Here is a 56,979-nt window from a genome sequence, read left to right on the forward strand (position 1 = left end):
AGTTGGATGTGACCCCCATGTGAACATAGAGTGAAAGAGAGAGGGAGTTTTAAATAAGAGGTAGAGTAAACAAAAAAATAAGACCATCGCAAATGATGGCCTAAGGAAGGGGACAATTTATGTCAATTTAATTAGGGATGGAAGTTGTTCAAGACACTGGGGAATGTCTTATAAATTAGGGAGGAACAACTTCGATACATATACTATAAAAGTTGGATGTGACCTTGATGTGAACATAGAGTGAAAGGTATGAGAATTTGAGAAATGATACATATAAAATGATTGTTGCGAGAGTTGTAGAGTACGAATAAATATAATAGAAAGTTTCTTGTCATAAAATGAAGTGGAGTTCGAGTATAAATAAAAGTTGAAATCTTTAAAAAAAAGGATTATGCTCAACTATATTATAAGAATATAAGGTTTATCCCGCTATGTAAGGTTTCTTATAAGCCTTTAGTTATGAGGGGAAAAGGGAGTTAGTGAACATGGAAGTAACAAAAAGACAAGGGCTGTATAATCGTTTTATACGATTAAATCCACCACAAATATTAGCACTAGGTTTTTTCTGCTTAATTGTGGTTGGCGGTTTGTTATTAAAGTTACCATTCGCAACGAAAGTACATATTAGTTGGGTAGATGCTTTCTTTACGGCAACGTCAGCAGCAACTGTAACCGGATTAGGAGTAGTAGATACTGCAAGTACGTTTACGATGTTTGGCGAGATTGTTATTATGTTTTTAATTCAAACAGGTGGTTTAGGTCTTATGACAATTGCCATTTTAATTGTTTGGGTATTAGGTAAAAAAATCGGGTTACGCCATCGATTATTAATCGGAGAGGCATTTAATCAAACAAATATAGGTGGTCTTGTAAAATTAGTAAAACGTGTCTTTATATTTTCAATTTGTATTGAGCTTATTGGAGTCATCTGTTTATCGTTTCGCTTTGTTCCAGAGTTTGGCTTTGGAAAAGGTGTATACTATAGTATTTTTCATGTTATTGCATCTTATAATAATGCTGGATTTGCTCTATGGCCGGATAATTTAACGAGGTATGTAGGAGATCCTATTGTTAATATAGGGATTTGCTCATTAATCGTAATTGGTGGTCTCGGTTTTACCGTATTAATTGATATATGGTATAGTCGTAGCTTTCGAAAATTATCGCTTCATTCTAAAATCATGATTGTTGGAACGGTAGCGTTAAATGTTATAGCAATGATTGTGATTTTTGTATTGGAATATAATAATGTGAAGACGTTGGGGAATTTACCTTTAAATGAAAAGTTATGGGCTTCTTTCTTCCAAGGTATTACTCCTCGTACTGCTGGATTTAATACAGTTGACTACGGGGGGATGGAAGAATCATCTATATTATTTACGATGGTTTTAATGTTTATTGGTGCAGGAAGTGTATCGACAGGTGGAGGGATTAAATTAACAACGTTTGTTATTTTAGTTACATCCGTCCTTTCTTTCTTTAGAAAAAAAGAGGAAATCGTTTTATTTCAGCGCACGATAAAAATGTCAACAGTAACGAGAGCGTTAGCCATTGCTGTTGCCAGTCAAATACTCATTTTTGCAGCAGTATTTGTATTAATGCTTACAGAAAACTTTAGTTTTATTCAGTTACTATTTGAAACAATTTCAGCGTTTGGAACAGTAGGGTTAACGATGGGGATTACTGCAAAGTTATCAGCGTTTGGAAAATGTATTATTATGTTTGTTATGTTTTGTGGATTAATTGGACCGTTAACACTTGTTTTTTCTTTAGCGCGACCAGCAAAACAAAAAATTAAATATCCATCGGAAGATGTATTTACAGGATAAGGTATCCCGCATAAGCGAGATACCTTTTTCTTTTTAAAAAAGGGAGAACAATAATCCGACAAGTGCTACTCGAAATAAAATTGCAATGAGTGCTGCAATTCCGCCGACAATCGCAGCGATACCACCAGTTACAGTAGCTCCGCGATTATAAGCGTAAATTCCTAGTAATACAGAAACAAGACCAAATAATGTTGGGAAGGTAAAGAGTGATAAGATAGATAAGGCAAGAGCGATAAAGCCAGCAGTTGATCCAGCGGCGGACGATCTTACATCATCTTTATTATCTTTCTCATCGTAATCATAATCAATGCGCTGTGGTGCAACCTCAGCTGCATATTCTTCTTTATAGTCACTATAATCACTATCTATTCTCTCTCTTTTTTTATACTCATCAAATTTCTCAGTCAAAGTCATGGCTCCTTTCATAACAAGGTTCAATAGTAGTATGCATCTCTTTTTCTTTTTTATCCCGCTATTGTAGCCCGTAAACATCTGATTGCTAATGGCTAATAATCAATGGGGGATGAACAAAGCCCTGCTGATTAAAGTTTCACTTTATCCGAACGAGTACAAGGCGTAATTCCACTTAGAAGAGTAAAATTGTTTTTTTGAAATAGGAAAAGTTAGTATGACTTCCTCTATTTTGGAAAGTATAAAAAAGAATAATGAGGAAAGGGTGCAATACATAATGGAACATCCAATTGAAGATTTAATGAAAACAGCAATGACAAATTTAAAAGAGATGGTAGATGTAAATACGATTGTCGGAAGTCCAGTTTCAACAGCTGATGGAAATGTAGTATTAACAGTATCTCAAGTGGCTTTTGGTTTTGGTGCCGGCGGAAGTGACTTTAAAGGTGATTTTATTTCCGAAAAGCATAATAACGGACAAGGGCAGCATAAAGAGAAGAAGCAAAGCCATCCATTTGGAGGCGGAAGCGGGGCTGGGGTTTCTATTAGCCCAGTTGCTTTTTTAGTAGTCGGTTCTAACGGTGTGCAAGTATTACACCTCAATAGTAGTACACATTTAATTGAAAAGGCTTTAAATACGGTACCAAGCACTGTAGATAAATTTGTAAATGGTCGCCAAAAGTGAACTTGCATTTTTTAGGAATTATGATATATTAGAAAAAGTGCGCTTTAAGATGATCGGAATAATTGAACTGTAAATATATATGATGTGTGGAATAAGGGAGAGGAATTTATGATTAATATCAAAAACTTAGTAGTTGGCTTATGTATGTTAGTAAGCGGTTTTGTTGTATATGTAATAAAAGAAAAAGCTCCATTCTAAAACAGACAAACCGTTACTGTCTGTTTTTAATTTACAAAAAATGTTGACAAGTTATTGTATTAGTGTTAAAATTTTAATTCGTGTCTCGGTTACAGCTAGTGTAAAGTAAATAAATCTTATAAATATAATACGAAAAGTTTGCGAAAGATCGGGTAGTCTTACCAACAACTTTTGTGAACAAACCCTATAAATTATTATTGTAGGCTTTATATGTATACTAGTGAATCAAGGAGCGGTCAGTGGAACCGTAATGATGAGAGAGAGGTAGGGCTTTCATCCAGTATATGTTACTTTCCCGTTAGGTGAATATAAAAAAGAGGACTCCTTTTCAAAAGGAGTCCTCTTTCTTTTTGTATAATACATTTAAGTGCGGCTCTCTACTTGCTGACAAATTTCATCTGTTGTTAAACCATGAGCTGCAATTACCGATCCCTTAATTGATGCATCTGCAATACCCATCATATTAGAATCTTGCCCAGTTACAACACAACAATCGCACCCTTGTGCATCCTGTTCGGAGCCCAGGGTAACAACTTCATGTCCCTGTTGCTGAAGAGCTTGTTGAACATCTGTTAATGAGTTTTCAACGCCAATTCTAGCCATAATTCTCACCTCCTACCATCTAGTTGCTAGTATGCTCAAGTCCACTGCATATATTTATGAAAAGACGGTAGGAAGTAAATCTTTGTTTAGTCGTTATATACACCAGTAAGCATTTGACTTACGAATTGATCGTTTAAAGTATCTTGGGCAGAAGAAGTATTTGAATGAATGTCAATTGAAGCAATAAAATTATTATGTTCTTTATTATTTGGTTCTACCTCTACATAATTATCGAATTTACAAAAACCTTTCGTATCCATTAGATCAAATAGTTGAAGCATTTCTACTACCTCTTGTCTCGTTCCTTTAATTTGTACACACGCCATATTGATTTCCTCCTTCATTTTGACAAATTGTTTTTTAAAAATAGGATTATGATTACGAAACGAAAAATATGAATGTTATTTTTAGACAGCGTTATTTTTATTATTTTCCCCCTTTTTCAGCAAAAGTCGTTATATATTCCCGAATTTATAAAAACGGACGTCCGTTTATTGAATACAATAGATTCGTATCAATTGATGAAAATCCTTCTTTTAAACAAATATTTTTTTTAGTGGAAATTGACGAAAAAAATTTTTTGACTTTTTGTAAACGTTAACAATGCTGTTAAATCAATATAATCAAAGATGTACGTACGATTAAAAATTATAAATTTTCTAAAAATTAACTTGATTTATTTAGAAAGGAGAGTAAACTAGGAAACAATAAAAAATTCATAGAACATAGGAGGCGCTTTCCAGTGAACGAGCAATGGATTTTCTTAAATGGAGAATTTGTTCCAAAAGACGAGGCAAAAGTTTCAGTATATGATCATGGTTATTTATATGGCGATGGAGTATTTGAAGGAATTAGAGTATATAGCGGTAATGTTTTCCGTTTGAGAGAGCATCTTGTCCGGTTATATGAATCAGCAAAATCCATCATGTTAGAAATTCCATATTCTTTAGATGAAGTAACGAATATTGTTGTTGAGACGATTCGACAAAATAAATTATCTAATGGATACATTCGCCTTGTTGTATCGAGAGGAGCAGGAAATCTTGGATTAGATCCTGATTCTTGTAAGAAACCGAATGTAGTAGTAATTGCAGAACAACTATCTTTATTCCCGCAAGAATATTATGAAAAGGGGATTCCAGTTGTAACAGTTGCAACGCGCCGAAACCGTCCAGATGTTTTGTCGCCTCAAGTAAAATCTTTAAATTACTTAAACAATATTTTAGTTCGTATTGAAGCGAAATTAGCTGGAGTACAAGAAGCACTTATGTTAAATGATCAAGGATACGTAGCTGAAGGCTCAGGAGATAACGTGTTTATTGTAAAAGGAAATAAATTAATTACACCACCAAGTTCTGCTGGAGCGTTAGAAGGCATTACACGAAACGCTATATTAGAAATCGGTGAAAAACTTGGATATGACGTTAGAGAAGAGTTATTTACAAGGCATGATGTATATGTAGCTGATGAAGTATTTTTAACAGGAACGGCTGCTGAAGTAATTGCTGTTACGACAGTAGATGGTAGAACGATTGGTTTAGGGCAAACAGGTCTACATACGAATCGTTTATTAGAAGAATTCCGAAAGTTAGTTGTAGAAGATGGAGAGAAGATTTACGAAGAAAATAAAGTTGGATAACAACTCTTTATAACAATAAGAAAGCGTTGAGAGGGAGGAGTAGTTGATTGTGAAGCCTCACAGAGAGTCGGTGGTTGCTGAAAACCGATGGTTCACGTCGACGAACATCGCCCTTGAGTGCTAAGCTGAAGCATTTGTCTAGGCTTAGACGGTAGCTCCGTTATTAGCTAGACTCATTTATGGGTCACTGAGGCAAGAGTATTCTTGCGAAGAAGGGTGGTACCGCGAAATCTTTCGTCCCTTCAGCACATAGCTGGAGTGTGGACGTAGGATTTTTTTTATTGATAAAAATTTTTAAAAAGGGGGCTTATAAGAACAATGTCTTCAAAAACGGAAGAGAAACTGGCAACTGGTGCACAGCTATTGTTAGAAGCGTTAGAAAAGGAAGGAGTAGAAGTGATTTTCGGTTATCCTGGTGGTGCTGTTTTACCTCTTTATGATGCACTCTATGACTGTGAAATTCCGCATATTTTAACAAGGCATGAGCAAGGAGCTATTCACGCCGCGGAAGGGTATGCCAGAATTACTGGCAATCCAGGGGTTGTCATTGCAACGAGTGGGCCAGGTGCTACAAATGTTATTACCGGTCTAGCAGATGCGATGATTGATTCATTACCACTTGTTGTATTTACAGGGCAAGTAGCAACGACGTTAATTGGAAGTGATGCTTTCCAAGAAGCGGATATTATGGGGCTTACGATGCCAGTGACAAAACATAACTATCAAGTGCGAAAGGCTTCAGATTTACCTCGAATTATTAAAGAAGCATTTCATATTGCTAGAACAGGAAGACCAGGCCCAGTCGTTATTGACCTTCCGAAAGATATGGTAGTAGAGCAAGGAGAACGATGTAATGACGTACAAATGGATTTACCAGGATACAACCCTAATTATGAACCGAATTTACTCCAAATAAACAAATTATTACAAGCAATTAGGGCTGCAAACAAGCCGTTAATTTTAGCTGGAGCAGGTGTATTGCATGCGAAGGCTTCGAAAGAGTTAACAAGTTTTGCTCGTAAATATGAAATTCCTGTTGTGCATACATTACTTGGTCTTGGTGGGTTTCCGCCAGATGATGAACTTTTTCTAGGGATGGGAGGAATGCACGGTTCTTACACAGCCAATATGGCGTTATATGAATGCGACTTACTTATTAATATAGGTGCAAGATTCGACGATCGTCTTACTGGGAATTTAGCTTATTTTGCTAAAAAGGCGACTGTTGCACATATCGATATTGATCCAGCCGAAATCGGAAAAAATGTGCCGACTGAAATTCCTATTGTTGCAAGTGCTAAGCGAGCTTTGGAAGTATTACTTCAACCAGAAGGAAAGAAAGAAAATCATCATGAATGGATCTCTTTACTAAAGAGTAGAAAAGAAAAGTATCCATTCTCTTATAAACGAAATTCGGAAAGTATTAAGCCTCAATACGCAATTGATATGTTATATGAAATTACGAAAGGAGAAGCGATTGTAACAACAGATGTTGGGCAACATCAAATGTGGGCGGCACAATATTATCCGCTCAAAAATCCAGATAAATGGGTAACTTCAGGAGGATTAGGAACGATGGGATTTGGGTTTCCAGCAGCAATTGGTGCGCAAATTGCAAAGCCTGAGGAACTAGTTATTGCAATTGTAGGTGACGCTGGATTTCAAATGACCTTGCAAGAATTAAGTGTGTTAAAAGAACACTCATTGCCTGTTAAAGTATTTATTTTAAATAATGAAGCTTTAGGAATGGTAAGACAATGGCAAGATGAATTTTATAATCAAAGATACTCGCACTCTTTATTGTCGTGTCAACCAGATTTCGTCGCTCTTGCGAATGCGTATGGCATAAAAGGTGTTCGTATAGATGATCCGCTTCTTGCAAAGAAGCAAATAAAGCAGGCGATTGAATTAAAAGAACCGGTCGTAATTGATTGCCGTGTACTTCAATCAGAAAAGGTAATGCCGATGGTTGCGCCAGGGAAAGGTGTTCACCAAATGGAGGGAGTGGAAAAAAGGTGAAGAGAATTGTTACAGCGACAGTTCGAAATCAAAGTGGTGTGTTAAACCGAATTACGGGTGTTATGACACGAAGACATTTTAATATTGAAAGTATTTCAGTAGGTCATACGGAATCATCGGACATATCGCGGATGACGATTGTTGTACACGTTGAAAATGAACAGCAAGTGGAGCAGTTAATTAAACAACTTCATAAGCAAATTGATGTTCTGAAAGTATCAGATATTACAGAAGAAGCGATGATCGCAAGAGAACTTGCACTTATTAAAGTAGCAACATCAGTAGCAAGAGCAGAATTATATAGTTTAATTGAACCGTTTCGAGCCGCTGTAATAGATGTTGGGAAGGATTCCATAGTTGTGCAAGTAACTGGTACGCAGGAGAAAGTAGAAGCATTAATTGAATTACTTCGTCCGTATGGTTTGAAAGAAATTGCTAGAACAGGTGTAACAGCATTTACGCGTAGTATGAAAAAACAAGATAAGCAAGTTATGTTAATTCAATAATCATTTAAATATAGGGGGAAATGAAAATGACAAAAGTTTATTATGAGAAAGATGTAACGGTAAATGTATTAAAAGAAAAGAAAGTAGCAATCATTGGATATGGTTCGCAAGGTCACGCGCATGCGCAAAACTTACGTGATAACGGATTTGATGTAGTAGTAGGTTTAAGAAAAGGGAAGTCTTGGGATAAAGCGAAAGAAGATGGGTTTTCTGTATATACAGTAGCAGAAGCAGCGGAAAAAGCTGATGTAGTAATGATTCTACTACCAGATGAACTCCAGCCAGAAGTATATGAAGCGGAAATTGCGCCAAATTTAAAGGCAGGAAATTCTCTCGTTTTTGCACACGGATTTAATGTTCACTTTGATCAAGTGAAACCACCAGCTAATGTAGATGTATTTCTAGTAGCGCCAAAAGGGCCAGGTCATCTTGTGCGCCGTACATTTGCTGAAGGCGGAGCTGTTCCTGCATTATTTGCAGTATACCAAGATGCAACAGGAGTTGCGACTGAAAAGGCACTTTCTTATGCTGATGGGATTGGAGCGACGAGAGCTGGTGTATTAGAAACGACATTTAAAGAAGAAACAGAAACAGATTTATTTGGAGAGCAAGCTGTGCTTTGCGGCGGAGTAACTGCGCTAGTAAAAGCTGGATTTGAAACGTTAGTTGATGCTGGTTATCAACCGGAACTTGCATATTTTGAATGTTTACATGAACTAAAACTAATCGTTGACCTTATGTATGAAGGCGGACTTGAAAATATGAGATATTCAGTTTCAGATACAGCGCAGTGGGGCGACTTCGTATCAGGACCACGCGTTGTAACGGAAGATACGAAGAAAGCGATGGGTGCAGTGCTAGCAGAAATTCAAGATGGTACATTTGCAAGAGGCTGGATTGCAGAGCATAAAGCAGGGAAACCAAATTTCCATGCGACAAATGAGAAAGAGAATGAACATGAAATTGAAGTAGTTGGACGTAAATTACGTGAAATGATGCCGTTTGTACAGCCGCGAGTAAAGGCAGGGGTCAAATAATATGAAGCAGATTTTGTTCATGGATACGACGCTACGTGATGGCGAACAATCACCAGGAGTAAATTTAAATGAACAAGAGAAATTGCAAATTGCAAGGCAATTAGAGAGACTAGGTATTAATGTCATGGAAGCTGGTTTTGCAGCAGCTTCCGAAGGGGATTTTCAATCGGTAAAACGCATCGCAAATACCATTCAAAATGCTACAGTTATGAGTTTAGCTAGAGCGAAAGAAAGTGATATTCGAAGAGCATATGAAGCGGTGAAAGGTGCTGTATCTCCTCGTTTACACGTATTTTTAGCTACAAGTGATATTCATATGAAATATAAACTTTGTATGTCAAAAGAAGATGTATTAGATAGTATTCACCGCTCGGTTACACTCGGGAAATCATTATTTCCGACAGTACAATTTTCTGCAGAAGATGCGACAAGAACAGCAAGAGATTTTTTAGCTGAAGCAGTTGAAGTTGCGATTCGTGCAGGAGCGAATGTAATTAATATTCCAGATACAGTTGGATATACGAATCCAGAAGAATATTATTCTCTTTTTAAATACTTACAAGAATCCGTTCCTTCATATGAAAAAGCAATTTTCTCTTGTCATTGTCATGATGATCTTGGGATGGCAGTAGCAAATTCATTAGCTGCGGTTGAAGGCGGAGCGTTGCAAGTAGAAGGAACAATTAATGGAATTGGAGAAAGAGCAGGTAATGCGGCGCTAGAAGAGGTCGCAGTTGCTCTTCATATTAGAAAAGATTTCTATAAGGCGGAGTCTTCTATGACGCTAAAAGAAATTAAAACGACGAGTACATTAGTAAGCAGATTAACAGGTATGGTTGTACCGAAAAATAAAGCGATTGTTGGAGCGAATGCTTTTGCTCATGAATCCGGAATTCATCAAGATGGTGTTTTAAAAGAAGTGACAACATATGAAATTATTGAACCAGCGCTAATAGGCGAATCTCAAAATCTATTCGTACTTGGAAAACATTCTGGACGTCACGCGTTTACAGAAAAAATGAAAGAGCTTGGCTATGAATTTACAAAGGAAGAACGAGATGCGGTGTTTGAAGCGTTCAAAAAATTAGCTGATCGTAAGAAGGAAATTACTGAGGAAGATTTACGTGCGCTTATGCTTGGTGAAGCAGCATTTGCAGCTCAGCAATATAACATTACGCAACTACAAGTTCATTTCGTATCAAATAGTACACAATGCGCGACAGTTGTACTAAAAGACGAAGAAGGAAATGCATACGAAGATGCAGCCACTGGTTCTGGTAGTATTGAGGCGATCTATAATGCAATCCAAAGAATTTTAGGATTAGAATGTGAATTGGTGGATTATCGCATACAATCTATTACACAAGGTCAAGACGCACTGGCTCATGTTCATGTTGAATTAAAAGAAGGAACGCATCAAGTATCAGGTTTTGGTGTTGCGCAAGATGTATTGGAAGCGTCGGCAAGAGCATATGTCCATGCAGCAGGGAAATTAAAATCTCTTATAGCGCTTGTGAAATAAGTGTTTGATGGGTGAGGGAGAAGTTTCCTTACCTATCAAATTAAAGTTCTGAAAATTCAGTTAAAAGGAGTGTTGAAATTGGAAAAACGTATCGTTTGTTTAGCTGGTGATGGTGTTGGCCCAGAAATTATGGAAAGTGCGAAAGAAGTATTGCATATGGTAGAAAGGTTATATGGACATCATTTTCACTTACAAGATGAGTACTTTGGCGGGAGTGCTATCGATTTAAATGGGCAACCATTACCACAACGAACGCTTGCCGCTTGTTTAGCAAGTGATGCGGTTTTACTTGGAGCGGTTGGTGGACCAAGGTGGGATAGCGCGAAAGAAAGACCGGAGAAAGGATTATTAGCTCTAAGAAAAGGACTTGGAGTATTTGCGAACGTTCGCCCTGTAACGGTAGAAAGCGCAACGGCACATTTATCGCCATTAAAAAACGCTGATGAAATTGATTTCGTTGTTGTTCGTGAATTAACAGGCGGAATTTATTTTTCTTATCCGAAAGAACGAACGGACGAAGTAGCAACAGATACACTTACGTATCATCGTCATGAAATTGAACGGATCGTTTCTTATGCCTTTCAATTAGCGAGTAAGCGGAAGAAAAAAGTAACATCTATTGATAAGGCGAATGTTTTAGAATCTAGTAAACTATGGAGAACTGTTACGGAAGAAGTAGCACTTCGTTATCCAGACGTTGAACTAGAACATATTTTAGTAGATGCAGCTGCGATGGAGTTAATTCGGAATCCAGGACGGTTTGATGTAATTGTAACGGAAAATTTATTTGGGGATATTTTGAGTGACGAGGCTTCAGTATTAGCGGGATCATTAGGAATGCTTCCATCAGCAAGTCACGCGGAAAAGGGGCCTTCATTATACGAGCCTATTCACGGATCAGCACCGGATATTGCCGGGAAAAATAAGGTGAATCCAATTGCAATGATGCGATCTGTTGCAATGATGCTTGGGCAATCATTTGAGTTAACGAGAGAAGGGAATGCAATTGAATCTGCGATATCTGCAGTTCTTAAATTAGGAAAATGTACAGCAGATATCGGAGGAGATGAGACGACAACTTCATTTACGAAGGCAGTTATACAAGAGATGGAAGAGCAAGCGTTAGTAGGGAGAGGGAGATAATGGGAAAAAGGCTGCTAGATAAACTTTGGGAAAGACACGTAGTTACGACAAACGAAAATGGATTAGATTTATTATATATCGATCTTCATCTTGTTCATGAAGTAACGTCACCGCAAGCCTTTGAAGGCTTGCGGCTTACAAATCGAACGGTTCGAAGATCGGATTTAACATTCGCAACGATGGATCATAATATTCCAACGAAAGATGTTTGGAATATTACCGATCGCATTGCGAAGCAGCAACTAGATACACTCCGGGAAAATTGTAAACAATTTCAGGTGCCGTTAGCGGATATCGGGGATGAAGAGCAAGGGATTGTTCATGTTATCGGACCAGAACTTGGACTTACACAACCAGGAAAAACAATTGTTTGTGGTGATAGTCATACAGCAACGCATGGTGCGTTTGGCGCACTAGCATTTGGCATTGGTACGAGTGAAGTGGAGCATGTATTGGCAACGCAAACGTTATGGCAACGAAAGCCGAAAGCGATGGGTATTGAGTTAAAAGGAAAATTACAGAAAGGTGTTTACGCAAAAGATATTATTTTGCATTTCCTTTCAAAGTACGGTGTAGCAGTTGGAACTGGATATGTAATGGAATTTTACGGAGATACGATTGAGGCTATGGAGATGGAAGAGAGAATGACGCTTTGTAATATGGCAATTGAGGGAGGAGCAAAGGCTGGTATTATAGCACCAGATGAAAAAACATTTGCTTATGTAAAAGGACGTAAATATGCACCGAAAGAATTTGAAACATTCGAGAAGAAATGGTCTGAACTTTATACAGATTCAGATGCAATTTATGATTTGCATATTTCGATAGATGTGACGGATTTAGCACCGTACGTTACATGGGGAACAAACCCGAGTATGGGTGTTCGTATTGATGAAAAATTGCCAGAAAAGCAGGATGCAAATGACGAAAGAGCATTTTCTTATATGGGATTAAGCCCTGGACAAAGCACGTATGACATTCCTGTTCAGCATGTTTTCATTGGATCTTGTACAAATTCCAGGCTTTCTGATTTAGAAATTGCTGCATCTGTTGTGAAAGGGAGAAAGGTAAAAGAAGGTGTGCGAGCGCTCGTTGTGCCTGGATCGAAAAGAGTAAGAGAAGCTGCGATGCAAAAAGGGCTACATCACATATTTGAAGAAGCTGGATTTGAATGGAGAGAACCTGGATGTTCAATGTGTCTTGGAATGAATCCAGATCAAGTACCTGAAGGAGAACATTGTGCTTCGACTTCAAATCGTAATTTTGAAGGAAGACAAGGAAAAGGGGCACGAACACATTTAGTTAGCCCAGCAATGGCGGCAGCAGCTGCGTTATACGGTCATTTTGTTGATACTAGAAAGGAGAGTTATGATGGAGCCATTTCGTATTCATAAAGGTACTGCTGCAGTACTGATGAATAATAACATTGATACAGATCAAATTATTCCGAAGCAATATTTAAAGAGAATTGAAAGGACGGGATTTGGAAAATATTTATTCGATGAATGGCGTTATGATAATAACCGCCATGAAAACCCTAATTTTCCGCTTAATGCACAAAATAGAAAAGGAGCAAGTATATTAATTACAGGTGATAATTTTGGTTGTGGTTCTTCAAGAGAACACGCTCCGTGGGCGCTTGCTGATTATGGTTTTCGCGTTATTATCGCCGGCGGGTTTGCAGATATTTTTTATATGAATTGTATGAAAAATGGTATGTTACCAATTGTAATGGATAAAGAAATGCGAGAACAACTTGCCAAAACGGATGCGAGAGAACAAATAGAAGTAGATTTAGAGAATGAGGTAATTACAACAAGTACGCACAGATTTTATTTTACAATCGAGAAAATGTGGAAAGAGAAATTATTAAATGGTCTAGACGAAATTAGTATTACGATGCAATATGAACAAGAAATTGTAGAGTATGAAAGGAAAGTAGCTTTATATTAAGAAAAAACGGAATGTTCAAAAAGTATTTACATTCAGAATTAAGTATTATATACTATGTAAAAATCAGAGGAGAAAGGGAGTAAGTATTATGAATATCATGCAATCTATTAAAATGCTTACACAACTACATCATCATACATAAAGCCCTTGAACCTAGCGTGAAAACGTGTAGGCACAAGGGTTATTCCCGTTGTACCTACACTCTACTAAAGAGCCTTGTAGGTATTTTGTCTACAAGGCTCTTTTTATTTTCGGTTTAGGTGAATGAAATGAGCATACATTAGAAAGTGAAAGGTGTGAGAATTTAGATGACAAAATGGAAACGGGCAAACCCAAATGGAACGAGAGACTATTTATTCGAAGAATGTACGTTAATTGAAGAAGTGGAGCAAAAATTAAGACGTACTTTTTTAGGGCGAGGTTATGAGGAAATAAGGACACCTACAATTGAATTTTATGATGTTTTTGCCTTTCAAAATAGACCGATAGATGAAGAAAAGATGTATAAATTTTTTGATGAAAAGGGACGGATTATCGTGTTACGTCCAGATATGACAATTCCTTTAGCGAGAGTGATGGGAACGCAGAGGTGGGATACGCCGCTTAAACTGACGTATGGCGGGAATGTATTTCGGGCGAATGAGTCCCTTGCTGGAAAATATAATGAAATTGTACAAAGTGGTATTGAAATTATAGGTATTGATAACGTAAGAGCTGAAATTGAATGCGTCATAAGCGTCATTCAATCACTTCAAAAGGTGAAGGTACAATCTTTTACAATAGAGATTGGGCAAGTGCAATTATATAAATGTATTGTAAAAAAACTCTCCATTCATGAGGAAGAAGAGAGAGTACTTAGGACATACATTGAAAGTAAAAATTATGCGGCTCTATCAAATTTTATTAGAGAAAAGAAATTAGATCGATGTGATGAAACAGTAAGATTACTTGAGAAGTTACCAAGGCTATTTGGAAACTTAGAAGTGATTGAGGAAGCAGAAAAACTCGCCTCAAGTAATGAAATGAAAATGGCGATTGCAAGAGTGAAAGAAATATATGAAGCAATTGAAAAATTAGGCTATGGATCTTACATATCAATTGATTTAGGTATGATCCAACATTTAGATTATTATACGGGAGTTATTTTCAAAGGGTATATATATGAAATAGGAGAAGAAATCGTTAGTGGCGGAAGATATGATGAGTTAATTGGAAATTTTGGAGAGATGCTGCCGGCTGTTGGACTCGCGGTGCAAGTCAATCAAATTGTGAAGGCGCTGCAAGAGCAACAAGAACCATATGAACGAAAGGGAATAGATATTATTATTCATTATGAGTTAAATAGATTAGCAGAAGCGGAAAGATTACGAAATTTACTTCAAAAGGACGGGAAAAAAGTAGAGCTATCCTTATACTCTAATGTAAACGACACCTTTCAATTTGCAAGAAAAAATCAAATAGTAACGGTCGTTGAGGCGAAGAACGAATCATTAGTGGAATATGTATGGAAAGAGAAATGGGTAGTCCAGAAAGAAGGAGAAACTTCATGCGTAACATTCAAATTGCGTTAACGAAGGGAAGATTAGAAAAACATGTGATTCCGCTCTTTGAGCAGATTGGAATTGATTGTTCGGAGCTCAAAAATAAAGGACGAAAGCTTGTCTTTCAAAGTAAAAATACAGATATCTCATTTATTTTAGTGAAAGCAGTAGATGTTGCCACTTATGTAGAACATGGAGTAGCTGATATTGGGGTCGTTGGAAAAGATATTTTAATGGAAAACGAGAAAGATATTTATGAAATGTTAGATTTAGGAGTGGGCGTGTGTAAGTTTTGTGTTGCTTCTATTCCTACGTATAATCCGAAGAGCTACCGAAAGAAACGCATTGCGACGAAATATCCACATATTACTTCTAACTATTTTCATGATAAAGGGGAGGATGTAGAGATTATTAAAATAGAAGGTTCTGTAGAAATCGCTCCTATTCTTGGATTGGCAGATGCAATTGTTGATATTGTGGAAACAGGAAAAACATTACAAGAAAATGGGCTCATTGTATTTGAGGAAATGTGTTCTATATCTGCTCGGATGATTGTAAATAAGGCTGCATTAAAAACTAAAAAAGACGAAATATTCAGTGTTGTAAATATGATGGAGCAAGAAATTTTGTCAGGAAAATAGGGGGACTTGTAATGGAGATAGTTTGTGAAGATTTTCAAAAGGCTTTATCGAAAATAAAATTGCTACGAGAAAACGCTAATATAATAGAAGAAACTGTTCAAAGAAGTGTAAGCGAAATCGTTCGAAAGGTAAGGAAGAGTACAGATGAGGCTCTATCTTTTTATACAAAAAAGTTTGATGGTGTGGAGATTAAAGAGTTTCGTGTAAGTGAGGAAGAAATAAAACGAGCGGGTATGTTTGTAGAGAATTCATTTTTAGAAGCGTTACAAGAGGCGAAGAAAAACATTATTTCTTATCACGAAAAGCAAAAAAGGCAATCCATGTTCGATTGCACGAGTGAAGGCATTATTAGAGGGCAAATCATTCGGCCGTTAGAAAATATAGGGGTATATGTGCCGGGCGGAACTGCTTCGTATCCTTCGTCAGTATTAATGAATGTATTGCCAGCAAAACTCGCTGGTGTGAAAAAGATTGTAATGGTAACACCACCAAGGCAAGGGGAGATTGATCCACATATTTTAGTTGCTGCAAGCCTTGCAGGAGTAGATGAAATTTATACGATAGGTGGTGCGCAAGCAATTGCTGCTTTAGCATATGGGACGGAATCGATTCCAAAAGTAGATAAAATAGTTGGACCAGGAAATTTGTACGTCGCTCTGGCGAAACGAGAAGTATACGGAATAGTAAATATCGATATGATTGCTGGACCGTCAGAAATTGTAGTTATTGCTGATGAAACCGGTAATGCAAAATATATCGCTGCTGATTTATTATCACAAGCAGAACATGACGAGAGAGCAACAGCAATTTGTATTACAACGAATATAGAGTTAGCAAAAGAAGTAGAAAGAGAGATAGAAAGACAGTTAGAAACATTACCAAGAAGCGAAATTGCACGTGAATCGATAAATAGAAATGGAGCTATCTTTATCGTTCCTTCTTTAGATGAGGCGCTACAATTATCGAATGAAATCGCTCCAGAACATTTAGAGTTACATATAAAAGAACCGATGAATGCTCTAGCTTATGTGAAACATGCAGGATCTATCTTTCTTGGTCCATATGCACCGGAACCGCTCGGTGATTATTTAGCAGGACCGAATCACGTGTTACCGACAAGTGGAACGGCAAGGTTTTTCTCACCGTTATCAGTCGATGATTTCGTGAAAAAATCAAGCTTTCTGTCTTATACGGAGGAAGCGTTAAGAGATGTACAACATCATATTGTAGAACTTGCCAATAAAGAAGGATTACATGCGCATGCGAGAGCAATTCAAATAAGATTTGAGGAGGAAGAATAATGCGTGAGTGCAGTCAAATACGTGAGACGACAGAAACAAAAATCAAATTAAGTTTGCAGCTTGATGAAGGCAAGAACGTTTCTGTACAAACGGGAGTTGGATTTTTTGATCATATGCTAACTTTATTTGCAAGGCATGGAAGATTCGGTTTACAAGTGGAGGCGGAAGGCGATGTATTCGTTGATGCGCATCATACAGTTGAAGATGTTGGAATTGTACTCGGAAATTGTTTGAAAGAAGCATTGCAAAATAAAGAGGGGATTAACCGTTATGGCTCCGCATATGTACCGATGGATGAATCTTTAGGTTTTGTCGCAATTGATATTAGCGGGCGCTCACATATTGTATTTCAAGGAGAATTAACGAATCCGAAGCTAGGGGATTTTGATACAGAACTAACAGAAGAATTTTTTAGAGCAGTTGCTCATGCTGCCAATATTACATTACACGCTCGCATTTTATACGGAAGCAATACACATCACAAAGTTGAAGCGTTATTTAAAGCGTTTGGTAGAGCGCTTAGAGAAGCAGTCGAAAGAAATGCCAGCATTACTGGTGTAAATTCCACGAAAGGGATGTTGTAATTGATTGCTATTATAGATTATGGAATGGGAAATATTCGCAGTGTGGAACAAGCATTACAATATATTGGAGCAGAGTACATCGTAACGGGTGATAAAGAAAAGATTTTTAGAAGTGATGGAGTGATTTTACCAGGAGTAGGTGCATTTCCGAAAGCGATGGATGTATTGGAAGAAAAAAATTTAGTGCGTGTGTTAAAAGAAGTCGGGCGTTCAGGAAAACCGCTTCTGGGCATTTGCCTAGGGATGCAGCTTTTATTTGAAAAAAGTGAGGAACTACAAGACTGTAACGGATTAAGTTTATTGCCAGGTGTTATTCGAAAGTTAAAGGTTCCTTATAAAATTCCACATATGGGATGGAATGAGTTAAAGAAAGAGGGAGAAATAGCACTTTGGAATGGAGTAGAGGACGGTTCTTTCGTATATTATGTTCACTCTTATTATGCAGATTGTCCAAATGAAATTGTGTATGGGATAAGTGAATATGGAGTGAAAGTACCTGGTTTTGTAGCAAAAGGAAATATATACGGCGCACAGTTTCATCCTGAAAAAAGCGGTGACATTGGAATGCAAATGTTGAAAAATTTCAAAGGGGTGGTAGAGGCATGGAAATCTTCCCAGCTATCGATTTAAAAGAGGGGCGATGCGTTAGGCTTTATCAAGGAGAGTTTAGTAAAGAAACCGTAATGAATGAAGATCCGGTTGCGCAAGCGATTATATTCGAAAAATTGGGAGCGAAAAAGTTGCACATTGTTGATTTAGATGGCGCAATTGCTGGCGAGTCAGTAAATTTGCTCGTTATTGAAAGAATATGCAAGGCAGTACGTATTCCTGTGCAAGTTGGAGGAGGAATTCGATCACTTGTAGCGGTAGAGAAGTTATTGTCAGTAGGTGTAGATAAAGTGATTTTAGGAACAGCTGCTCTTTATGATAAGGAATTTTTAGAAGAAGCAGTTCTTCTATATAAAGAGAAAATCATTGTTGGAATTGATGCGAAAAATGGTTTCGTAGCAACGAGAGGCTGGCTTGATGTGTCTGAAATTTCTTACATTGATTTAGCAAAGCAAATGGAGAATGTAGGTGTTCAAACGATTGTGTTTACAGACATTTCGAAAGACGGGACACTTGCAGGACCGAATTTAGAGCAATTGGAGTTACTACAAAAAAGCGTGAGCATTCGTCTTATTGCTTCTGGAGGAGTGGCATCTATTCAAGATGTGAAAAAATTAAATGATATGAATATATACGGCGTCATAATTGGTAAGGCTCTTTATGAGAAAACGATTGATTTAGAAGAAGTGTTAGAGGTAACAAAGTTATGTTAGCGAAACGCATTATTCCATGTCTAGATGTGAAAGAGGGCCGAGTCGTAAAGGGTGTAAATTTTATAGGGTTACAAGACGTCGGTGATCCTGTTGAAATAGCTGCTTTATATAATGAGGCGGGAGCAGATGAGATTGTATTTTTAGATATTACGGCAACGCATGAAGGACGAAAAACAATTATAGATGTTGTAGAAAAAACAGCTTCGAAAGTATTTATTCCTCTTACAGTTGGCGGGGGGATTTCAAGTGTTAAAGATATGTACAATTTACTAAGAGCTGGAGCGGATAAAGTTTCAATCAACTCAGCGGCAGTGCGAAATCCAAAGCTAATTGAAGAAGGGGCAGAACACTTTGGCTCACAATGTATTGTCGTAGCAATTGATGCTAGAAAAGTAGCAGAAGAAAAGTGGAATGTTTATGTGAACGGCGGAAGAGTTGATACGGGTATGGATGCAATCGGGTGGGCAAAACGCGTTGCCGAGCTAGGGGCAGGCGAAATTTTGTTAACGAGTATGGATGCAGATGGAACGAAAAACGGGTATGATCTTCGTTTAACAGAAGAAATTTCAAAAAGCGTTTCCGTACCAGTCATCGCGTCAGGCGGATGTGGTCACGTTGATCACATTATAGAAGTTTTTCAAAAGACAACAGTTGATGCAGCACTTGCGGCATCCATCTTTCATTATGGTGAGGCGACAGTGCAGGACGTAAAGAGAAAATTAAGAAATGCAAATGTTGAGGTGCGGTTATGAAACCTAACTTTTCAAAAGGATTATTACCAGCAGTTGTAATTGAAGAAGGGACAAAAGAAGTTTTAATGCTAGCTTATATGAATGAAGAAGCATATGAAAAAACGCTAGAAACGAAAAGAACATGTTTTTATTCTCGTTCAAGACAATCGTTATGGAATAAAGGAGAAACATCAGGAAATGTCCAATATGTGCAATCTCTTTATTTAGATTGTGATCAAGATTCAATTGTTGTTGTCGTAAAGCAAGTGGGACCTGCTTGTCATACAGGAGAGAAAACATGTTTTCACTACCAAATTATATAGGGGGATACATATGGAAAATGCCTTTAAATTACTATTTGAAACAATTGAAGAACGAAAGGGAAATCCACTTCCTGAATCGTATACAAATTATTTATTTTCAAAAGGCGAAGATAAAATTTTAAAGAAAATTGGTGAAGAATGCACGGAAGTAATTATCGCATCTAAAAATAATGACAAAGAAGAATTAGTGAAAGAAATGGTTGATGTATTGTATCACTGCTTTGTTTTATTAGCTGAAAAAAATATATCATTAGAAGATGTTATGGAGGAAGTGACAGAAAGAAATGGGAAGCTTTCGCGAGTAGGGGACAGAAGTGAAATAGATACATTATAAGGGGGAAATGTAGATGAAGGTGGATTATCACATTCATTTAGAAGAAGGGCCATATTCAATAGGATGGCTAGCTAAAATAAATGAAGTGTTACAACATTATGAACCACTTAAAGAAGAAAAACATTCTATGGAATGGCTTGTGAAAACACAAGAACGCCTGCAAAGACGTGTGAAAGAAGGGCCATTTACAACGAAATGGATTGATTTATATTTAGAAGAAGCTTTGCGAAAAGGTATAAAAGAAGTTGGTATTGTCGATCATTTGTACCGTTTTTATGAAGCGAAAGACTACTATGAAAGATATGTCGATATTAGTGATTCGAGGCTTGGTCGTTTACAGAAGGAATGGTTAGACCAAGTAAGGGTAACATCACTACATGATTTTACAAAGGCAATTGAAGAGGCGAAAGAACGGTGGAGTAAAAGAGGTGTTACGCTTAAACTTGGAATTGAAGCGGATTATTTTATTGATGGTGAACAAGAATTACAATCTTTACTCGCATTAGGAGATTTTGATTATGTAATTGGTTCTGTTCATTTTTTAAATGGCTGGGGATTTGATAATCCAGATACGAAAGAATATTTTAAGGAACATGACTTATATGTTTTATATGATACGTTTTTCAAAACGGTTGAGTGTGCAGTTCGCTCTAATTTATTTGATATTATAGCTCATCTTGATAACATAAAAGTATTTAATTATCGGTTAGATGAAAATGAACAACTTTCTTATTATAAGGAAATTGCGCGTGCGTTAGTAGAAACAAATACGGCAACGGAAATAAATGCAGGATTGTACTATCGCTATCCTGTACGCGAAATGTGTCCGAGTCCGCTATATTTACAAGTATTAGCTAAGCATGGCGTTCCGGTTACTCTTTCCTCAGACGCTCATTATCCGAGTGATTTAGGAAAATATGTGGCAGAGAATATAAAGACGTTACGTAATCATGATATTTCTCACATAGCTACATTTACGAAACGAGTAAGAACGATGAGATTACTGGAAGAAGAAGTAACAATTTCAAAATGATCACGATTTTTTGATGAAAACCACCCTTTTTGTTCAAAATAAGAAAGAATAAAAAGGAGGGTAAGAAATGGCGAAACAACAAAATAAACAAAATGTACAAGGTGCACAACAACAAGCTCAAACTTCTGAAACGAATGCTACATCTCAATCCGTTATTGAGGAACAAATTAGTGATACAGTTGCAGAGGGAACGATCGATGTGAAGCTTGGAAAACAATCGCAAGAAAAAGCATAAGAAGAGGGGGAGACTTGCATCTCCTCTTTTTTTGTGGAAAAGTGTCGATTTTCAAAACTATAATCAAATTCCTTGGTTTTTATATGTGGATTTCTTACAATAAAAGATAAGAGATATCTTATTTTCTATAGAAGAGGTGTTAGTAGTGGCAAAAATATTAGTAGCAGGGAAAATTCCAGCAATCGGATTAGAACTATTAAAGGATCATGATGTAGAAATGTACGATAAAGAGGCGTTAATTTCTTTAGATGAATTAACAGAGCGTGTAAAAGACAAAGATGCATTGTTAAGCCTACTTTCTACAAAGGTGACAAAAGAAGTGATTGATGCGGCACCTAATTTGAAGATTGTTGCAAACTACGGTGCTGGTTACGATAATATTGATTACTCGTATGCTGGAGAAAAAGGGATTGCGGTAACGAATACACCGAAAGTATCAACTGAAGCGACAGCAGAATTAACATTTGCACTTCTTTTAGCAGCTGCACGTAGAATTCCTGAAGGCGATACATTATGTCGTACAACTGGATTTAATGGATGGGCACCATTATTTTTCTTAGGCCGCGAAGTACACGGTAAAACAATTGGAATTATTGGCCTTGGAGAAATCGGAAAGGCAGTTGCAAAGCGTGCGAAAGCGTTTGGAATGAATGTTTTATATACAGGACCAAACCGAAAGCCTGAAGCTGAAAGTGAGCTGGAAGCAACATATGTAACATTAGAAGAATTATTACAAACAGCAGACTTTATTACAATTAACTGTGCGTATAATCCGAAATTGCACCATATGATTGATGAAGAACAGTTCAAAATGATGAAGAAAACAGCGTATATTATAAATGCTTCACGTGGACCAATCATGCATGAAGCAGCACTCGCTCATGCATTAAAAACGAATGAAATTGAAGGGGCGGCTCTTGATGTGTTTGAATTTGAACCGAAAATTACTGAAGAGCTAAAAGGGTTAAAGAATGTAGTACTTGCTCCTCACGTAGGAAATGCAACATTCGAAACGCGTGATGCGATGGCTGAAATGGCAGTAAGAAATATTTTAGCAGTATTAAACGGTGAAGAGCCTGTAACACCTGTAAATCAAAAAGTATTCGTTACAAAATAAAAAGAAACCTTCCGGTTCCGGAAGGTTTCTTATTTGTCTTTATTTGCTCTTTTAGATGGTATTTGTCTAAGAAATTGAGATAGCATATACAAAATGTATAGTGGAATAGCAATGAATAAGAAAACAGAAAAATTACCGAACCCTGTTTGGTACATTGTGATAATGATTCCAACTAAAAATAGTGTAATAATGATGCTATATCGTGGAATTGGTACATCTTTTAAACTTGGGATACGAATGCGGCTCACCATTAAAAATGCGAACGTTACAAATACTGTAATAAGAACGATTTTTGGAATGGTATGTGAAAATAATGTTAAGAAAGCAACAAGCCCTCCCGCTGCTGTAATCGGTACCCCAGTGAAATATTTCATTGAAGTAGAAGATGGTGTAACATTAAATCGAGCTAAACGATATGCTCCGAAAAGAGGGAATAGTCCCGCTATGTATAGTCCGATGATTCCATAATTGGAGAAAGATGTGTAATACATGAGAACAGCAGGTGCTGCACCAAATGTTACGACATCTGCAAGCGAGTCAAGCTCTTTTCCCATTTGTGAATCAACGCGTAATAATCGAGCAACACGCCCATCAAGACTATCTAACATCATCCCGATAAGTACTAAAATAGCAGCTGATTTATAATATCCTAAAGATGCATAGCCGATTGATAAGAATCCACTATATAAATTTCCGAGCGTAAATAAGTTTGGAATAGCTGCTCTATACAAAATCTGATCCCTTGCTTTCTGTAATAAATTCTTAATTAGTTTATGAAATTTTACTTATTTTATCATACCATAAATTTCTTCCTCATACGAAAAAAATTCCCAATTTGTGAAAGATTTCATAGCGGAATGATTTGAAAAATAAGTAAAAAAAGAAGCAACTTTTATAAAAGTTGCTTCTGGCGCTATTCAAATTTCGTTGTCATTGTTCCGGTTTTATAACGATTGTTAGGATCGAAACGTAATAAGTCTCCATAAATGAGTTTGTCGGAGAGTTTCAATTCAGTTTTTGCTTTTTCAATATTTGGTTGACATAATGAAATGTCCGCTTCTTCACCTGTATTTCGTTTATAGCACATGTTTTTTGTATAAACATAGTTTTCCGAAACGAAGCTACCATCACGCATTACCATAAGTGGATCTTCTTCTTTAATAAATAGGTCAGTTCCAAATTCAACTGATTGATTTGTTTTAATACCAAGTAAATGAAGTAGCGTTGGTTTAATATCAATTTGACCAGATACTTTAGAAATGACTTTTCCTTCTTGACCAGGTACATGAATAATGAGAGGGACGCGTTGTAATTGCATAGAATCAAACGGTGTAATAGCGTCTTTACCAAGGAACTGAGCCATAGCTGCATTATGGTTTTCAGAAATACCGTAATGATCTCCATAAATGACAATAACGGAATTATCATACAGTCCTTCCTCTTTTAATTGTTTAATAAATAGTTTAAGAGCTTCATCCGTGTAACGAACGGTTGGGAAGTAGCGGTTTACAACACCACTTTCCGAATTAAACTCATCAACATATTGATCTTCTGGATTTAGAAGAAATGGAAAATGATTTGTTAAAGTAATAAATTTTGTATAGAACGGTTGTGGCAAAGATTTTAGCTTTGGAATCGATTGTTCAAAGAACCCTTTATCTTTTAATCCCCAACCGACAGACATTTGTTCTGTGCCTACGTAATCATTTAAATTAAAGTAACGATCATATCCAAGTGCAGGATACATTACATCACGATTCCAAAACGTTTTATCGTTTGAATGGAAGACAGCAGAAGAATATCCGTATTTTTTTAATTGTTCTGGTGTAGCTGTATATTCATTTGTTGCGTGAGTAAAGAATACAGAACCGCGGTCTAACGGATAAAGTGAATTTTCAACGATAAATTCAGCATCAGAAGTTTTACCTTGTCCCGTTTGATGATAGAAGTTATCGAAATAAAAACTATCTTTAATAAATTCATTTAAAAATGGAGTGATTTCTTTTCCATTTATTTTTTTATTAATAACAAAACTTTGTGTAGATTCCATTGAAATCAAAATTACATTTTTACCTTTTGCAGCTCCAAATAAGTTTTTATCAACTTGCTTATCTTTTGAGTCTGTATAGTTTTTAATTTCAGAGAACCCGTCACCACTTGCAAATACACGTTCAGCCGAAGATTTAGATTGAAGTGTAATATCAAATAGATGATATGTGTATAAACCTAAATTTTTCACGACAGTTTGACGATCAAATGAGCGTGAGAACATTTGTGGCTTATAAATAACTGAAACGACAATTTGTAATGCTAATAGAGCTGTTACACCGCTAAAGAAAGTTCGCTTCTCAGAGCGAGAAAGTGGCGTCTTGTCGCAAAATGCTGGGAATTTACGTGAAAGAAACATTAAAATAATTGCATCTGCAAATAAAAGTAATGTTTTGTACGTAAAGAGTTCTTTTATACTTGTCCCTAAATCAGCCATATTATTTGTTTGAAATAAAACTGGGAACGTAACGAAATCGTTATAAAACCCATAAAACATTGCATTTCCAAATAAAATAAAGGACAGTATAAAACTGATTCCAACTATAATACGGTTTCGGTGTTTAGATGCAAGTAAAGCAAAACCGAAAAATAAAAGTAACGCAGCTAGTGGATTAATAAAAAGCATAAATTCTTCAAAGAAGTTATCAATTTTAATATCAAATGCTAGCTTGTACACAATATATGTTTTTATCCATAATAAAACGACTGCAACGAGTGCAAATCGCAGTTTTGGAAACAGACGTTGTAGCATAATATACTCCTCTCCTAAAAAGCATGACAGTTCTTGTGAGCCGGTTTGATTAGCGCCTCATTTTATATATACGAACAGTCCTTTGTTATTATGTTTATTATACTATGAGTATCATTATACGAAAATAAAAGAGAGTTGTGGACTTTTTTATAATAATTGAGTAGAAAAAGGGCAGTGGGAGACAATAAAACGGAGTTTCTATGTATGATAATTATCGTGCGCAGAAAGAATCGTGTAATAATACGGAGGTTATAATGCGAAAATTATTATATTTTATAGTATGCAGTAGTGTTATACTTTTTGCTTCACCGAGTGTGTCGGTAGCCCAATATGATGCACCTCTTATGGAAGATGCCCTTTATTCTGTTTTATTTCCGAAAATAAATAAAGCAATTGAAAAACAATATGGGAGCTTGAAGCCTTATCAATGTCCTAAAATTATTAGTTTAAAAAAAGTGTATAGCGGTACATATTTATTTCAAGCAAGTATTGAAGTAACGAAGTATGAACGAGTTGCTGGGAAAATTGCTCCACCATTTGAGAAGGTAACGATTACATTTAATAATGAAGAAGGCGAATGGGAAGTGTCAAAGATTTCAGTAAAGCGCTTACCAAATGATACGAAATTAAACTGTAAAAAAACAATATAAAAAATTGTTTGACAAATAAAATGGTCCTTTGGTATTGTTAATAGCAACAATTAGATGTTTGAAAATTAAATAGACTTACCTCATCTACTCTCAAAGGTAGAGGCCGCGATAGGAAAGAGTAAGCTATGGGAGATTTAATGGAATCTGTGATCATAGGTTGAAAGGGACTATTGCCGAAATATAAGAATAACCATCTTATTCATATATTGGGACTGCATTGAATAAATGTAGTACTGTCATAATATTTATTTTATGGAGAGCTATTTGGAGATGTTGATGCGGTTTCTTATTTTGAGGAGATAACAACTCGTTTATTTTTTCAATATATATTTTTCCTAATAAGAAACGCGTGTGAACATTGTTCCGCGCGTTTTTTGTCTATCTAAAAGCGTGCTGCAATGAATAGAAGATTGGGGTTATGAGTTTTAGAGGAAATAAGGGAGGAATTCAAATGTATTTACACGGCACGAGCCGAATCAATGGGCAAGGACACTTAGAAATTGGAGGATGCGATACGACGCAGCTAGCAAAACAATACGGAACACCACTTTATGTATACGATGAAGAGTCAATTCGAGGAAAGTGCCGCGCGTTTCATCGTGCGTTTAAAGAAAGTGGTTTCTCTTATCAAGTAGCATATGCAAGCAAGGCGTTCTTGTGCATGGAGATGTGCCGAGTGGCTCGTGAAGAGAATATGTCATTAGATGTTGTTTCTGGAGGAGAATTATATACTGCGCTGCAAGCAGGATTTCCGGCATCACGCATTCATTTTCACGGCAATAATAAAACAGAAGAAGAAATTGTGATGGCTCTTCAGGCGAATATTGGTTGTTTTGTCGTAGATAATTTCTTGGAATTAGAAATTTTGCATGATTTAGCAGTGCAACATGGGAAATTTGTGAACATATTAATTCGTGTAACGCCCGGAGTAGAGGCGCACACACATGAATATATTACAACAGGCCAAGATGATTCGAAATTTGGATTTGGCGTGTCAAATGGTCAAGCGATGCAAGTAATTGAGATTGCTTTACAAAAATCAAATTATAATGTGTTAGGAATTCATTCACATATCGGATCACAAATATTTGAAACGGCCGGCTTTGTGCGAGCGATTGAAGTTCTTCGTCAATTTTTAGAACAAGTGAGAGAGCGAACAAACTATGTAGTAAAAGTGCTAAATGTAGGCGGAGGATTCGGAATACGCTACACAGAGTCAGATACACCATTAACTCTTGAGACATATGTGCGAGCTGTAACAAGTGCTGTGAGGGAACAATTTACAGTATGTAATTATCCCCTGCCAGAAATATGGGTTGAACCAGGCCGTAGTATTGTAGGGGATGCTGGAACGACAATTTATACAGTCGGATCTGTGAAAGATATTCCTGGTATTCGGAAATATGTATCAGTGGATGGTGGGATGACTGATAATTTAAGACCTGCTTTATATAACGCTCGTTATGAAGCGATGTTAGCGAATCGAGGGAATGATGAGAATGAGGAACTTGTCTCGATTGCTGGGAAGTGCTGTGAGAGTGGAGATATGTTAATTTGGGATATCACTCTACCGAAAGTTGCTTCAGCCGATTTATTAGCAATTTCTTGTACAGGGGCATATGGATACTCGATGGCGAATAATTATAATCGGATTCGTAGACCAGCTGTCGTCTTCGCGAAAGGCGGCACATCACAAATTGTTGTAGAGCGTGAAACATATGAAAATATTATTGGGAACGATCGCATACGTATTAAAGAACTTGTGTGAATGGGAAAAAGGAGTTGTTCGGATGGGCAATTCCTTTTTTATAAAACAAAATAATTAAAATATATCGGAAAACTAGGATTGAAAAAAATCAGAATTGTGATAAAATACAAATACAAAGCTTATCAAGAGAAGCGGAGGGAACTGGCCCGAAGAAGCTCGGCAACCTGCTTATAGAAAGCAAGGTGCTAAATCCAGCAAAATGGAATCCATTTTGAAAGATAAGGTAAAATATATTACCGAACAGTCTTTTCGAAATGGGAAAGATTTTTTTTATGAATAAAAAGGGGGGCTGTTCGCGTGAGCGTACGGGAACATTTTGAGGAAGTATCTGAGAAAATTCAAGCGATGCTTGCTGATATGAAATATGGTTCAATTACAATTGTTGTGCAAGATGGGAAAGTCATTCAATTAGAGAAAAGTGAAAAGGTACGTTTAAAGTAAAAAGCGCTGACTAGAAAAACTAGAGGCGGTTTTAACCTATTATATTAGGTTAAAACCGTCTTTTTGCTTTTACAGGGGGAAAGAACATGTTGACGTATGAAACGTGGGAAGAAAATAATGTTTCATTTTCAGAAGAAGATGAAACGAAAGGCGCGCTATCTGTATTAAGTTGGGCTTATAAAGAATATAAAAGTGAAATTGTATACGCATGTAGCTTCGGAGTGGAAGGGATGGTATTGCTGCATCTTATAAACCAAGTAAATCCATCTGCTAAAGTTGTATTTTTAGATACGAATGTTCATTTTCAAGAAACGTATGAATTAATTCAAAAAGTGCGGAAACGATTTCCTTCATTAAATATTATAGAAAAACAGCCGGAACTTACGCTTGATGAACAAGCGAAGTTGCATGGTGAGAAATTATGGGAAAGTAATCCGAATCTTTGTTGTAAAATTAGAAAAATTTTACCGTTAGAAAAATCATTAGCAGCGGAAAAAGCTTGGATATCGGGCTTAAGGAGGGAACAATCAGAAACACGTAAGCATACAAAGTTTATAAATCAAGATCATCGCTTTCAATCTATTAAAGTTTGTCCACTCATTCATTGGACGTGGAAAGAAGTGTGGCGATATGTATACAAACATAGCTTACCGTATAACCCGCTGCATGATGTTGGATATCCAAGTATTGGGTGTGAGAAGTGTACGTTACCTGTAGGTGAGGGTGGCGATTCGAGAGATGGTAGGTGGTCTGGGAAAGTGAAAACAGAATGTGGTCTTCATTACCAATAAGATGAATTTGAAAATAAAGCTAAGAGAGGAAATAGAAAATGAGTACAAGAAACGAATTAATAAATCGTATAGACGAGACTTACGACGTATCACAAATCGAAAAAGAAATTGAACTAGACAACATTGCGTTAAGTGATTTAGAGCTATTAGCGACAGGGGGATATAGCCCACTTACTGGTTTTTTAGGAAAGAAAGATTATGATTCGGTCGTAGAAACGCTTCGCTTAGCAAACGGGAGCATATGGAGTATACCGATTACATTACCAGTAACAGAAGAAGTAGCAGAGAGTCTAAAAGCTGGAGAGGAAGTAAAACTTGTTAATGCTGAAAATGTATATGGTGTCATTCAAATAGAAGATATTTTTGTGCCTGACAAGGAAAAAGAAGCGTTACTTGTGTATAAAACGACGGATGAGGCTCATCCAGGAGTGAAAAAATTATATGAACGACCGAACGTTTATGTCGGGGGAGCTATTATTCTTACAAAACGCTTTGAAAATAATCCGTTTCCTTCTTATCATTTAGATCCAATTGAAACGAGAGAAGAATTTAAAAAACGTGGTTGGAAAACAGTGGTTGGATTTCAAACGAGAAATCCGGTACATCGTGCCCATGAATACATTCAAAAATCTGCCCTTGAAATTGTAGATGGTCTCTTTTTAAATCCACTCGTTGGGGAAACGAAATCGGACGATATTCCTGCTGATGTAAGGATGGAAAGCTATGAAGTATTACTTCAAAACTATTATCCGAAAGATCGTGTCTTTTTAGGTGTATTTCCTGCAGCAATGCGTTACGCAGGACCGAGGGAAGCGATATTCCATGCAATAGTCAGAAAGAATTTTGGATGCACCCACTTTATCGTAGGACGTGATCATGCAGGAGTAGGAGATTATTACGGGACTTATGAAGCACAAGAAATTTTCACAAACTTTACAGTGGAAGAGTTAGGGATTACACCATTATTTTTTGAACATAGTTTTTACTGCACGAAGTGTGAAGCGATGGCTTCGACGAAAACATGCCCACACGGAAAAGAGGATCATGTCATTTTATCAGGTACGAAAGTAAGAGAACTATTAAGAAACGGTGAGGTTCCGCCGAGTACATTTAGTCGTAAAGAAGTAGTGGAAGTGCTAATTAAAGGTTTGAAAAAAGAAGTAGTAACAGAATAGGGAGAGAATGACATGGATACGAATATTACTTGGCATACAGCATCTGTTTCAAAAGATGAGAGAAGAGTAAGAAATGGGCATCATAGTTTTGTAGTTTGGTTTACTGGTCTATCAGCTTCAGGTAAATCTACGGTGGCGAACGCGGTTGCTCGTAAACTATTTGAAAAGAATATTGGAAACTATGTACTAGATGGAGATAATGTACGCCACGGTTTAAATAAAGACTTAGGTTTTTCTGAAAGTGATCGTATGGAAAATATAAGACGGATTGGTGAAGTGGCGAAGCTATTTGTAGATCAAGGTACTGTTGTTCTTACAGCGTTTATTTCACCGTTTCGAGTAGACCGAAAACAAGTTAGAGATCTATTAGCAGCAGATGAGTTTATAGAAGTGTTTGTAAAATGTCCAATTGAAGAGTGTGAAAAACGTGATCCAAAAGGGTTATACAAAAAGGCAAGACAGGGTGATATTAAAGAGTTTACTGGTGTTGATTCACCGTATGAGGAGCCAGAGAAAGCAGAGTTAATTGTAGAAACGCACAAGTATTCTATTGAAGAATGTGCAGAACAAATCGTGAAGTACTTACAAGAGCGTAGTTTTATATAGGGGGATAAAAAATGAGTTATGAAAAAGTATGGGCTAACAATGAAAAATTAAATCAGACTGAGAAAAATAAATTGAAAAAAGATGGATTGGAAATCTTTAATGATATTCCTTACTATGCAGAAAATGGCTTCGAATCTATTCCGAAAGAAGAGTGGGACGCATTCAAATGGGCAGGGTTATATTTACAAAGACCGAAAGAAGCTGGATATTTTATGATGCGTGTAAATATTCCTTCAGGGATTATTACGAATGCACAGGCAGAAGTGCTTGCTTCTATCGCTGAGGATTATGGGCGTGACGTAATAGATATTACGACAAGACAGGCGATTCAGTTTCATTGGTTAGAAATTCATCAAATTCCAGATATTTTTAAAAGATTAGCAAGAGTTGGGTTATCTTCAGCGGGGGCGTGTGGTGATATAACGCGTAATATTACAGGGAATCCACTTGCTGGTATTGATGCAAATGAACTGTTTGATACAACGGGTATTGTGAAAGAGGTATATGATTATTTCCAACATAATGAAGAGTTTTCTAACTTACCGCGTAAATTTAAAATGTCTATTAGTTCTAACATTTATAATTCAGCAAACGCAGAGATTAACTGTGTTGCATTTACACCTGCAACGAAAGAGATAGATGGTGAGAAAAAAGTTGGTTTTCATATAAAAGTAGGCGGTGGATTATCAGCCCGTCCATATTTAGCTGATGAATTAGATGTATTCGTTTTACCAGAAGAAGTGAAGGCGGTAGCAATTGCGATTGCTACGATATTCCGTGATTTTGGATACCGTGAAAAACGTCATTTAGCTCGTTTGAAATTTCTAGTTGCAGACTGGGGAGCAGAGAAATTTAAAGAGAAACTAATAGAGTATATAGGACCATTGCAAAGTAAAGGAGAAAGTGCTCTCAAAGGATGGAATGCGGGATACTTTTATGGTGTTCAAGATCAAAAACAAGATGGACTAAAATATGTAGGTTTTAATGTGCCGGTAGGACGTCTACATGCAGAAGAAATGTTTGAGATTGCAAGAATTGCTAAGCAGTATGGAAATGGACAGATTCGTACATGTAATTCGCAAAACTTCATTATTCCGAATGTTCCGCCAAAAAATGTAACAGGTTTACTAAATGAGCCGTTGTTTAAAGCCATATCAGCAAGTCCTAAATCATTTATTGGTCATGCGGTTTCCTGTACCGGTATTGAGTATTGCAATCTTGCTTTAGTAGAAACGAAAGAAAGATTACGCAAAATCGCAGAGTACTTAGATACACAAATTGCACTCGATGTTCCAGTTCGTATTCATATGGTAGGATGCCCGAATTCATGTGGGCAACGTCAAATTGCTGACATTGGATTGCAAGGGGTGAAAATGAAAACGAAGGAAAAAGGAATTGTTGAAGCATTTGAAATATACGTAGGTGGAACGCTGTTAGATGGCGGTGCTTATAACCAAAAGTTAAAAGGGAAAATAGATGGCGAGGATCTACCTGATGTACTTGCATCATTTATAAGCTATTTCAAAGAGAATAAATTACCAGCTGAAACATTTTATGATTTTGTCAGCCGTGTTGGTATAGAGACATTACAAATAGCGTTAAATACTGTGTTAGAAGAAGTAATAGCGTCTTAGGAGGGACAATATGGATTTATATCGATTTGAAGCTGTGTTAGTAAATAGTATTGTTCCGATTGTTGTTGTTGCTCAAAGTGAAGAACAGGCATTTAAGCTCGCGGAGATAGAGCTTGAAAAGCATTTTTTACCGTTACCAGAAGTAAAGGAGATTTCTCTATTTGAAAAAAAGAAGATTCGAAAAGGTGCAGCATTTGTTATTCATGAGTAGGAAAAAGGTAATACGAAATAATGAAAACTTCCATTCGTATATAAGGATGGAAGTTTCACTTTAATAGTAGAAATGAGGAGAGATGATGGGGAAGGTTTATATCGTTGGTGCAGGTCCTGGTGATCCAGATTTAATTACTGTGAAAGGGTTGAAATGTATTAAGAAGGCAGATGTTATTTTATACGACCGTCTCGTGAATAAAGAGTTGCTTTCCCATGCAAAGCCTGAAGCGGATTTAATTTATTGCGGAAAACTACCAAATTATCACACGATGAAGCAAGAGACGATTAACACGTTTCTTATTAAATATGCGAAAAAGGGAAAAGTTGTAACGAGGCTAAAGGGCGGGGATCCATTTGTATTTGGTAGAGGAGGAGAAGAAGCTGAAGCGTTAGCAAAGCAAGGGGTACCATTTGAAATCGTTCCTGGTATTTCAGCTGGAATAGCTGCTCCTGCTTATGCTGGCATTCCAGTGACACATCGTGATGCAAGTGCAAGTTTTGCTATTGTGACAGGGCATAGGAAAGAAGGTGCTGAAGAAGAAGTGAAGTGGGAAAATTTAGCGAAAGGTGTAGAGACTTTAGCTGTATATATGGGGGTTAGCAATTTACCCTACATATGTGAACAACTGATGAAGCATGGAAAAGACAAAAGTACACCTGCTGCTATTATTGAACGGGGAACGACATCAATGCAGCGCACAGTTGTTGGGACGTTAGGAACAATTGTGGATGTTGCAAAAAAAGAACAAATTCAAAATCCGAGCATGATTGTAATTGGAGAAGTGGTCCGTTTTCGAGAAAAAATCCATTGGTTTGAGAAACAGACAGAAAGTACCTATCAAGTAAGTGGAGTGTTATAAAATGAAAGCCATCTTATATATATGCCATGGAAGTCGTTTGAAAGCAGCTAAAGAAGAAGCGGTTGCATTTATTACGTCATGCATGAACCGTGTAGAGGCAAGTATTCAAGAAGTTTGTTTTTTAGAGTTAGCGAGCCCAACGATTAAGGAAGGGTTCCGTACATGTGTGAAGCGTGGTGCTACAGAGATTATTGTTATTCCAGTTTTTTTATTAGCGGCAGGTCATGTGAAAAAAGATATACCGTTTGAATTGGAAAAGTTAAATAATCAATTTTCGAATGTTAAAGTGACCTACGGTAACCCGTTTGGTGTATCAGAAACACTTGTGAAATCGGTGTATAGTGGAAGTGGCATTGAACAGGAAGATAAGAATGAAGTGACGCTACTTCTCGTAGCAAGAGGGAGTAGTGATCCTGAAGTATTAAGAGATATAAACTGGATTGCTTCTTTATTTCAACATGAAGAGAAAATTAAAAAAGTAGAGGTTTGTTATTTAGCGGCTGCCGAGCCGAAATTTGAGGAGAAGTTAAAGGAAGTTGTTGAACGAAAAGAAAAGAATATCGTTGTACTGCCTTACTTATTATTTACAGGTTTACTTATGAAACATATTGAAAAAGAAGTGCGCCAATATGAGTTGGATGAGATAAAAATAAGTCCGTATTTAGGAAAGAATGAAGCATTTCAATATATGTTAATTCAGAAAACGAAGAAATTATTGAAGGGAGATCAATATGTATCCACTTACAGTGCGAGTTGAGAAGAAACGTATTGTTGTCATTGGTGGAGGAAAAGTCGCGGGATTCAAAATTATTCCTTTACTAAAACAAGGTGCGGATATAGTTGTGGTAAGTCCTGAATTGGATGCGAATTTAGTGAAACTTGTGGAAGAAAAGAAAATTCGTTGGTATCAAAGGGAGTATGAAAAAAGTGACATTAAAGGTGCTTTTTTAGTCGTTGCAGCGAGTAGTGATGCCGTATTAAATGAACAAGTTGCTGAAGATAGCGCAGAAAATCAGTTAGTAAATGTTATTACGAACCCGGAAAGTGGTAATGTTCATTTTCCAGCGGCAATTCATCGTGGATTATTGAATGTGGCTGTTTCTACCGGAGGAGCGAGTCCGAAACTTGCAAAAAAAATTCGTGATGATATTGCAAATAAATATGATGAGGCGTATGAATCGTATCTTGATTTTTTATCCGAAGTTAGAATAAAAGTGAAAGAACTACAAATAGAGAAAAGAGAGAGAAATATATTGTTGCAAGAAGTATTAAAGTCGGTATATGTTCAAAATGAACAAAAAAGAGAATTGTTTTTACAAGAATTAGAGAGAAGAGTTCATATAGGATAATGAATAAATTGTACTTTACAACTATAAAAATATAATTTATAATCACAAGTAACTTCAATAGATGAAATCGATGAGCAAGAAGAGTATGTATATTTGATACGTTCAGAGAGCTGGGGGAAGGTGTGAGCCCGGTACGATAAAATATACAGAATGGGCTTGCGAGAGGTATGTTGAACATTGTAGTAGGCAACCCGGGTTCCGCCGTTAAAAGGATAGAGTATCGGAATTTTCCTGTACTTGAACAAGTGGGATTTATCAATCCAATTGAGGTGGTACCACGGTATTTACATTACATATATCGTCCTCTACATGCATATTTGCGTGTAGGGGACTTTTTTATTTTCTAAAGGAGGTGTGCGAGTATGAAATGAAAGTGTATAATTAACAAAAGTTTAAATATTCAGAAAAGGAGAATTTATGATGAAAGAAACACAGCAATGGACGTCGAAAATAGGCTTTGTACTCGCAGCAGCCGGAGCCGCAGTAGGTCTTGGTGCCATATGGAAATTTCCATATGTTGCAGGTAATGGTGGGGGAGGCGCATTCTTCCTTGTATTTTTACTATTAACTTTATTTATAGGTATGCCTCTTCTAATAGCGGAATTTGTCATTGGACGTAGCACCCAAAAAGAGGCAGTTACAGCTTATAAAGTACTAGTACCAAATAGTAAATTATATCCTTGGATTGGTCGTATGGGAGTTGTAACTTGTTTTAGTGTACTCTCTTTCTATAGTGTCGTAGGTGGATGGATTTTACTGTACTTATACTATAGTGTTACAGGAAGCTTTTGGAATGGTGTTGTTGATTATGGAAAATTATTTGGTGAAACGATTTCAAATCCAGTAAGTGCGATTGGAGCGCAATTTATCTTTATGCTTTGTACTATTTTTGTAGTAAGTAAAGGTGTAGAGAAGGGAATAGAAAAGGCAAGTAAGTATATGATGCCACTATTATTTATTTTGTTTATTGCAATCATTATTCGTGCGTTAACACTCGATGGTGCTTTTGCTGGGGTAGAGTTCTTTTTGAAACCAGATTTTTCAAAGCTGACAGCAGATACGATTTTATACGCGATGGGACAATCGTTCTTCTCGCTAACAGTAGGTGCCTCAGTAATGGTCACGTATAGTTCGTACTTGAAGAAAGAAGAACATTTAGCTAAATCAGCAACGTCTATTGTAAGTTTAACTGTTTTTATTACAGTACTTGCAGGATTAGCAATTTTCCCGGCGATTTTCGCATTAGGCGTTAAGCCGACTGAAGGACCAGGACTACTGTTTATCGTCCTTCCAGCAGTATTTGCGAAAATACCATTTGGACAATTTTTCTTCATTATGTTTTTAGTTTTATTTTTCTTTGCAACTTTAACATCTGCGATTTCCATGCTTGAAATTGTAGTAGCATCTGTTGCGAAAGATAATGAGAAAAAGCGTCCGTCAGCATCATTATTAATTGGTATTCTTATTTTTGCAGTTGGAATCCCGTCAGCATTATCGTTTGGAATTATGAGTGATGTGAAAATATTTGGTAAGACATTCTTTGATTTCGTCGATTTTTCGGTAAGTAATGTATTACTGCCGCTCGGAGTACTAGCCATTTCGCTATTCGTACCAAATAAAATGAGTAAAGAAATGTTAATGAAAGAATTAGAAGTTACGGAAACGAAAGGGAAAACATTATTTAATATTTGGTTCTTCTTGCTTCGTTATGTTATTCCAGTAACGGTAATTATTGTATTTTTAAATGCGATAGGCGTATTTAAAATGTTTGCATAATAAAAAGACGGAGATTTCTCCGTCTTTTTATTATGTTGTAGGTGTATTCAATAAACGATTATACGCTTTATAGGCTGTGACGACTGCAATGAATGATCCGATTAAAAATAATGCTGAGCCGCCAAATGTAAATAACCGGCCAATGTAAGTTTCTCTAGCTTCTTCTATTTTCTGTTGTAATTGTGTATTCATATGATTCACCTCGTAAGATATGGGCATTTAGTTGTAGTCTATGTGGAATGCCTATAGTGTGTGAAGTGGAAATAAAAAAACTCGGTATGAACCGAGTTTTTTTTATAATCCGATATAAGGAGATGGATCCACTGCGTTTGTCTTACCGACATTCCATTCTCCAAGGTGAAGTTCGAAGTGTAAATGCTGCCCGTATGATTGGCCAGTATTTCCCATGAATCCAAGTTGAGTGCCTTGTTTTACAGTTTGTCCATTTGATACAGAACGGCTACTCATATGAGCATATACTGTCGTATATGTTTTTCCGTTTATACGGTGAGATAAGTACACAACGTTTCCGTAACTAGATGATAATTCTGAGCGAATAACAACACCATCAGCAGCGGCAATAATTGGAACGGTTCCTGAGGCTGCGATATCGATTCCTTTATGGTTATCTATAGAGCGCACGCCAAACCCAGAAGTTTTTGATCCAGCTGCTGGCTTAATAAACCCGCCAATATTTGTATCGTGTGGTGTTGGAGCTGCTTGAGCTGTTTGAGCAGATGTAGTGGCTTGTTTACGAGCTTCTTCTGCCTTGCGAGCTTCTTCAGCTTTACGAGCCTCTTCGGCACGTTTTTCTTCTTCAATTGCTTTTTGAACAGCTTGACGCTGATTTTCTAAAATGCCTTTAGATTCTTCTAATCCTTCAATCTCTGAATCTACTTTTGCTACTTTCGTATGTAGATCGCTAATAAAGGTTTGCTGCTGTTGTTGGTTATTTTGTAATTCTTGCTGTTTTTGTTCTAATTTTTGCTCGGATTCTTTCAGTTGTTGCTCTTTTTTCTCAACAGCCTCTTTTTCTTTCGTCACAGCATTTTGGTCAGTTGTTTGCTTTTTAACAATATCTGTATCATTGTTTAAAATTAAACTTACAGAGTACATATTATCAACAAGATCAGCAATGTTTGTAGAATTTGTTAATACCTCTGTGATGATGTTTGTACGAGGTTTTTCTTGCATAGATTGTAAACGTTGTTTAATAACTTCCTGACGCGTATCTATGTTTGTTTGTAATTGCTCTATATGTTTCTTTTTTTCAGTAATTATTTGTTGTGTTTTACTAATTTCTTTTTTTGTATCGTTTAATTCAGCTTCGTTTTTATTAATAGAAGTAGTTAAATCGTCGATTTTCTTTTGTAATTCTTGAATTTCTTTTTCTATTTGTTCTTTCTCAACTGATTTATTTTGTAAGTCATTTTGTTTTCCTTCTAATTCAGATTGAATATTAGATAATTTATCTTGATTCGTTTCAGCGTATACGGGTGAAAGTAACGGAGAAACAAAAAGTGTTCCTGCTGCTAAAACACTAAACGCTGCAAATTTCTTTTTCATGGTTGTCTGGCTCCTTTCCCTATGAATGTTATATATCATAAGAAGAAGAGTGTCTATCGTTGTAACCATAATGTAAAGAAAATTTTATAAAGTTGCTAAGTTTTGTCGGAATTTATCATTTTTCAACAGTATTTGTAATGGTGATTTTACTTTTTTAGTTTGTGCAACAAAGGTGTATTCTAGATTTTATCTGTAAAATAAAGGGAAAAAATCATGATTTTATATAGTGAAATTCAAGTTGAAAACCCACTAAAATACTAGTGAGGAATCGTTCTCATGTTAGGTTTTCTGACATGGGTTTTATTTTTGTCAAGAAAATTATTTGTGTTCAGGAAAAGTTATTTTGTTGTCAGATTTAATTTTTTGATTTATGATTTTTAACAGGGACAAAATGTAGTGAATTGTCGAATAATATGTAATACTCTTAATTTCAAGTTTTATAGATATAGAATGAGAGGTAGAGTGACACATCGAAGAGGGGGTTACAACAAATATGAAAAGAATAGGACTTGCATGGCAAATTTTAATTGGACTTGCCCTAGGTATCGCGGTGGGGGCAATTTTTTATGGCGATAGCACAGTTGTAGGGTACCTAAAACCAATTGGTGATATTTTTATCCGATTAATTAAAATGATCGTTGTGCCGATTGTTGTAGCAAGTATTGTTGTTGGAGTTGCTGGTGTTGGCGATGTTAAAAAACTAGGCCGATTAGGCGGGAAAACAATTCTTTATTTTGAAATTATTACAACAATTGCAATTGTTGTTGGTCTACTGGTAGCGAATATTTTCCAACCAGGAAAAGGCGTGAATATGGATCAATTAACAAAGACTGATATTTCTAAATATGCAGAAACAACAGCTCAAGTACAAAGTCATTCGTTTGCAGATACATTTGTGAATATCGTTCCAACGAATATTATGAAATCATTGGTTGAGGGCGATATGCTTGCGATTATCTTCTTCTCTGTACTATTTGGTTTAGGAGTTGCGGCGATTGGTGAAAGAGGAAGACCGGTTCTTCAATTTTTCCAAGGTGTAGCAGATGCGATGTTTTACGTGACTAACCAAGTTATGAAATTTGCACCGTTTGGTGTATTCGCATTAATTGGTGTAACAGTTTCGACGTTTGGTTTATCTTCATTAATTCCATTAGGGAAATTAGTCATAGTTGTATATGGTGCGATGATTTTCTTCGTTGTAGTCATACTAGGACTTACAGCGAAACTATTTGGAATTAACATTTTCCAATTCTTTAAGATTTTAAAAGACGAGCTGATCTTAGCATATTCTACAGCAAGTTCAGAAACAGTTTTACCAAAAATCATGGAGAAAATGGAGAAATTCGGTTGTCCGAAAGCAATTACATCTTTCGTTATTCCGACAGGTTATTCATTTAACTTAGATGGATCAACTTTATATCAAGCAATTGCAGCAATTTTCTTAGCGCAAATGTACGGTATTGAATTATCCATTACACAACAAATTACATTATTACTTGTATTAATGGTTACATCAAAAGGTATTGCGGGTGTACCGGGCGTATCATTCGTTGTATTATTAGCAACACTTGGTACAGTAGGTATTCCAGCTGAAGGTTTAGCCTTTATCGCTGGTATTGACCGTATTTTAGATATGGCTCGTACAGCAGTTAACGTTGTAGGAAACTCTTTAGCAGCTGTAGTTATGTCTAAGTGGGAAGGTCAATATGACGCTGAAAAAGGACAAGCTTATTTGAAAGAGATTTCTGAAAAAGGTCAAGCAGCTTAATTATAATTTGAACAAGCTCTCACATAATATGTGGGGGCTTTTCTATATAGAAGGGGAGCGGACGTAATGAAACGTAAATATGGTGACGGTTCTTCGTGGAAGCGACTAATAGAGAAGGATTATACGGTTAAGCAAGTGGAAGAAGGAATGCTAGGAATATTAGAAATAAAAAAGGTAAGAGAACCTAGTTGTAAAGAATATGATAGTAAAGAACTTTGTATCGCAGGGAATCAATATACGTGGATTCAATATTTCATAGACGGGAAAAACTTTGCGATTACAGCTATGTTAGATGATCAGAAAAAATTAGTGCAATATTATATCGATGTGGCGAAAGAATATAAAATTGACGACCGTGGTTTACCGTATTTTGATGATTTATATTTAGATGTAGTGTTATTACCGAACGGTAAAATGTATATATTGGATGAAGATGAGCTAGAGGATGCTTATAAAAGTGACGATGTTACAAAAGAAGAGTATGAGTTAGCTTGGTACACTACGAAATGGATAATAGATGCAATAAAAAATAGTGAATTTTATTGGATTTCAATATTGGAAGAAGAAATCAAAAAGTTAAAATGATTGTTGTATTCAAATTTTTGTATAATTACCAAAAAAATCTATACAAAAAATAATTGACTTTTGTTTTGTAAGCGAGTAAAGTTAGGGAAGAAATTATTATTAAAAAATAAATATGAAACCTTCTTATAAAGAGAGGCGGAGGGACTGGCCCTACGATGCCTCGGCAGCGGACTCGATTTCAGAGTGCTGTGCCAAATCCAGCAAGCATGTGCTTGAAAGATGAGAAGAGCGTTCCTTATAGATGTATAAGACCTCTTCTCATTGGAAGAGGTCTTTTGTTATTCATTAGAAAAAGGTTGAAACTAGGGAGAGATGGTACTTTGAAAGAAACGAGAGGAAATGGTTTGGCTTTATTACCACTTGGGATATTTTTGGCGCTATTTATTGGTTCTGGAATTATTACAGGTGATTTCTATAAATTGCCGATACTTGTAGCAATTTCAATTGCTGTAGGAGTCGCTTTAGCAATGAATCGTAAAGAAAGTTTTAATGTAAAAGTAGAACGATTTGCTAAAGGTGCAGGGAACCCGGATATTATGATTATGGTTCTGATTTTTGTACTTGCAGGAGCATTTTCTGAAACAGCAAAAGGGATGGGCGGCGTTGATTCTACAGTTAATTTAGCGTTATCCATTTTACCGCAAGGATTTATCGTAGCTGGAATTTTTGTTATAGGGGCATTTATTTCATTAGCGATGGGAACTTCAATGGGAACAATTGCTGCATTAGCACCAATTGCTGTAGGTATTAGTGGGCAAACTGATATCTCTATTGCACTTACGATAGCTACTGTTGTTGGTGGGGCGATGTTTGGGGATAATTTATCATTTATTTCAGATACAACAATCGCAGCTGTACGTTCACAAGGAACAGAAATGAAAGATAAGTTTAAAACGAACTTTTTAATTGTATTACCAGCAGCTATTATTACAGTTGTACTATTAGTAATCGTTACTTTAGGAAGTGACACGCAGATTAAAGCGCATAGCTTTGACTGGATAAAGATTTTACCGTATGCAGGAGTACTTATTACAGCATTGCTTGGTTGGAATGTACTTATTGTGTTAACTGGTGGAACTGTACTATCCGGCGTTATAGGTCTTTTAGATGGGAGTTACACGTTAGAGAGTTTCTTTAAAAGTGTAACGACTGGAATGGGCGGTATGATGGAGTTAGTATTACTTGCTATTTTAATTGGTGGTATGGTCGAACTGATTCAATATAATGGTGGTATTCAATATTTAATGAATATTTTAACTCGTAACATTCGTTCGAAAAAAGGAGCAGAGTTCGGTATCGCTGGCTTAGTGAGTATGACGAATATGTGTACAGCGAATAATACGATTTCTATTATTTTTACAGGTCCACTTGCGAAAAACATTGCAGATCAATATGAAATTGATCCTCGTAAATCAGCGAGTGTATTAGATCTTTTCTCATGTTGTGTGCAAGGGTTAATTCCGTATGGTGCGCAAATGTTAACGGCAGCAGGATTTGCGGCGTTATCTCCGATTGAATTGTTACCATATGCGTTTTATCCTATCTTAGTTGGAGTATGTGGAATTATTTCTATATTAATTGGTTTCCCGAGGTTTTCTAAAGTAGCGGGAAAGAAAGAGTATCACAAAACAGCATAATTTAAAATGAAGTTTATGAATAGTAATGAAAGCCGTACAGAGAATGTTCTCTGTACGGCTTTTTATGTGCGATAAAAGAGTGAATCATCCTATCCTACCGCATATTTTTACAAAAGGCTGAATGCAACTCAGTCTTAAGTCTGAGTCGAAAACGGTTCTTAAGCTCGTTATGGAAAAGTGAAAAAATAGTTAAGATAAGAGTATCAAATCGAAGGGAGGCAAGCACAAGATGAAACAATTTCTAGCGTTTATCGCGGCTGGTATTTTAGCTTTAATTGCTCTTGGCAGTCTTGCTGGTATTATAGGATTCGCAATTGGAGCAGGAGTTGTGTACTGGAGCTATAAATCATTTGTGCGAGCACAATCATTTTTTGGAAAGTTAGCTTGGGGTATTGTTGGTTTGATCGGCTTGTCCATCGCCCTTTCTCATTCCCCAGCATTAATCGGTATCGCAGCATTAGTAGTTTTATACTACGGATACCGTGAGTGGAAAAAAGAAAAAAATGTAGTTGTTGATTCTGCACCAGAAAGTTCTAAACCATATAGCAACTTTGAAGATGAGTGGAACAAGTTAATGAAAAACTAATAAAAAATTAATAAAAACCAAATCAAATTGATAAAGTAGAAGAGAGGAAGATTATAATGAAACAATCTTTATTCGGACGTGTACGCGATGCAATTTTAGCAGATTTTCATAATGTGTTAGATGAGAAAGAAAGAAAAAATCCAATCGCGATGTTAAACCAATATTTACGCGATAGTGAGCGTGAAATAACAAAAATTGAGAAGTTAATTGAGCGCCACAAAACATTAAAATCTAATTTCGCTCGTGAGCTTGAGCAAGCACGTTATTTCGTTAATAAAAGATCAAAGCAAGCGATCGTCGCTCAAGAAGCAGGCGAATTACAGCTACATGAGCGTGCGCTAGAAGAAGTAGCGTATTATGAAGGGCAAGTAACTCGATTAGAAGAAATGTATGCAGGTGTTGTAGATCAAATTGATGAGTTAGAGCGTCGTCTTGCTGAGATGAAAAATAAATTAAAAGAAATGCACGCAAAACGTATGGAATTAATGGCACGTGAAAATATGGCACATGCAAATCGTCGTATGAATACAGCGATGCATAAAATGGATGAAAATAATCCGTTCTTACGCTTTGAGGAAATTGAAGATCATATTCGCGACTTAGAATCTCGTATAAATGAGGAGCATGAACGTGACACATTTGATATGAAGATTGCAAAGCTTGAGCGTGAAATGAAAGAGAAGAATGATGTATCGTTAACGAAAGAGTTAACAAAATAATAGTAGTATATTATAAAACAGGCTTATGATATAGTGATAGGAGAAAAGGTGTTGGAAAGCAATGCCTTTTCTTCTATGTATATGTAACAAGAAGGGGGGAGCTGAAATGAAGAAACAATTTTCAAAAACACAATTAATGGGGATGCTCCTCATCATATTTGGATTCGGTCTTTTTCTTGATATGATACTTGGACATTTTGAACCAGGTGGTCTCATTTTTGCATTTATTATGCTTATGTTTGGAAGGCATTATCGTAAGAAGAATCGTTATGTAAGGGGAAATGTCTTTTTATTTGTTGGTGGTATCGTATTTTTATTCTTCTTATTTTCATCAGCAGCATTTGTTCTTGTCGTATTTGCTTGTTTAGCTTTAATTGGTTATCAACTGATTCAACAAGGACATCAGCAAAAAGCAATGAAGGTTGAAATTAAAGAAAAAGGGATTATAGACGAAGAGAAGCAAATATATCGTACAGAACCTTATTTAAAAAATATGTTTGTAGGGAATATACGAATGATGGATCATATTTATGAACTTGAGGATATTAATGTTCAATATGGTGCTTGTGATGTGGAAATAGATTTAACAACTGCTATGATTCCAGAAGGAGAAACGGTAATTGTTATCCGAGGTGTCGTTGGTAATATTCGTTTATATGTGCCATATGATATTGAATTGTCTTTAAATCATTCTGTTATTGTCGGACGTGTACTCCTGCCAGGACATGAAGAGACAGGATTTAATCGCAATGTTACATTTAGAACAGAGCAGTATAAAGAAGCGCCTCGTCGTATTAAAATTATTTCTTCGCTTGTCGTAGGCGATACGGAAGTGAGGAAAGTATAATGAAGAAACAAAAAAATATTTCGTGGATGTATATTCGTTATTCTATGTTGTCTTCTGTTAGTATTGCACTCATTTGTACAATTGTATATGTATGGAAAAGCGAGCAACAAGTGTATGATTTATTATGGAAGGAATCCATCGCTTCTGTTCCAATTGGCTTGTTTATTATGACTACAAGTTTACTTATCGGGGGAATTGTAGGATATGCAATCGGTTACTATATAGAGCAGCGTATACAAGGATTAAATACTTTTCTATTTGAAGTGGAGCGAGGGAATTTTCCGAGTGATGTTTCGTTTACTGCAGATGATGAATTTCATGAAGTAGAACGAAAAGTAATCGGTCTTGCTCGTCGATTAGAGGAGCAAGCTGGACTCTTTCAAAAAGTAACGAATGAACGAGCTCATTGGAATGAAGAGATGAGACAAGAAGCGATATCTCAAGAAAGGCATCGATTGGCGAGGGAGCTGCATGATTCTGTAAGTCAGCAGCTTTTTGCAATGTCGATGATGATGTCGGCTATTAATGAACAAGTAGCTGAAATTCCAGAAACGACAAAAAAGCAGTTGCAGCTCGTTGAAAATATGGTTGTAAATGCACAATCAGAAATGAGAGCGTTGCTTCTTCATTTACGGCCTGTACAATTAGAAGGTAAGAAACTGACACAAGGTATAGAGGAATTATTGACGGAATTATCGCGAAAGCAACATATGAAAATTGAATGGCTAATCGAGCCAATAGAATTGAAAAAAGGTGTAGAAGATCATTTATTTCGTATTGTGCAAGAAGCTTTATCCAATACTTTACGACATGCGAAAGCGAAGAAAACGGAAGTACGTCTTCGGAAAATTGATCAATATGCAATTCTAAAAATTATTGATGATGGCGTTGGATTTGAAGTCGGAGTGAATAAGGCTGGTTCATATGGTTTAAGATCAATGCAAGAGCGTGTTCATGAAATTGGTGGGACATTAAAAGTACTTAGTTTCCCCGCTAAAGGGACACAAATAGAAGTAAAAGTACCGATTATGATTGAGAGAGGGGGAGAATCATGATAAAAGTGTTACTTGTCGATGATCATGAAATGGTTCGAATGGGTGTATCAGCATATTTATCAACGCAGCCAGATATCGAAGTAGTTGGAGAAGCTGAAAATGGAAGAAAAGGTTCAGAGTTAGCACTGCAATTAAGACCAGATATTATTTTGATGGACCTTGTCATGGACGAGATGGATGGGGTTGAAGCAACACGTGCTATTATTCAGGAATGGCCAGAAGCGAAAATTGTAGTTGTAACGAGCTTTTTAGATGATGAGAAATTGTACCCTGTTATTGAGGCGGGAGCGACAAGTTATTTATTAAAAACATCAAGAGCAAGTGATATAGCAGACGCTGTACGAGCTACTTATGATGGAGAAACTGTATTAGAGCCAAAAGTTACTGGTAAAATGATGTCTCGTATGCGTCAGAAGAAAGAACAACCTTTGCATGAGGAGTTAACAGAAAGAGAGTCTGAAATTTTGTTATTAATTGCAGAGGGGAAAAGTAATCAAGAGATTGCAGATGAATTGTTTATTGCTCTTAAAACAGTAAAGACACATGTGAGTAATATTTTAAATAAGCTAAATGTAAGTGACCGGACACAGGCAGTTATTTATGCGTTTAGACATCAATTGACGAAATGATAAAGTGAAACTTTAATCAGTGGGGGGTATCTCCGCTGATTATTAGTTTACGCCAAATCTTTTTATTGACGTTAACAAATGTAAGCGTTATCATTAAGTTGTTAACAGTACATACAAAGGGGAGAGAGTGTATGTTAGTTCAAACGATATTTGGCATGGATAAGTCTAAAAAATTAGGGGATTATGTGAACGCATTACAAGCGCTTTGTGAACAATATAATGTTGAAACAGATAAAATTGCAATTGTTGAGGCGACAGAAGAGTACTATTTATTTTTAGTAAAGCAAGAAGATTGCTACGATGTTATCAAAGTAGAAACAGTGGATACAAATATCGAATATTATACGAAAGCGTATAAAATAAGCAGTTTTAATCATACTGCTTATCAAAAGTAAAAAAACTCCCTTTCGGGAGTTTTTTAGGATGCTTTTACTTCGCGGGAATCGGTTATTAAGGGAACTTTTTTCGCACCGCTTAACTTAGCGATTGTAAGGCCGATAATAGCCCCGGCTAATGCTGGTATTAGCCAGCCAATTCCTTCATTATATAAAGGGATAAATTCAAAATATGGTGTGATAAATGAAACTGAAATGCCACCTTGTTTTAATCCGTCAAATACGCTTACGATTGCTGCTCCAATTAAAGCACCTACATAAACAGAGCGATATCCACCGAAATATTTATGAAGTAACGATAGTAGAACGAGTACAATTGCAACTGGATATACAACAAGTAGAATTGGAACAGAGATGGCAATAATTTTCGTTAAACCTAAGTTGGCAACTAATAATCCTAATGCACAAATGATACTCGCGAACATTTTGTATGAAAATTTAGTCAATAATGTTGAGAAATATTGACTACACGCAGATACAAGTCCAACACAAGTTGTTAGACAAGCGAGTGTAACGATTAGAGATAATAGAAGTAAACCGTATGGACCGAATAATTGCTGTACGATAACAGTAAGTAATTTTCCGCCATTTTGTGCATATCCGAGCGAGACGCTAGTTGCACCGAGCCAGCCAAGTGCACCATATACAAGTACGAGACCAGTAGCGGCAATAAGTCCTGCTTTCGCTGTTGCGATGGCAATGGATTTACGATCCTTCACACCTTTAGAGCGAATGGCATTTACAACGATAATTCCAAATGCAAGCGCAGAAATGGTATCCATCGTTAAGTATCCTTCCATAAAACCTTTGAAGATTGGAGAAGTTTGATACTCTTGCATTGCTGGTCCTGATTGCCCGAGTGGTGTAAATACACTTTTAACAAATAGTAAGAAAATAGAGAGTAATAAAATAGGTGTTAAAATATTTCCGATGCGATCGACAAGTTTAGATGGATTTAAACTAAGCCAAAATACGATAGCGAAGAAGACGACTGTGTATAAAAATAGTGCTAGGTTACTAGAACGAATTGTTTCTGGTAAGAAAGAACTAACACCCATTTCATAAGCGACATTTGCAACGCGTGGAATTCCCATAGAAGGACCGATTGCGATATATACAACTACAGTAAAGAAAATTCCGAATAATGGGTGAACATGACTTGCGAGTTGTTGCATGCCGTTTCCTGATAAAGAAATTGCAATAACAGTTAATAATGGTAAACCGACTCCTGTTAGTAAAAATCCAATCATTGCCGGCCAAAAGTTTTCACCTGCATTTTGTCCAAGCATGGGAGGGAAAATTAAATTACCTGCCCCAAAAAATAAAGAAAATAGCATAAGACCCGTGAAAAAAATATGTTTTTTTGATACAGTGTTCATTGTTTTTCCTCCTTTTTTAAATTCATTTGTAAGAACACAAAAAACTCGTCCCTAAAGAAAGGGACGAGTTATATTTACCCGCGATACCACCCTAATTTATACATGTAGAAATGAGTCTATATGTATACGGCTTTACAACGTACAACATGATACGTGTTCCTTGTAACGGGGGACAGCCGGTAAGAACTTACTGTAACATTCGGTTCTACTTCTCGGAGATGATTTTCGGTTACGCACTGAACGTTGGCTTTCAGCAAATCGCCAACTCTCTGGGGGACAGTCCTATAACGTACTCGTTCTCGTCAATGAATTTTTATTCAAGTATTCTGACAGTATTGTCACATGTTTTTTTTTGAAAGTCAACATTTTTTTGAAAGATATATTTATATATAGAAATATTGAATGTGATATTCGTTGTTGTAAAGGGAATGGTGAATTGTAAAATGGGAGTAAAAATTTGTAGAGAATTGTAAAACTTATAAAGAAAGTTGATATTTATAGCAGTAAAGAAGGTATTGTTTGAATTTACAGAGAATAATACAACAATCCACTTGCTGGAAAGAACAAACCAAAAGAGGTGACTGGAATGCTTGCGATGGGAGTATTATTTGGCATTATTGCTATAATTGGTTTTATGTGGTTATATTATTCGCGTTCGTTTAAACAAGCAGAAGTTTTACTCTTTCAAAAAGGTAGTTTGTTGACAAATCAGTCTAGATATTTAGTATGTCCGAAGTGTGGAAGTGCACAGGCCAGAAGTGGAGGATATCAAGAGTGTTGCAAAATTAGATTATGAAAGAAGGAAGCCTCACATTATGTTGTGAGGCTTCCTTCCTTACAATTTCATGGCGCTCCAAATTGTCCACCGATCTCTTTCGATAATAGGAGAGATGCTTTGTAATGCGGTCTGGACCTGTTGTAGAAGTTGAGAAAGTTCATGATCTGTTAATTCATATAGAATGGATCGACCTGTTCGAGGTGATAAATCTTGTAGCAATGCTTCTACAGAATCATGTATTTTTCGTACTTCCCATTGTGTTTGAGAGGGGAATACGTGAAGAAAATATTTTTGTAATTCTTGCTGTATCGTGGTGGTTTTTGGCCGCCTTTTTGATTCTATTTCAATGAGTTTTGGAAAGGTAGAGAAAAAATATCCACGAATGTGTTCGGGGCTTCCAGGAATTGTACAATCTTCAATAGTTCGGTCTTGTACAATAAGTACACCGTTTTTCTTTAATATACGAGAAGCTTCACGTAAAAATGTAGGAATGTCTAGTAAATGATGAATCACTGCGCGCGAAATAACAATGTCGAATGTATCATTAGGATATGGGACGTTATGTGCATCACCGTGAATGAATGAAATATTTGGAAAGCCGCTACAATTTTCTTTTGCAGCTTGTAATATTTCTTTTGAAAAATCAAGTCCAATGACATTTTTGGCCCCCATAAGAGCAAGTTCTTTCGTATAAATCCCGCCACCACAGCCGATATCAATTATTTGCTTGTTTTGTATATTTGTAATACTTTTTATCATTTCTCCCCAAGAAATATGGGCGTTTCGCTGTGCGTATGTGTATTTATTATTTGCATCGTGAAAATTAATGGACATGAAAAAGACCTCCTTTCAATACTTAGTATAGCGTATTTTATAGTGTTTCACGTTTTTGTTTTTTATATGAAGAGTATAAGAATTTCTTATTGTAAAAGGAGGATTAAGTTGAAAAGGAAATATGTATTGTTGTTATTTGCTACGTTACTAGCATCTTGTGGTCAAGTAGAGCAAAAAAAAGAAACAAAAAAAGTGGAAGAGACGGTGAATGAAGTGAAAGAAACGATAGGGGTAACCGTTATACAAAAAAAACATAAAGAGAAAAAGTTACAGGAATCAGAAGCTAAGTTAGTAATAGACATTATAGATAAAGCGGAAAAACAAGAAGTAACAGGTAGTTTTGGTGAACCGGAATATGAAATACAAATTAATAGGGATGGAAAAAAAGAAACATATTATGCGTGGCTAAGAGGAGAAGACAGACGAGGATGGGTACAATATAAGAAAGCTATGTATATGCTGAATAAAAAAGATACGGAAAAGCTTTTGGCTATATTTCCAAATGTTTCAGAACAAAAAGAAGACGAGATGCAGGTAGGTCCTTTAACGGATGTAACAAAAAAAGATTTGCAGATTACTGCGTTTCATATTAAAGCAGGCGATCAAAAAGTGAATTATACGGTGCGGTATACGATTTCACAATCACTATACAACAAGTTAGAGAAGGAACAAGAGTATTATTTACAAGTCGTTTTCCCAGAAAAAGTTCAAAAATTAATTGGAGCAAAAGAGAGTGAAAAAATTTCAGGTGAAAATGTAAAGGAAGGGTATAAACAATATGAATTGCATGCTACTGTTCCGGTAAAAGATGCTTCAGAATCACAATTAAAGTCATTAGAAACATATTATGAAAATTATGATTTGAAAATATTAAATAGCAAAAAAGAAAAAATAGGTGTTTTTCAAAATATCATTCAAATTGTTAAAGAGTATGGTGAAAAAATGGATTTACAAAGATAAAATGAAACTTTAATTAGCCCTGACAGATCGGGATGAAGGTAATTAGTAAAGTTTATATGGCCTTTCCTAGGAAATGATAATAGAGAGGGGAAAACACCCCCTCTCTATTATTTTGCTTTTGCAGATGGCTCATTCATTGATTTTCGTGTAATAAGAAAAGAAATCATAAGAGCGGAAAGGATGACAAGGGCAATAAATACGTGATTGGGCAACAAATCTAATAATAATACGTAACTAACGGTATAAAAAATAAGAGTTGAAGCTAAAAACGATAGAGCGCCTATTATGAGAGATTGTAAATTCATTTGCAAACACCTCCTTATATTTATACTTATATTTTTGGCTAAAAATGGATTAAATAAACATTATTTCTAACGATAGAAAAAAATATGTCATAATAGAGAAAAGAATAGTTTTGATGAATAAATATGATTCATTAATGAGAGATAAAGGAGAGGAATATGAAAAATAATAAAAAAGGATTATGGGGAATTATTGTTGCAATAGGGCTATTTTTACTTTCTAAGTTAAAGTGGGTATTTGCAATTTTTAAACTAGCAAAGTTTTCAACGGTATTTAGTATGTTTCTATCACTTGGTGCATACGCGGTTATATATGGTTGGAAATTTGGGGTAGCGCTCATTTATTTGTTGTTTATTCATGAAATGGGCCATTTATGGGCTGCGAAAAGAAAAGGTATACCAACATCGCCAGCAATATTTATTCCATTTATGGGCGCTCTTATTGGGATGAAAGAGATGCCGAAAAATGCAAAAGATGAAGCTTACATCGCCTTCATGGGACCTCTTTTCGGATTGTTGTCATTTTTACCTGCGATTCCACTTTATATAATAACGAAAGAGCCATTTTGGGCATTAATTATTTTACTTGGAAGTATGATTAACTTCTTTAACTTGATTCCGGTTTCTCCATTAGATGGTGGACGAATTATCTCAGTTGTAAGTACAAAGATTTGGGGAGCGGGTCTTATTGTATTGCTCGGTTATGCCATTTACTTTAAAAGTATTTTGGGAGGATTTATTTTTATTATCGGCTGTATGGAATTATATAGAGTAATAAAGAGAGATGAGCCAATTAAGGAATTAGGATATAGAATTGATGGAATGAAAGAATATGTTGCAAGACTTGAAGAGGAGTTAAAAGAAACAGGTGCGGTGCATCGAAATATATATATGATGCAACATGAAATAAATATATTAAGGCAAAAAGAAAGAGAGAAAGAATTAAAAGTAGGAGAACTTCAAAAGATTGAAGTGTTAGAGCATCTTTTACCAAAGTTTGAGCCGCTTGATTACGTTCCATATGAAGATGAAAAAGAAACGCATACAATTCATATAAGAGAAGCATTTGAAATGTCAGAAAGAAAATTACAGGAATGGGAGACGGAAAAGAGACAACAGGAAAACTATTATAAAGTTGATATGAAAACAAAATGGACAGTCTTTGCTTGTTATATCGGATTAATGGCTATACTCGGTTACACAGCTTATGAAGGGTACATTGTTTTACAAGAACATTTACCAACGAGAAATGTATAGAAAAATATTGTCGAAATGATAGGAAGAATTTATACAGGAATTATATTTCTACGAGAGAATGTTACAAGTATAGTCATACTTTGTAATATCTTTAGTAGAGAAGGAGTTCTGTATATGAAGAAATTGTTAATTGTATTCGGGATTATTATCGTAATGATCATTGCGAGCTATAGTCTTATGAAATTGCTATTACATTATGCGAATAAGCCTGCTGAGGTAAGTACAATAGCTCAAATAGAAGATGTGCAAGAGGAGACAAAAGTGCTAGATTTTATTCGTATGACGCATGAAAGTTATAATAATTTCTTAAATTACGGTAAAGCAGAGAATTATACAGAAGGGGACTGGAACCAATTTAAACAATGGTTTCAACAACAAGAATCGTCTTTAAAAAATATACATACAGAAATAAAGAATGAAAAAATAAAACGTGATGTAAATAGAAGCTATGAAATTGTAAAAAAAGGTGTGGAACTTCAAAATATTGAGTATGTAGTTTATGCACATCGTGTATACCATGACTTAGATATTATTGTAAATAATTATAGAGGTGAAACGAACATCTGGGGGTATACAGAGTTTGGAGATGGAAAAGATATAAGGGTAATTCAACAAGCTATACAGTCCAAATAATAAGCTAGCTAGAATTCTAGTTGGCTTATTTTCTTTTGTAAGTGCAATGTTCATATATTATTCACAAAAACACCGTGTTAATAGTGATTAAAATCACAATATGTACTATACAATTCAGTTAAACTAAAAACAGTTAAGGAAATAGAGGAGTGGGATACAATGTTAAGTGCAAAAACAATTGAAATCGTAAAGTCAACAGTACCATTATTACAAGAAAAAGGCGTTGAAATTACAACGAGATTTTATCAAATTTTATTTTCGGAACATCCGGAGTTATTGAATATTTTCAACCATACAAATCAGAAAAAGGGAAGACAACAACAAGCGCTAGCGAATGCTGTTTATGCAGCTGCAACGTATATTGATAATTTAGAAGCTATTATTCCAGTTGTAAAACAAATTGGTCATAAGCATAGAAGTTTAGGTATTAAAGCAGAGCATTACCCGATTGTAGGTACATGTTTACTACGTGCAATTAAAGAGGTCGCAGGTGCACCTGATGAAGTTTTAAATGCATGGGGAGAAGCTTATGGTGTCATTGCTGATGCATTCATTAGCATTGAAGCAGAGATGTATGAAGAAACGGCACATAAAGAAGGTGGATGGAAAGATTTCCGTAACTTTGTGGTTGTTAAAAAAGTGAAGGAAAGCGACGTTATTACATCATTTTATTTAAAACCTGAAGATGGTGGGCAAGTTTCTTCATTCATCCCAGGACAATATGTAACGATTCAAATAAATATAGAAGGTGAAACGTATACACATAATCGTCAATATAGTTTATCAGATGCTCCTGGAAAAGAATATTATCGTATTAGTGTAAAGAAAGAAAAAGGTGTAGATACACCGGACGGTAAAGTATCTAACTACTTACACGATCATGTAGAAGAAGGGGATATGTTACCAGTAAGTGCACCAGCAGGAGATTTCGTATTAAATATGGATTCAACATTACCAGTTGTGCTAATTAGTGGTGGAGTAGGTATTACACCAATGATGAGTATGCTAAATACGTTAATTGAACAAAACTCAAAACGTAATGTATGTTTTGTTCATGCAGCGATAAATAGTAATACACATGCAATGAAAGAACACGTTGAGACAGTAGATAATGAATACGAACAAGTTAAAGCATACACTTGCTATTCTGCACCAACTGAAAAAGATATGGAAATGAAGAACTTTGATAAAGAAGGTTTCATTGAAGCTGAATGGTTACAAACTATTATTCCGACAACTGAAGCAGAATTTTATTTCTGTGGTCCCGTACCATTTATGAAGCATATAAATGCTGCACTAACTAATTTAGGTGTGGAACAAGAGCATATTCATTATGAATTTTTCGGTCCAGCAGCAAGCTTACAATAGATGAAGTTTGAAATAAGTAAAAAACGAGGTATTATTTTACCTCGTTTTTTATTTGTTCTCGTAACAGCCGATTTACCGTTTCACGGCGTATACCTATGAGTTGACCGATTTCAGTTTGTGTTAATATTTCATATATAGGAATGTCACCTAAATATAGTGTGAACCATTCTTGTAAACGATGTAGACGTTCTTTCGGAGAGACGGTTGTCAATTGATCGATACGCTGTTGCATCATTCTTAATTTTGATTGTAGTTGCATAGCAATATTTGCATATGATGCAGGATTTGCCTGAAGTTGATCGTACCATTCATTACTAATTATAGGTTCAACTTCTGTTTTCATTAAAGCGATTGCTGTACCGTGATATTCCTTCGGTGAAATTAAAGAATGGTGAGGTATCGTTTCACCTGGAACGATAATGTTGAATAGAAATGGTGTTCCATCTTCTTCTATCCGTACTACTTTTAATAAACCTGTTTTTATAAAATATAAAGGACCGTCCTCGCCTTGACGGAATAGTACATCTCCTTTGTGTAGAATCAATGTTAGCCCCCCATTTAAACATTTCTATTTCTTCTATTTTAGCGTATATGTATAAAGACAATATGCTTTTAAATAGCAATTTCATTGACGAAATATATGCTATTACAGTAGTATACTATTTAGTGTGTAATAGTACTAGCAATGAATACGCTGTAGGGGGTTTAGTATATTGTTAGATGCGATAAAAATGACGGATATGAGAATTCCGGCGAATGCTATCATTCATGTAGAAGAGATGAAAGGTGGAGTCGTGTTATCCGTTGAAGTAGACGGCCAAATTATTTATACGATGGCTTATGATGAAGAAACAGATAGTTATGCTGAATTATATGATCGAAACGATAAGAGGGCGTGCCAAGTACATGAGGATTTTATGGGATGGTCACTTCTTCACTAAAAAAGATGTCAATATGACATCTTTTTTTATTAAAACGATAGAATATACAAAGAAATGAAATATAAGGATAAAATTTGTAATAAATGATTTTGCATTGTTAGCACTTTGTAACTGCAAGTGAATTATTTTTTCGCTATCATAAAGATAACAGTCGCAGTTATAGGAGTGGTCAACTTGAAGAAAGTACATATTTCCAATTATATGTTATTATGTGTTTGTTTAATTTTATTTGTTCTCTTAGGAGGATTTTTATATTCATGTGTATAAGAAAAACGCATTCTAAAAAGAACGCGTTATAAAAAAGAAGTAATGATTAATCTAGTTCCAAGAATGATTAATGTGATACGTAATAAATTAATTACGGCATTACCACTTAATTTTGTATTAATATAAGCCCCGATTTTCCCGCCAATCCATGCACCAGGAATAAGAATTAATGCGTAAACCCAGCTGACATTTCCAAGGGAGATGTGAGTTGCAGAACTTACAATTGCTGATAAAAAAACGATAAACATCGAAGTTGCTACAGCAATATGTGCTGGGAATGCAAAAAGTAGCATCATTGCTGGAACAAGTAAGGCACCGCCGCCAATTCCAAATAATCCAGATATAAAACCAACTATAAAGGCGATAAAGATAGCGAGAAGCGGTGGAAATTGATAGTGTACAGTGTTTCCTTCGTTATCTGTAAAAGAACGCTTAATTACCGTCATATTTGATAAAGAAAGGGGGTTTAATTTGTCTCGTAACATAAGAAGGATGGAGACAAAAATAAGGAAAATCCCAAAATATAAAGAAAATGTATCTTGGTTTAAAAATTTGTTTGCCCACGAGCCGATGATACCACCAGGGCCACTCCCGATAAATAAAATAAGTCCACTTTTGTAATCTACTCGTTTATGCTTCATATAAGTAAGGGTGGAAGATAGTCCTGTAAAAACGACTGTTACCATTGAAGTTCCTACTGCAAGTTGTGGTGATAGACTGTGTAATCCGATTAATAACGGAACAATAATAATTCCGCCACCAAGCCCGACTAGACTCCCGACTGTCCCGGCGATTAACCCGATGAAAAGTAACATGATGTATTCCAAAATTTCCAACTCCTCTATATAACTTATCCACCAATTATTATACACGCTTTTTAATAAGAAAAAGGTTTGTTCACAAAAAAGTCGTCTTCCTAGAAAAATAAGGAAGACGACTTTTAATTAAAAGATTAAGTGTAATAAAGCGTAAAATAATGCAGCTAACGAAGCTGAAATAGGAAGTGTAATAACCCATGTAATTAACATACGTTTTGCAGTTCCCCATTTTACACCTTTCACACGATGTGAAGCACCAACCCCTAAAATAGAAGAAGAGATAACGTGCGTTGTACTAACCGGTAAGTGAATGAATGTTGCGCCGAAAATAACAAGTGATGATGATAAATCAGCAGCTACACCATTTACAGGACGAATTTTCATAATTTGTCCACCGACAGTTTTAATAATTTTCCATCCGCCAACAGAAGTACCAAGACCCATTGCGATTGCACAACATAATTGTACCCAGAACGGGATGTCGTCAGAAGTATGATAGTTATTGGCCATAAGAGCCATCGTAATGATTCCCATTGCTTTTTGTGCATCATTCGTACCATGTGTATAAGCTTGTAATGCTGCAGTGAAAATCTGGAATAAACGGAAGTTTTTGTTCGTTTTCGTTAAATTAAAGTTTTTAAAGACCACTTTAAAAATACTGTATACGATATAACCAATAACAAAAGCGATAATCGGTGAAATGATTAAAGCTTCAAGAATTTTTATGAACCCTTTAAGATTTAATGAGCTAATACCGGCAGCAGCGATAGCTGCACCTGCGATTGAGCCGATAATTGCATGCGAAGAACTACTTGGAATACCGTAGTACCAAGTAATTAAATTCCAAGCTATTGCCGCAAGCAAAGCAGCTAAAATTACAAGAGA

General features: G+C 36.1%; 64 protein-coding genes, 3 riboswitches and 3 other annotated features (1 of these 70 only partly in view). Of the genes, 51 read left to right on the plus strand and 13 right to left on the minus strand.

Going from position 1 to position 56,979, the window contains the following annotated elements; genetic code table 11:
* The first annotated feature begins 485 nt into the window (after positions 1–485).
* The gene (locus tag RBB48_RS15410; protein WP_306007837.1) at positions 486–1,829 is read left to right on the plus strand and encodes a TrkH family potassium uptake protein; all 1,344 of its coding nucleotides are present in this window, start codon (positions 486–488) and stop codon (positions 1,827–1,829) included.
* 33 nt (positions 1,830–1,862) lie between these two features.
* Here RBB48_RS15410 and RBB48_RS15415 read toward each other — a convergent pair whose 3' ends face one another.
* Positions 1,863–2,255 carry an imidazole glycerol phosphate synthase gene (locus RBB48_RS15415; RefSeq protein ID WP_306007862.1) on the minus strand — a complete coding sequence of 131 codons (393 nt, stop codon included), beginning with the start codon at positions 2,253–2,255 and terminating at the stop codon, positions 1,863–1,865.
* Between the two features lie 202 nt (positions 2,256–2,457).
* Here RBB48_RS15415 and ytfJ point away from each other — a divergent pair, with 202 nt between their 5' ends.
* Together ytfJ and RBB48_RS15425 are read left to right on the plus strand one after the other, a co-directional pair.
* Positions 2,458–2,925, plus strand: coding sequence for a GerW family sporulation protein (ytfJ, locus tag RBB48_RS15420; RefSeq protein WP_053078521.1), 468 nt, complete (start codon positions 2,458–2,460; stop codon positions 2,923–2,925).
* A gap of 108 nt (positions 2,926–3,033) precedes the next feature.
* A complete protein-coding gene (locus tag RBB48_RS15425; protein ID WP_000608225.1) occupies positions 3,034–3,123 on the plus strand; it encodes a hypothetical protein in 90 nt (29 codons plus the stop codon).
* 363 nt (positions 3,124–3,486) lie between these two features.
* Here the strand turns inward: RBB48_RS15425 and RBB48_RS15430 are convergent, their stop codons facing one another.
* Positions 3,487–3,726 carry a YkuS family protein gene (locus RBB48_RS15430; protein WP_060489510.1) on the minus strand — a complete coding sequence of 80 codons (240 nt, stop codon included), beginning with the start codon at positions 3,724–3,726 and terminating at the stop codon, positions 3,487–3,489.
* 86 nt (positions 3,727–3,812) lie between these two features.
* Positions 3,813–4,052: a DUF3911 family protein gene (locus tag RBB48_RS15435; protein ID WP_000752504.1), complete on the minus strand. Its 240-nt coding sequence runs from the start codon at positions 4,050–4,052 to the stop codon at positions 3,813–3,815.
* A gap of 68 nt (positions 4,053–4,120) precedes the next feature.
* On the opposite strand from RBB48_RS15435, the gene RBB48_RS31695 reads away from it, so the two are divergent.
* The 21 genes from RBB48_RS31695 to RBB48_RS15535 all read left to right on the plus strand — a co-directional run bounded on the left by RBB48_RS31695 (position 4,121) and on the right by RBB48_RS15535 (position 22,707).
* A complete protein-coding gene (locus tag RBB48_RS31695; protein WP_106382757.1) occupies positions 4,121–4,327 on the plus strand; it encodes a hypothetical protein in 207 nt (68 codons plus the stop codon).
* 141 nt (positions 4,328–4,468) lie between these two features.
* A complete protein-coding gene (gene ilvE, locus RBB48_RS15440; RefSeq protein WP_087985494.1) occupies positions 4,469–5,365 on the plus strand; it encodes a branched-chain-amino-acid transaminase in 897 nt (298 codons plus the stop codon).
* 17 nt (positions 5,366–5,382) lie between these two features.
* Positions 5,383–5,610: a binding site (T-box leader), on the plus strand.
* 73 nt (positions 5,611–5,683) lie between these two features.
* Positions 5,684–7,384: an acetolactate synthase large subunit gene (gene ilvB, locus RBB48_RS15445; protein ID WP_098133998.1), complete on the plus strand. Its 1,701-nt coding sequence runs from the start codon at positions 5,684–5,686 to the stop codon at positions 7,382–7,384.
* Entirely contained in the window at positions 7,381–7,890 is a 510-nt protein-coding gene (gene ilvN, locus RBB48_RS15450; RefSeq protein ID WP_000822948.1) for an acetolactate synthase small subunit, read from the plus strand. Before ilvB ends, ilvN begins: the two co-directional genes overlap by 4 nt.
* 20 nt (positions 7,891–7,910) lie before the next feature.
* The gene (ilvC, locus tag RBB48_RS15455; protein WP_095205719.1) at positions 7,911–8,927 is read left to right on the plus strand and encodes a ketol-acid reductoisomerase; all 1,017 of its coding nucleotides are present in this window, start codon (positions 7,911–7,913) and stop codon (positions 8,925–8,927) included.
* Position 8,928: 1 nt separating this feature from the next.
* Entirely contained in the window at positions 8,929–10,449 is a 1,521-nt protein-coding gene (gene leuA / locus RBB48_RS15460) for a 2-isopropylmalate synthase (RefSeq protein WP_087985496.1), read from the plus strand.
* Between the two features lie 78 nt (positions 10,450–10,527).
* Positions 10,528–11,592: a 3-isopropylmalate dehydrogenase gene (gene leuB, locus RBB48_RS15465; RefSeq protein WP_087985497.1), complete on the plus strand. Its 1,065-nt coding sequence runs from the start codon at positions 10,528–10,530 to the stop codon at positions 11,590–11,592.
* Entirely contained in the window at positions 11,592–12,986 is a 1,395-nt protein-coding gene (leuC, locus tag RBB48_RS15470; RefSeq protein WP_098133999.1) for a 3-isopropylmalate dehydratase large subunit, read from the plus strand. The genes leuB and leuC overlap by 1 nt, the downstream gene beginning before the upstream one ends.
* Positions 12,964–13,545 (plus strand): 3-isopropylmalate dehydratase small subunit, encoded by a 582-nt coding sequence (leuD, locus tag RBB48_RS15475; RefSeq protein ID WP_306007838.1) that lies wholly within the window; start codon positions 12,964–12,966, stop codon positions 13,543–13,545. Before leuC ends, leuD begins: the two co-directional genes overlap by 23 nt.
* Positions 13,546–13,853: 308 nt before the next feature.
* A complete protein-coding gene (hisZ, locus tag RBB48_RS15480) occupies positions 13,854–15,116 on the plus strand; it encodes an ATP phosphoribosyltransferase regulatory subunit (protein ID WP_098134000.1) in 1,263 nt (420 codons plus the stop codon).
* A complete protein-coding gene (hisG, locus tag RBB48_RS15485; protein WP_306007839.1) occupies positions 15,092–15,727 on the plus strand; it encodes an ATP phosphoribosyltransferase in 636 nt (211 codons plus the stop codon). Before hisZ ends, hisG begins: the two co-directional genes overlap by 25 nt.
* Before the next feature lie 11 nt (positions 15,728–15,738).
* The gene (gene hisD, locus RBB48_RS15490; RefSeq protein WP_098134001.1) at positions 15,739–17,028 is read left to right on the plus strand and encodes a histidinol dehydrogenase; all 1,290 of its coding nucleotides are present in this window, start codon (positions 15,739–15,741) and stop codon (positions 17,026–17,028) included.
* On the plus strand, positions 17,028–17,612 hold the full coding sequence (gene hisB, locus RBB48_RS15495; RefSeq protein WP_088608741.1) for an imidazoleglycerol-phosphate dehydratase HisB: 585 nt from the start codon (positions 17,028–17,030) through the stop codon (positions 17,610–17,612). The genes hisD and hisB overlap by 1 nt, the downstream gene beginning before the upstream one ends.
* Entirely contained in the window at positions 17,613–18,242 is a 630-nt protein-coding gene (hisH, locus tag RBB48_RS15500; RefSeq protein ID WP_000560363.1) for an imidazole glycerol phosphate synthase subunit HisH, read from the plus strand. It abuts the gene before it with no gap.
* Positions 18,215–18,934: a 1-(5-phosphoribosyl)-5-[(5-phosphoribosylamino)methylideneamino]imidazole-4-carboxamide isomerase gene (gene hisA, locus RBB48_RS15505; RefSeq protein WP_000402304.1), complete on the plus strand. Its 720-nt coding sequence runs from the start codon at positions 18,215–18,217 to the stop codon at positions 18,932–18,934. Before hisH ends, hisA begins: the two co-directional genes overlap by 28 nt.
* A complete protein-coding gene (hisF, locus tag RBB48_RS15510) occupies positions 18,928–19,686 on the plus strand; it encodes an imidazoleglycerol phosphate synthase cyclase subunit (RefSeq protein ID WP_046955256.1) in 759 nt (252 codons plus the stop codon). The genes hisA and hisF overlap by 7 nt, the downstream gene beginning before the upstream one ends.
* Positions 19,683–19,988 (plus strand): phosphoribosyl-AMP cyclohydrolase, encoded by a 306-nt coding sequence (gene hisI, locus RBB48_RS15515; protein WP_087985503.1) that lies wholly within the window; start codon positions 19,683–19,685, stop codon positions 19,986–19,988. Before hisF ends, hisI (RBB48_RS15515) begins: the two co-directional genes overlap by 4 nt.
* A gap of 10 nt (positions 19,989–19,998) precedes the next feature.
* Entirely contained in the window at positions 19,999–20,322 is a 324-nt protein-coding gene (gene hisI / locus RBB48_RS15520) for a phosphoribosyl-ATP pyrophosphatase (RefSeq protein WP_000426349.1), read from the plus strand.
* A 13-nt stretch (positions 20,323–20,335) separates the two neighbouring features.
* Positions 20,336–21,355 carry a histidinol phosphate phosphatase domain-containing protein gene (locus RBB48_RS15525; protein ID WP_097889757.1) on the plus strand — a complete coding sequence of 340 codons (1,020 nt, stop codon included), beginning with the start codon at positions 20,336–20,338 and terminating at the stop codon, positions 21,353–21,355.
* A gap of 67 nt (positions 21,356–21,422) precedes the next feature.
* A complete protein-coding gene (locus RBB48_RS15530; protein ID WP_097889756.1) occupies positions 21,423–21,590 on the plus strand; it encodes a DUF4025 domain-containing protein in 168 nt (55 codons plus the stop codon).
* A gap of 145 nt (positions 21,591–21,735) precedes the next feature.
* Positions 21,736–22,707, plus strand: a complete 972-nt coding sequence (locus RBB48_RS15535; protein ID WP_097889755.1) for a 2-hydroxyacid dehydrogenase family protein — start codon at positions 21,736–21,738, stop codon at positions 22,705–22,707.
* A gap of 29 nt (positions 22,708–22,736) precedes the next feature.
* Here RBB48_RS15535 and pssA read toward each other — a convergent pair whose 3' ends face one another.
* A complete protein-coding gene (pssA, locus tag RBB48_RS15540; protein WP_060489528.1) occupies positions 22,737–23,438 on the minus strand; it encodes a CDP-diacylglycerol--serine O-phosphatidyltransferase in 702 nt (233 codons plus the stop codon).
* 182 nt (positions 23,439–23,620) lie between these two features.
* Positions 23,621–25,507: an LTA synthase family protein gene (locus RBB48_RS15545; protein WP_046955254.1), complete on the minus strand. Its 1,887-nt coding sequence runs from the start codon at positions 25,505–25,507 to the stop codon at positions 23,621–23,623.
* A 254-nt stretch (positions 25,508–25,761) separates the two neighbouring features.
* On the opposite strand from RBB48_RS15545, the gene RBB48_RS15550 reads away from it, so the two are divergent.
* The 12 genes from RBB48_RS15550 (at position 25,762) to RBB48_RS15605 (ending at position 36,770) form a co-directional block, all read left to right on the plus strand.
* On the plus strand, positions 25,762–26,157 hold the full coding sequence (locus tag RBB48_RS15550) for a DUF3888 domain-containing protein (protein WP_001228833.1): 396 nt from the start codon (positions 25,762–25,764) through the stop codon (positions 26,155–26,157).
* An 89-nt stretch (positions 26,158–26,246) separates the two neighbouring features.
* A riboswitch (Lysine riboswitch) is annotated at positions 26,247–26,428 on the plus strand.
* Between the two features lie 180 nt (positions 26,429–26,608).
* Complete coding sequence (gene lysA / locus RBB48_RS15555) at positions 26,609–27,925, plus strand: diaminopimelate decarboxylase (RefSeq protein ID WP_000280662.1); 1,317 nt, start codon at positions 26,609–26,611, stop codon at positions 27,923–27,925.
* A gap of 116 nt (positions 27,926–28,041) precedes the next feature.
* A riboswitch (SAM riboswitch) is annotated at positions 28,042–28,150 on the plus strand.
* A gap of 72 nt (positions 28,151–28,222) precedes the next feature.
* On the plus strand, positions 28,223–28,366 hold the full coding sequence (locus RBB48_RS15560) for a YezD family protein (RefSeq protein ID WP_000116163.1): 144 nt from the start codon (positions 28,223–28,225) through the stop codon (positions 28,364–28,366).
* A gap of 86 nt (positions 28,367–28,452) precedes the next feature.
* On the plus strand, positions 28,453–29,157 hold the full coding sequence (locus RBB48_RS15565; protein ID WP_075308704.1) for a phosphoadenylyl-sulfate reductase: 705 nt from the start codon (positions 28,453–28,455) through the stop codon (positions 29,155–29,157).
* 38 nt (positions 29,158–29,195) lie between these two features.
* Positions 29,196–30,332 (plus strand): sulfate adenylyltransferase, encoded by a 1,137-nt coding sequence (gene sat / locus RBB48_RS15570; RefSeq protein WP_088062662.1) that lies wholly within the window; start codon positions 29,196–29,198, stop codon positions 30,330–30,332.
* A 12-nt stretch (positions 30,333–30,344) separates the two neighbouring features.
* Entirely contained in the window at positions 30,345–30,938 is a 594-nt protein-coding gene (gene cysC, locus RBB48_RS15575; RefSeq protein WP_048561381.1) for an adenylyl-sulfate kinase, read from the plus strand.
* An 11-nt stretch (positions 30,939–30,949) separates the two neighbouring features.
* Entirely contained in the window at positions 30,950–32,572 is a 1,623-nt protein-coding gene (locus tag RBB48_RS15580; RefSeq protein ID WP_097889753.1) for a nitrite/sulfite reductase, read from the plus strand.
* A gap of 10 nt (positions 32,573–32,582) precedes the next feature.
* Entirely contained in the window at positions 32,583–32,783 is a 201-nt protein-coding gene (locus tag RBB48_RS15585) for a DUF3906 family protein (protein ID WP_000366913.1), read from the plus strand.
* Between the two features lie 85 nt (positions 32,784–32,868).
* Positions 32,869–33,645 (plus strand): uroporphyrinogen-III C-methyltransferase, encoded by a 777-nt coding sequence (cobA, locus tag RBB48_RS15590; RefSeq protein ID WP_088062666.1) that lies wholly within the window; start codon positions 32,869–32,871, stop codon positions 33,643–33,645.
* A gap of 1 nt (position 33,646) precedes the next feature.
* Entirely contained in the window at positions 33,647–34,402 is a 756-nt protein-coding gene (locus RBB48_RS15595) for a sirohydrochlorin chelatase (protein WP_088062668.1), read from the plus strand.
* Positions 34,377–34,994 (plus strand): NAD(P)-binding protein, encoded by a 618-nt coding sequence (locus tag RBB48_RS15600; RefSeq protein WP_088062670.1) that lies wholly within the window; start codon positions 34,377–34,379, stop codon positions 34,992–34,994. The genes RBB48_RS15595 and RBB48_RS15600 overlap by 26 nt, the downstream gene beginning before the upstream one ends.
* Positions 34,995–35,055: 61 nt before the next feature.
* Positions 35,056–35,303, plus strand: a binding site (T-box leader).
* Positions 35,304–35,414: 111 nt separating this feature from the next.
* Positions 35,415–36,770, plus strand: a complete 1,356-nt coding sequence (locus RBB48_RS15605; RefSeq protein WP_046958187.1) for a sodium-dependent transporter — start codon at positions 35,415–35,417, stop codon at positions 36,768–36,770.
* 30 nt (positions 36,771–36,800) lie between these two features.
* Here RBB48_RS15605 and RBB48_RS15610 read toward each other — a convergent pair whose 3' ends face one another.
* Positions 36,801–36,962, minus strand: coding sequence for a hypothetical protein (locus tag RBB48_RS15610; protein WP_001096003.1), 162 nt, complete (start codon positions 36,960–36,962; stop codon positions 36,801–36,803).
* 102 nt (positions 36,963–37,064) lie between these two features.
* On the minus strand, positions 37,065–38,336 hold the full coding sequence (locus tag RBB48_RS15615) for a murein hydrolase activator EnvC family protein (RefSeq protein ID WP_097889752.1): 1,272 nt from the start codon (positions 38,334–38,336) through the stop codon (positions 37,065–37,067).
* Positions 38,337–38,829: 493 nt separating this feature from the next.
* On the opposite strand from RBB48_RS15615, the gene gltP reads away from it, so the two are divergent.
* From gltP to RBB48_RS15660, 9 genes are all read left to right on the plus strand, one after another.
* Entirely contained in the window at positions 38,830–40,104 is a 1,275-nt protein-coding gene (gene gltP / locus RBB48_RS15620) for a glutamate/aspartate:proton symporter GltP (protein WP_087985514.1), read from the plus strand.
* 66 nt (positions 40,105–40,170) lie between these two features.
* Positions 40,171–40,689, plus strand: coding sequence for a ribonuclease FAU-1 family protein (locus tag RBB48_RS15625; RefSeq protein WP_097908613.1), 519 nt, complete (start codon positions 40,171–40,173; stop codon positions 40,687–40,689).
* Positions 40,690–40,809: 120 nt separating this feature from the next.
* Positions 40,810–40,915: riboswitch (SAM riboswitch) on the plus strand.
* Positions 40,916–41,009: 94 nt separating this feature from the next.
* Complete coding sequence (locus RBB48_RS15630) at positions 41,010–42,326, plus strand: Na+/H+ antiporter NhaC family protein (RefSeq protein WP_306007840.1); 1,317 nt, start codon at positions 41,010–41,012, stop codon at positions 42,324–42,326.
* Between the two features lie 229 nt (positions 42,327–42,555).
* On the plus strand, positions 42,556–42,912 hold the full coding sequence (locus RBB48_RS15635) for a lmo0954 family membrane protein (protein ID WP_000808634.1): 357 nt from the start codon (positions 42,556–42,558) through the stop codon (positions 42,910–42,912).
* Positions 42,913–42,968: 56 nt separating this feature from the next.
* Positions 42,969–43,631, plus strand: coding sequence for a PspA/IM30 family protein (locus RBB48_RS15640; protein ID WP_075308722.1), 663 nt, complete (start codon positions 42,969–42,971; stop codon positions 43,629–43,631).
* A 106-nt stretch (positions 43,632–43,737) separates the two neighbouring features.
* Entirely contained in the window at positions 43,738–44,478 is a 741-nt protein-coding gene (liaF, locus tag RBB48_RS15645; protein WP_075308724.1) for a cell wall-active antibiotics response protein LiaF, read from the plus strand.
* Positions 44,478–45,533, plus strand: a complete 1,056-nt coding sequence (locus RBB48_RS15650; RefSeq protein WP_064476649.1) for a sensor histidine kinase — start codon at positions 44,478–44,480, stop codon at positions 45,531–45,533. The genes liaF and RBB48_RS15650 overlap by 1 nt, the downstream gene beginning before the upstream one ends.
* Entirely contained in the window at positions 45,530–46,162 is a 633-nt protein-coding gene (locus RBB48_RS15655; protein ID WP_000598709.1) for a response regulator, read from the plus strand. The genes RBB48_RS15650 and RBB48_RS15655 overlap by 4 nt, the downstream gene beginning before the upstream one ends.
* Positions 46,163–46,260: 98 nt before the next feature.
* Positions 46,261–46,557 carry a DUF3922 domain-containing protein gene (locus RBB48_RS15660; RefSeq protein WP_131932946.1) on the plus strand — a complete coding sequence of 99 codons (297 nt, stop codon included), beginning with the start codon at positions 46,261–46,263 and terminating at the stop codon, positions 46,555–46,557.
* A 23-nt stretch (positions 46,558–46,580) separates the two neighbouring features.
* On the opposite strand, the gene brnQ3 is transcribed toward RBB48_RS15660, so the two are convergent.
* Positions 46,581–47,936 carry a branched-chain amino acid transport system II carrier protein BrnQ3 gene (gene brnQ3, locus RBB48_RS15665; RefSeq protein WP_088062677.1) on the minus strand — a complete coding sequence of 452 codons (1,356 nt, stop codon included), beginning with the start codon at positions 47,934–47,936 and terminating at the stop codon, positions 46,581–46,583.
* 56 nt (positions 47,937–47,992) lie between these two features.
* Positions 47,993–48,251: a binding site (T-box leader), on the minus strand.
* A 271-nt stretch (positions 48,252–48,522) separates the two neighbouring features.
* On the opposite strand from brnQ3, the gene RBB48_RS15670 reads away from it, so the two are divergent.
* On the plus strand, positions 48,523–48,732 hold the full coding sequence (locus RBB48_RS15670; protein WP_000880630.1) for a hypothetical protein: 210 nt from the start codon (positions 48,523–48,525) through the stop codon (positions 48,730–48,732).
* 39 nt (positions 48,733–48,771) lie between these two features.
* Here the strand turns inward: RBB48_RS15670 and RBB48_RS15675 are convergent, their stop codons facing one another.
* On the minus strand, positions 48,772–49,548 hold the full coding sequence (locus tag RBB48_RS15675; RefSeq protein WP_306007841.1) for a class I SAM-dependent methyltransferase: 777 nt from the start codon (positions 49,546–49,548) through the stop codon (positions 48,772–48,774).
* Positions 49,549–49,656: 108 nt separating this feature from the next.
* Between RBB48_RS15675 and RBB48_RS15680 the strand changes: the two genes are divergently transcribed.
* Positions 49,657–50,508, plus strand: coding sequence for a YhfM domain-containing protein (locus RBB48_RS15680; RefSeq protein ID WP_097889747.1), 852 nt, complete (start codon positions 49,657–49,659; stop codon positions 50,506–50,508).
* A gap of 107 nt (positions 50,509–50,615) precedes the next feature.
* Here the strand turns inward: RBB48_RS15680 and RBB48_RS15685 are convergent, their stop codons facing one another.
* The gene (locus tag RBB48_RS15685; protein ID WP_001053356.1) at positions 50,616–50,813 is read right to left on the minus strand and encodes a hypothetical protein; all 198 of its coding nucleotides are present in this window, start codon (positions 50,811–50,813) and stop codon (positions 50,616–50,618) included.
* Positions 50,814–50,969: 156 nt separating this feature from the next.
* On the opposite strand from RBB48_RS15685, the gene RBB48_RS15690 reads away from it, so the two are divergent.
* From RBB48_RS15690 to hmpA, 3 genes are all read left to right on the plus strand, one after another.
* A complete protein-coding gene (locus RBB48_RS15690) occupies positions 50,970–52,067 on the plus strand; it encodes a site-2 protease family protein (RefSeq protein WP_075308733.1) in 1,098 nt (365 codons plus the stop codon).
* A gap of 114 nt (positions 52,068–52,181) precedes the next feature.
* Positions 52,182–52,700: a hypothetical protein gene (locus tag RBB48_RS15695; protein WP_097889746.1), complete on the plus strand. Its 519-nt coding sequence runs from the start codon at positions 52,182–52,184 to the stop codon at positions 52,698–52,700.
* Positions 52,701–52,859: 159 nt separating this feature from the next.
* Positions 52,860–54,068 carry an NO-inducible flavohemoprotein gene (hmpA, locus tag RBB48_RS15700; protein ID WP_097889745.1) on the plus strand — a complete coding sequence of 403 codons (1,209 nt, stop codon included), beginning with the start codon at positions 52,860–52,862 and terminating at the stop codon, positions 54,066–54,068.
* Positions 54,069–54,099: 31 nt separating this feature from the next.
* Here hmpA and RBB48_RS15705 read toward each other — a convergent pair whose 3' ends face one another.
* On the minus strand, positions 54,100–54,612 hold the full coding sequence (locus RBB48_RS15705; RefSeq protein ID WP_000600574.1) for a Crp/Fnr family transcriptional regulator: 513 nt from the start codon (positions 54,610–54,612) through the stop codon (positions 54,100–54,102).
* 169 nt (positions 54,613–54,781) lie between these two features.
* On the opposite strand from RBB48_RS15705, the gene RBB48_RS15710 reads away from it, so the two are divergent.
* Positions 54,782–55,009, plus strand: coding sequence for a hypothetical protein (locus tag RBB48_RS15710; protein WP_000882907.1), 228 nt, complete (start codon positions 54,782–54,784; stop codon positions 55,007–55,009).
* Positions 55,010–55,302: 293 nt separating this feature from the next.
* Here RBB48_RS15710 and RBB48_RS15715 read toward each other — a convergent pair whose 3' ends face one another.
* Both RBB48_RS15715 and RBB48_RS15720 read right to left on the minus strand, forming a co-directional pair.
* Positions 55,303–56,103: a sulfite exporter TauE/SafE family protein gene (locus RBB48_RS15715; protein WP_000455764.1), complete on the minus strand. Its 801-nt coding sequence runs from the start codon at positions 56,101–56,103 to the stop codon at positions 55,303–55,305.
* A gap of 117 nt (positions 56,104–56,220) precedes the next feature.
* Positions 56,221–56,979: the 3' portion of an inorganic phosphate transporter gene (locus RBB48_RS15720; RefSeq protein WP_048544857.1), read on the minus strand. 240 nt of this gene lie beyond the right edge of the window; 759 of the gene's 999 nt are visible here — the last part of the coding sequence; the start codon falls outside the window, past its right edge; its stop codon occupies positions 56,221–56,223.

The sequence above is a fragment of the Bacillus sp. MMSF_3353 genome (genome assembly GCF_030733445.1).
GTDB lineage: Bacteria > Bacillota > Bacilli > Bacillales > Bacillaceae_G > Bacillus_A > Bacillus_A wiedmannii.

Excerpts from the sequence above, each read along its gene's own strand:
- lysA (WP_000280662.1), top strand. The coding sequence starts at position 26,609 with ATGTATTTACACGGCACGAGCCGAATCAATGGGCAAGGACACTTAGAA.
- cysC (WP_048561381.1), top strand. The coding sequence starts at position 30,345 with ATGGATACGAATATTACTTGGCATACAGCATCTGTTTCAAAAGATGAG.
- RBB48_RS15615 (WP_097889752.1), bottom strand. The coding sequence starts at position 38,336 with ATGAAAAAGAAATTTGCAGCGTTTAGTGTTTTAGCAGCAGGAACACTT.
- leuC (WP_098133999.1), top strand. The coding sequence starts at position 11,592 with ATGGGAAAAAGGCTGCTAGATAAACTTTGGGAAAGACACGTAGTTACG.
- hisZ (WP_098134000.1), top strand. The coding sequence starts at position 13,854 with ATGACAAAATGGAAACGGGCAAACCCAAATGGAACGAGAGACTATTTA.
- hisI (WP_087985503.1), top strand. The coding sequence starts at position 19,683 with ATGAAACCTAACTTTTCAAAAGGATTATTACCAGCAGTTGTAATTGAA.
- sat (WP_088062662.1), top strand. The coding sequence starts at position 29,196 with ATGAGTACAAGAAACGAATTAATAAATCGTATAGACGAGACTTACGAC.
- RBB48_RS15585 (WP_000366913.1), top strand. The coding sequence starts at position 32,583 with ATGGATTTATATCGATTTGAAGCTGTGTTAGTAAATAGTATTGTTCCG.
- hisF (WP_046955256.1), top strand. The coding sequence starts at position 18,928 with ATGTTAGCGAAACGCATTATTCCATGTCTAGATGTGAAAGAGGGCCGA.
- RBB48_RS15415 (WP_306007862.1), bottom strand. The coding sequence starts at position 2,255 with ATGAAAGGAGCCATGACTTTGACTGAGAAATTTGATGAGTATAAAAAA.
- hmpA (WP_097889745.1), top strand. The coding sequence starts at position 52,860 with ATGTTAAGTGCAAAAACAATTGAAATCGTAAAGTCAACAGTACCATTA.
- ytfJ (WP_053078521.1), top strand. The coding sequence starts at position 2,458 with ATGACTTCCTCTATTTTGGAAAGTATAAAAAAGAATAATGAGGAAAGG.
- RBB48_RS15550 (WP_001228833.1), top strand. The coding sequence starts at position 25,762 with ATGCGAAAATTATTATATTTTATAGTATGCAGTAGTGTTATACTTTTT.
- RBB48_RS15545 (WP_046955254.1), bottom strand. The coding sequence starts at position 25,507 with ATGCTACAACGTCTGTTTCCAAAACTGCGATTTGCACTCGTTGCAGTC.
- RBB48_RS15655 (WP_000598709.1), top strand. The coding sequence starts at position 45,530 with ATGATAAAAGTGTTACTTGTCGATGATCATGAAATGGTTCGAATGGGT.
- RBB48_RS15430 (WP_060489510.1), bottom strand. The coding sequence starts at position 3,726 with ATGGCTAGAATTGGCGTTGAAAACTCATTAACAGATGTTCAACAAGCT.
- RBB48_RS15695 (WP_097889746.1), top strand. The coding sequence starts at position 52,182 with ATGAAGAAATTGTTAATTGTATTCGGGATTATTATCGTAATGATCATT.
- RBB48_RS15565 (WP_075308704.1), top strand. The coding sequence starts at position 28,453 with ATGTTGACGTATGAAACGTGGGAAGAAAATAATGTTTCATTTTCAGAA.
- RBB48_RS15435 (WP_000752504.1), bottom strand. The coding sequence starts at position 4,052 with ATGGCGTGTGTACAAATTAAAGGAACGAGACAAGAGGTAGTAGAAATG.
- RBB48_RS15635 (WP_000808634.1), top strand. The coding sequence starts at position 42,556 with ATGAAACAATTTCTAGCGTTTATCGCGGCTGGTATTTTAGCTTTAATT.
- RBB48_RS15650 (WP_064476649.1), top strand. The coding sequence starts at position 44,478 with ATGAAGAAACAAAAAAATATTTCGTGGATGTATATTCGTTATTCTATG.
- liaF (WP_075308724.1), top strand. The coding sequence starts at position 43,738 with ATGAAGAAACAATTTTCAAAAACACAATTAATGGGGATGCTCCTCATC.
- RBB48_RS15610 (WP_001096003.1), bottom strand. The coding sequence starts at position 36,962 with ATGAATACACAATTACAACAGAAAATAGAAGAAGCTAGAGAAACTTAC.
- hisB (WP_088608741.1), top strand. The coding sequence starts at position 17,028 with ATGCGTGAGTGCAGTCAAATACGTGAGACGACAGAAACAAAAATCAAA.
- RBB48_RS31695 (WP_106382757.1), top strand. The coding sequence starts at position 4,121 with ATGAATGTTATTTTTAGACAGCGTTATTTTTATTATTTTCCCCCTTTT.
- RBB48_RS15670 (WP_000880630.1), top strand. The coding sequence starts at position 48,523 with ATGCTTGCGATGGGAGTATTATTTGGCATTATTGCTATAATTGGTTTT.
- RBB48_RS15690 (WP_075308733.1), top strand. The coding sequence starts at position 50,970 with ATGAAAAATAATAAAAAAGGATTATGGGGAATTATTGTTGCAATAGGG.
- RBB48_RS15595 (WP_088062668.1), top strand. The coding sequence starts at position 33,647 with ATGAAAGCCATCTTATATATATGCCATGGAAGTCGTTTGAAAGCAGCT.
- RBB48_RS15675 (WP_306007841.1), bottom strand. The coding sequence starts at position 49,548 with ATGTCCATTAATTTTCACGATGCAAATAATAAATACACATACGCACAG.
- hisD (WP_098134001.1), top strand. The coding sequence starts at position 15,739 with ATGGAGATAGTTTGTGAAGATTTTCAAAAGGCTTTATCGAAAATAAAA.
- RBB48_RS15640 (WP_075308722.1), top strand. The coding sequence starts at position 42,969 with ATGAAACAATCTTTATTCGGACGTGTACGCGATGCAATTTTAGCAGAT.
- hisG (WP_306007839.1), top strand. The coding sequence starts at position 15,092 with ATGCGTAACATTCAAATTGCGTTAACGAAGGGAAGATTAGAAAAACAT.
- RBB48_RS15425 (WP_000608225.1), top strand. The coding sequence starts at position 3,034 with ATGATTAATATCAAAAACTTAGTAGTTGGCTTATGTATGTTAGTAAGC.
- leuA (WP_087985496.1), top strand. The coding sequence starts at position 8,929 with ATGAAGCAGATTTTGTTCATGGATACGACGCTACGTGATGGCGAACAA.
- RBB48_RS15600 (WP_088062670.1), top strand. The coding sequence starts at position 34,377 with ATGTATCCACTTACAGTGCGAGTTGAGAAGAAACGTATTGTTGTCATT.
- hisA (WP_000402304.1), top strand. The coding sequence starts at position 18,215 with ATGGAAATCTTCCCAGCTATCGATTTAAAAGAGGGGCGATGCGTTAGG.
- RBB48_RS15530 (WP_097889756.1), top strand. The coding sequence starts at position 21,423 with ATGGCGAAACAACAAAATAAACAAAATGTACAAGGTGCACAACAACAA.
- RBB48_RS15625 (WP_097908613.1), top strand. The coding sequence starts at position 40,171 with ATGAAACGTAAATATGGTGACGGTTCTTCGTGGAAGCGACTAATAGAG.
- brnQ3 (WP_088062677.1), bottom strand. The coding sequence starts at position 47,936 with ATGAACACTGTATCAAAAAAACATATTTTTTTCACGGGTCTTATGCTA.
- leuD (WP_306007838.1), top strand. The coding sequence starts at position 12,964 with ATGGAGCCATTTCGTATTCATAAAGGTACTGCTGCAGTACTGATGAAT.
- ilvB (WP_098133998.1), top strand. The coding sequence starts at position 5,684 with ATGTCTTCAAAAACGGAAGAGAAACTGGCAACTGGTGCACAGCTATTG.
- RBB48_RS15605 (WP_046958187.1), top strand. The coding sequence starts at position 35,415 with ATGAAAGAAACACAGCAATGGACGTCGAAAATAGGCTTTGTACTCGCA.
- RBB48_RS15685 (WP_001053356.1), bottom strand. The coding sequence starts at position 50,813 with ATGAATTTACAATCTCTCATAATAGGCGCTCTATCGTTTTTAGCTTCA.
- gltP (WP_087985514.1), top strand. The coding sequence starts at position 38,830 with ATGAAAAGAATAGGACTTGCATGGCAAATTTTAATTGGACTTGCCCTA.
- cobA (WP_088062666.1), top strand. The coding sequence starts at position 32,869 with ATGGGGAAGGTTTATATCGTTGGTGCAGGTCCTGGTGATCCAGATTTA.
- RBB48_RS15525 (WP_097889757.1), top strand. The coding sequence starts at position 20,336 with ATGAAGGTGGATTATCACATTCATTTAGAAGAAGGGCCATATTCAATA.
- ilvC (WP_095205719.1), top strand. The coding sequence starts at position 7,911 with ATGAAAATGACAAAAGTTTATTATGAGAAAGATGTAACGGTAAATGTA.
- RBB48_RS15580 (WP_097889753.1), top strand. The coding sequence starts at position 30,950 with ATGAGTTATGAAAAAGTATGGGCTAACAATGAAAAATTAAATCAGACT.
- hisI (WP_000426349.1), top strand. The coding sequence starts at position 19,999 with ATGGAAAATGCCTTTAAATTACTATTTGAAACAATTGAAGAACGAAAG.
- RBB48_RS15410 (WP_306007837.1), top strand. The coding sequence starts at position 486 with ATGGAAGTAACAAAAAGACAAGGGCTGTATAATCGTTTTATACGATTA.